Source organism: Amycolatopsis sp. NPDC051102, from assembly GCF_040682815.1.
GTDB lineage: Bacteria > Actinomycetota > Actinomycetes > Mycobacteriales > Pseudonocardiaceae > Amycolatopsis.
Genome location: NZ_JBFBBT010000001.1, coordinates 57,672 through 115,342 on the forward strand (window position 1 = coordinate 57,672; position 57,671 = coordinate 115,342).

The 57,671-nt window shown below is 70.4% G+C and carries 36 protein-coding genes and 2 pseudogenes (2 of these 38 cut by a window edge); 23 read left to right on the forward strand and 15 right to left on the reverse strand.

All coding sequences use genetic code 11. From position 1 onward, the window contains the following. The 3 genes from AB0M93_RS00195 to AB0M93_RS00205 all read left to right on the forward strand — a co-directional run. Window positions 1-4,022, forward strand: partial view of an SDR family oxidoreductase gene (locus AB0M93_RS00195; RefSeq protein WP_364266234.1) — the 3' portion only. Its footprint begins 1,942 nt before the window's first position; the window shows 4,022 of its 5,964 coding nt (coding positions 1,943-5,964); the start codon falls outside the window, past its left edge; it ends in the stop codon at window positions 4,020-4,022. Next, a complete protein-coding gene (locus AB0M93_RS00200) occupies window positions 4,004-8,440 on the forward strand; it encodes a hypothetical protein (RefSeq protein ID WP_364266237.1) in 4,437 nt (1,478 codons plus the stop codon). The genes AB0M93_RS00195 and AB0M93_RS00200 overlap by 19 nt, the downstream gene beginning before the upstream one ends. 230 nt (window positions 8,441-8,670) lie before the next feature. Beyond that, complete coding sequence (locus AB0M93_RS00205; RefSeq protein WP_364266240.1) at window positions 8,671-9,027, forward strand: LuxR C-terminal-related transcriptional regulator; 357 nt, start codon at window positions 8,671-8,673, stop codon at window positions 9,025-9,027. An 11-nt stretch (window positions 9,028-9,038) separates the two neighbouring features. On the opposite strand, the gene AB0M93_RS00210 is transcribed toward AB0M93_RS00205, so the two are convergent. Genes AB0M93_RS00210 through AB0M93_RS00220 form a run of 3 tightly spaced genes read right to left on the reverse strand, consistent with a single transcriptional unit; the run spans window position 9,039 to window position 11,206 of the window. After that, window positions 9,039-10,475 carry an AarF/ABC1/UbiB kinase family protein gene (locus AB0M93_RS00210; protein ID WP_364268885.1) on the reverse strand — a complete coding sequence of 479 codons (1,437 nt, stop codon included), beginning with the start codon at window positions 10,473-10,475 and terminating at the stop codon, window positions 9,039-9,041. 43 nt (window positions 10,476-10,518) lie between these two features. After that, window positions 10,519-10,887 (reverse strand): hypothetical protein, encoded by a 369-nt coding sequence (locus AB0M93_RS00215; protein WP_364266243.1) that lies wholly within the window; start codon window positions 10,885-10,887, stop codon window positions 10,519-10,521. A 37-nt stretch (window positions 10,888-10,924) separates the two neighbouring features. Next, window positions 10,925-11,206, reverse strand: coding sequence for a hypothetical protein (locus AB0M93_RS00220; protein WP_364266246.1), 282 nt, complete (start codon window positions 11,204-11,206; stop codon window positions 10,925-10,927). A gap of 379 nt (window positions 11,207-11,585) precedes the next feature. Here AB0M93_RS00220 and AB0M93_RS00225 point away from each other — a divergent pair, with 379 nt between their 5' ends. From AB0M93_RS00225 to AB0M93_RS00245, 5 genes are all read left to right on the forward strand, one after another. Continuing rightward, window positions 11,586-13,082: a wax ester/triacylglycerol synthase domain-containing protein gene (locus tag AB0M93_RS00225; RefSeq protein ID WP_364266249.1), complete on the forward strand. Its 1,497-nt coding sequence runs from the start codon at window positions 11,586-11,588 to the stop codon at window positions 13,080-13,082. 34 nt (window positions 13,083-13,116) lie between these two features. Further along, window positions 13,117-13,620 carry a LuxR C-terminal-related transcriptional regulator gene (locus AB0M93_RS00230; RefSeq protein ID WP_364266252.1) on the forward strand — a complete coding sequence of 168 codons (504 nt, stop codon included), beginning with the start codon at window positions 13,117-13,119 and terminating at the stop codon, window positions 13,618-13,620. 107 nt (window positions 13,621-13,727) lie between these two features. After that, window positions 13,728-15,143: an acyltransferase domain-containing protein gene (locus AB0M93_RS00235; protein WP_364266255.1), complete on the forward strand. Its 1,416-nt coding sequence runs from the start codon at window positions 13,728-13,730 to the stop codon at window positions 15,141-15,143. A 26-nt stretch (window positions 15,144-15,169) separates the two neighbouring features. Next, a complete protein-coding gene (locus AB0M93_RS00240) occupies window positions 15,170-20,965 on the forward strand; it encodes an SDR family oxidoreductase (RefSeq protein ID WP_364266258.1) in 5,796 nt (1,931 codons plus the stop codon). A gap of 29 nt (window positions 20,966-20,994) precedes the next feature. After that, window positions 20,995-21,768: an SDR family NAD(P)-dependent oxidoreductase gene (locus AB0M93_RS00245; protein WP_364266261.1), complete on the forward strand. Its 774-nt coding sequence runs from the start codon at window positions 20,995-20,997 to the stop codon at window positions 21,766-21,768. Window positions 21,769-22,808: 1,040 nt separating this feature from the next. Here AB0M93_RS00245 and AB0M93_RS00250 read toward each other — a convergent pair. Further along, entirely contained in the window at window positions 22,809-23,123 is a 315-nt protein-coding gene (locus AB0M93_RS00250) for a hypothetical protein (protein WP_364266264.1), read from the reverse strand. 735 nt (window positions 23,124-23,858) lie between these two features. On the opposite strand from AB0M93_RS00250, the gene AB0M93_RS00255 reads away from it, so the two are divergent. Then, on the forward strand, window positions 23,859-24,467 hold the full coding sequence (locus tag AB0M93_RS00255) for a DUF6230 family protein (protein WP_364266267.1): 609 nt from the start codon (window positions 23,859-23,861) through the stop codon (window positions 24,465-24,467). A gap of 24 nt (window positions 24,468-24,491) precedes the next feature. Further along, a complete protein-coding gene (locus tag AB0M93_RS00260; RefSeq protein ID WP_364266270.1) occupies window positions 24,492-25,397 on the forward strand; it encodes a DUF6114 domain-containing protein in 906 nt (301 codons plus the stop codon). 130 nt (window positions 25,398-25,527) lie between these two features. Here AB0M93_RS00260 and AB0M93_RS00265 read toward each other — a convergent pair. The 7 genes and pseudogenes from AB0M93_RS00265 to AB0M93_RS00295 all read right to left on the reverse strand — a co-directional run. Beyond that, window positions 25,528-26,338 (reverse strand): annotated as a pseudogene (locus tag AB0M93_RS00265) (IS630 family transposase); the annotation flags it as partial. A 167-nt stretch (window positions 26,339-26,505) separates the two neighbouring features. Beyond that, window positions 26,506-27,183, reverse strand: coding sequence for a hypothetical protein (locus AB0M93_RS00270; protein ID WP_364266273.1), 678 nt, complete (start codon window positions 27,181-27,183; stop codon window positions 26,506-26,508). Window positions 27,184-27,200: 17 nt separating this feature from the next. Continuing rightward, window positions 27,201-28,346: an amidohydrolase family protein gene (locus AB0M93_RS00275; RefSeq protein WP_364266276.1), complete on the reverse strand. Its 1,146-nt coding sequence runs from the start codon at window positions 28,344-28,346 to the stop codon at window positions 27,201-27,203. Between the two features lie 495 nt (window positions 28,347-28,841). After that, window positions 28,842-29,150 carry a hypothetical protein gene (locus tag AB0M93_RS00280; RefSeq protein ID WP_364266279.1) on the reverse strand — a complete coding sequence of 103 codons (309 nt, stop codon included), beginning with the start codon at window positions 29,148-29,150 and terminating at the stop codon, window positions 28,842-28,844. Between the two features lie 78 nt (window positions 29,151-29,228). Beyond that, window positions 29,229-29,594 carry an SDR family oxidoreductase gene (locus AB0M93_RS00285; protein WP_364266282.1) on the reverse strand — a complete coding sequence of 122 codons (366 nt, stop codon included), beginning with the start codon at window positions 29,592-29,594 and terminating at the stop codon, window positions 29,229-29,231. 176 nt (window positions 29,595-29,770) lie between these two features. After that, window positions 29,771-30,055, reverse strand: a complete 285-nt coding sequence (locus tag AB0M93_RS00290) for a hypothetical protein (protein WP_364266285.1) — start codon at window positions 30,053-30,055, stop codon at window positions 29,771-29,773. Window positions 30,056-30,495: 440 nt separating this feature from the next. Beyond that, entirely contained in the window at window positions 30,496-32,097 is a 1,602-nt protein-coding gene (locus tag AB0M93_RS00295; protein ID WP_364266288.1) for a GMC oxidoreductase, read from the reverse strand. A gap of 224 nt (window positions 32,098-32,321) precedes the next feature. On the opposite strand from AB0M93_RS00295, the gene AB0M93_RS00300 reads away from it, so the two are divergent. Beyond that, a complete protein-coding gene (locus AB0M93_RS00300) occupies window positions 32,322-32,648 on the forward strand; it encodes a hypothetical protein (RefSeq protein WP_364266291.1) in 327 nt (108 codons plus the stop codon). Window positions 32,649-32,709: 61 nt separating this feature from the next. Here AB0M93_RS00300 and AB0M93_RS00305 read toward each other — a convergent pair whose 3' ends face one another. Further along, entirely contained in the window at window positions 32,710-35,235 is a 2,526-nt protein-coding gene (locus AB0M93_RS00305) for a KR domain-containing protein (protein ID WP_364266294.1), read from the reverse strand. Window positions 35,236-35,273: 38 nt separating this feature from the next. Further along, the gene (locus tag AB0M93_RS00310) at window positions 35,274-37,472 is read right to left on the reverse strand and encodes a polyketide synthase (RefSeq protein WP_364266297.1); all 2,199 of its coding nucleotides are present in this window, start codon (window positions 37,470-37,472) and stop codon (window positions 35,274-35,276) included. Window positions 37,473-37,758: 286 nt separating this feature from the next. Between AB0M93_RS00310 and AB0M93_RS00315 the strand changes: the two genes are divergently transcribed. From AB0M93_RS00315 to AB0M93_RS00340, 6 genes are all read left to right on the forward strand, one after another. Beyond that, window positions 37,759-38,088 carry an acyl carrier protein gene (locus tag AB0M93_RS00315; RefSeq protein ID WP_364266300.1) on the forward strand — a complete coding sequence of 110 codons (330 nt, stop codon included), beginning with the start codon at window positions 37,759-37,761 and terminating at the stop codon, window positions 38,086-38,088. A 38-nt stretch (window positions 38,089-38,126) separates the two neighbouring features. After that, window positions 38,127-40,436 carry a beta-ketoacyl synthase N-terminal-like domain-containing protein gene (locus AB0M93_RS00320; protein ID WP_364266303.1) on the forward strand — a complete coding sequence of 770 codons (2,310 nt, stop codon included), beginning with the start codon at window positions 38,127-38,129 and terminating at the stop codon, window positions 40,434-40,436. Between the two features lie 37 nt (window positions 40,437-40,473). Next, on the forward strand, window positions 40,474-42,333 hold the full coding sequence (locus AB0M93_RS00325) for an acyl-CoA dehydrogenase (RefSeq protein ID WP_364266306.1): 1,860 nt from the start codon (window positions 40,474-40,476) through the stop codon (window positions 42,331-42,333). Between the two features lie 124 nt (window positions 42,334-42,457). Beyond that, window positions 42,458-43,684: a thioester reductase domain-containing protein gene (locus AB0M93_RS00330; RefSeq protein ID WP_364266309.1), complete on the forward strand. Its 1,227-nt coding sequence runs from the start codon at window positions 42,458-42,460 to the stop codon at window positions 43,682-43,684. An 89-nt stretch (window positions 43,685-43,773) separates the two neighbouring features. Next, window positions 43,774-44,040 (forward strand): acyl carrier protein, encoded by a 267-nt coding sequence (locus tag AB0M93_RS00335; protein ID WP_364266312.1) that lies wholly within the window; start codon window positions 43,774-43,776, stop codon window positions 44,038-44,040. A 134-nt stretch (window positions 44,041-44,174) separates the two neighbouring features. Beyond that, on the forward strand, window positions 44,175-45,506 hold the full coding sequence (locus tag AB0M93_RS00340; RefSeq protein ID WP_364266315.1) for a wax ester/triacylglycerol synthase domain-containing protein: 1,332 nt from the start codon (window positions 44,175-44,177) through the stop codon (window positions 45,504-45,506). A gap of 82 nt (window positions 45,507-45,588) precedes the next feature. Here the strand turns inward: AB0M93_RS00340 and AB0M93_RS00345 are convergent, their stop codons facing one another. Continuing rightward, window positions 45,589-46,182 carry an alpha/beta fold hydrolase gene (locus AB0M93_RS00345; RefSeq protein ID WP_364266318.1) on the reverse strand — a complete coding sequence of 198 codons (594 nt, stop codon included), beginning with the start codon at window positions 46,180-46,182 and terminating at the stop codon, window positions 45,589-45,591. Window positions 46,183-46,747: 565 nt separating this feature from the next. On the opposite strand from AB0M93_RS00345, the pseudogene AB0M93_RS00350 reads away from it, so the two are divergent. The 4 genes and pseudogenes from AB0M93_RS00350 to AB0M93_RS00365 form a co-directional block, all read left to right on the forward strand. Beyond that, window positions 46,748-47,311, forward strand: a pseudogene (locus AB0M93_RS00350) (hypothetical protein); the annotation flags it as partial. A gap of 622 nt (window positions 47,312-47,933) precedes the next feature. Continuing rightward, window positions 47,934-48,659: a GMC oxidoreductase gene (locus tag AB0M93_RS00355; RefSeq protein ID WP_364266321.1), complete on the forward strand. Its 726-nt coding sequence runs from the start codon at window positions 47,934-47,936 to the stop codon at window positions 48,657-48,659. A gap of 1,638 nt (window positions 48,660-50,297) precedes the next feature. Further along, window positions 50,298-50,582, forward strand: a complete 285-nt coding sequence (locus tag AB0M93_RS00360; RefSeq protein ID WP_364266324.1) for an isoamylase — start codon at window positions 50,298-50,300, stop codon at window positions 50,580-50,582. A 152-nt stretch (window positions 50,583-50,734) separates the two neighbouring features. Then, window positions 50,735-51,514: a transposase family protein gene (locus AB0M93_RS00365; RefSeq protein WP_364268887.1), complete on the forward strand. Its 780-nt coding sequence runs from the start codon at window positions 50,735-50,737 to the stop codon at window positions 51,512-51,514. Window positions 51,515-51,772: 258 nt separating this feature from the next. Here AB0M93_RS00365 and AB0M93_RS00370 read toward each other — a convergent pair whose 3' ends face one another. After that, window positions 51,773-53,092 (reverse strand): recombinase family protein, encoded by a 1,320-nt coding sequence (locus AB0M93_RS00370; RefSeq protein ID WP_364266327.1) that lies wholly within the window; start codon window positions 53,090-53,092, stop codon window positions 51,773-51,775. Between the two features lie 722 nt (window positions 53,093-53,814). Here AB0M93_RS00370 and AB0M93_RS00375 point away from each other — a divergent pair. Together AB0M93_RS00375 and AB0M93_RS00380 are read left to right on the forward strand one after the other, a co-directional pair. Then, window positions 53,815-54,486 (forward strand): hypothetical protein, encoded by a 672-nt coding sequence (locus tag AB0M93_RS00375; RefSeq protein ID WP_364266330.1) that lies wholly within the window; start codon window positions 53,815-53,817, stop codon window positions 54,484-54,486. Between the two features lie 357 nt (window positions 54,487-54,843). Then, on the forward strand, window positions 54,844-57,671 hold the 5' portion of the coding sequence (locus AB0M93_RS00380; protein ID WP_364266333.1) for a LamG domain-containing protein. Its footprint extends 1,318 nt past the window's final position; 2,828 of the gene's 4,146 nt are visible here — the first part of the coding sequence; its start codon is at window positions 54,844-54,846; its stop codon lies beyond the right edge, outside the window.

The following is a 57,671-nucleotide window of genomic DNA, read 5'->3' on the forward strand; positions in this document are numbered from 1 at the left end:
TCGCCGTGAACAGCCTGGCGCTGCTGGAGGTGCTGCGGTCGCTGGGCATCCGTCCGGATTTCACCGGCGGGCACAGTCTGGGCGAACTGGTCGCCCTGCACGCCGCCGACGTCATGGACGCGCCCACCCTGGTGCGCCTCGCGCGCGAGCGCGGCGAGCTGATGGCGGGGGTGAACGCCGAACCGGGGGCGATGCTCGCCGTCAGCGCCCCGCCGGCACGGGTTCGGGAACTGCTCCGGGCTCTCGGTGACGACGGGTTGTGGGTGGCGAACCACAACGGTCCGGACCAGGTGGTCGTCTCGGGCCGGGTCGGCGAGGTCGAACGCCTGAAGGGCCTCTTGGACGGCGAAGGCATCCGGTCGCGGCGCCTGGCCGTGTCACACGCCTTCCACAGCCCGCTGGTCGCCGAGGCCGGCGAGCCGCTGCTCGGCTTCCTCTCTTCCGTGCCGGTGCGCCGCCCGAGCGTGCCGGTGCTGGGCAACCGGGACGCGGCACCGTACCCGGACGACCCGGACGAGATCCGGCGCACGCTGGCCGGCCAGCTCAGCTCGCCGGTCCGGTTCGCCGAGCAGGTCGAGGCCCTGTACCGGCGCGGTGCCCGCACCTTCGTCGAGGTGGGTGCGGGTTCGGTGCTGACCGGCCTGGTGGATGCGGTGCTCGGCGACCGGCCCCACCGGGCGATCAGCACCGACTCCCGCCGCGGCCACGGTGTCGCGAGTTTGTTCGACGCGCTGGGGCGGCTGGCCGTGGCCGGTGTGCGGATGGACTTCACCGCGCTGTGGGAGTCCTACGGTCGTGGTGAGCCGGAACCGAAGCCGACGGCGGACCGGGCGACCGTGCCCATCCTGGGCGCCAACTGCGGTAAGCGCTACCCGCCGGAGGGCGGTGCCGTGGCACTCCCGCCACCGGTGCCCTCGCAGCCCGCGCCCCCGATGACCGGTGCAGTGCCCGCCGGTCCGCCCGTCCCCGCGGCACCGAGCCGGTCCGCCCCGGACCCGGCCTGGCTCGCCGCGGTGACGGACACACAGCGGGAGACGGCCGCGGCGCACGCCGCGTACCAGAAGGCCATGGGGGACAGCCACACCGCGTTCCTGAAGCTGGCCGAGGTGTCGCTCGCCGGCATGGCGGCAGTGGTCAACGGCGACGGCACCTCCCCGGCAGCGGACATCCCCCGCGCCCCCGAGGCTCCGCCGGCACCCGCGCCCCTGCCGGAGGCGGTTCTTCCCGCCGCACCAGTGCTGCTGCCCGAGGCGCCGGCGCACCTGCCGCCCCCGCTCGGGACCCCACCGGGCACCGTCCCCGCGCCGGCCCCCACGCCGGCTCCGCTCGCCGAGCCGGAACGGGAACCGGCGCCCGCCGATCTGGAGTCGGTGCTGCTGGCCGTCGTGGCGGACAAGACGGGTTATCCGGTCGAGATGCTCAACGGGGAAATGGACCTGGAAGCCGACCTCGGCATCGACTCCATCAAGCGGGTGGAGGTGCTTTCCGCGCTGCGGCAGCAGGTCGACGGATTGCCGGAAGTGGAGGCGGCGCGGCTGGGCACCCTGCGGTCGCTGCGCGAGATCGCCGACGTGTTCGGCGAGGTGGTGGCGGAAGGAGCAGCCGCTACGACGCCCGCCGTACCCGCACCCGCACCCGCACCGTCGGTGGCGCTCGAGCCGCCACCGGGCGAGACACCGACCGTGCCCGGCCGGGCCGCGCCCCCGCCGGGGCGACCCGACCGGCTTCCCCTCGTCCGGCTGATCAGGCGCGCGGTTCCCGCGCCGCTGCCCGGGCTGCGCGCACCCGGTCTGTCCGCGGACCCGGTCACCATCACCGCCGACGGGGGCGGTGTCGCCGAAGCTCTGGCCGCCGAACTCGTCGGACGCGGGATACCGGCGGAGGTGGTCACCGACGTCCCCGCCGGCACTCCGGCCCTCGTGCACCTCGGGGGACTGCGGCACGTGGGATCGGCGGGCGACGCGCTCGTGGTCGAGCACGAGGTGTTCCGCGACCTGCGCCGGGTGTCTCCGCGCTTCCGGCGGGAAGGTGGCCTGCTGGTCACCGTGCAGGACACCGGGGGTGACTTCGGTGCGAGCGGGCGCCAGCCGGAACGCGCGTGGCTGGGCGGTGTCGCGGCGGCCGCGCGCACCGCCGCCGCCGAGTGGCCGGACGCCGTGGTCAAGGCACTCGACTGCGAACGCGGCGACCGCGCCCCCCAGGAGATCGCCCGCGTCCTGGCGGCGGAGCTGCTGGAGGGCGGACCGGCGTCGGACATCGCGCTGCGGGCCGACGGCTCGCGCACGGCACTCGCCCTGGTCCCCGCGTCACCCGCCGAGCGCGACGACCGGATCGGTCCCGGTTCCGTCCTGGTCGTCAGCGGCGGGGCCCGCGGTATCACCGCGCAGGCCCTGTGCGGGTTGGCCGAGCAGTTCCGCCCCCGGCTCGTGCTGCTGGGGCGCACCCCGCTCGCGGACGAGCCGGTCGAGCTGCGCGACTGCCCCGACGTGCAGTCCCTCACCCGCGTGCTGGTCGAACACGAACGCGAGCGCACCGGGGAAATGCTCACCCCGGTGGAGGCGGGCACCCGGGCCCGGGACGTCTTGGCGGGCCGTGAGCTGCGGCGTGCCTTGGCCGAGCTGCGCACCGCCGGCAGCGAGGTCCGCTACCTCCAGGTCGACGTGCGCGACGCGGCGGCCGTGGCCGCCGCGCTCGCGTCCGTGCGCACCGAGTGGGGTCCAATCACCGGGATCGTCCACGCCGCCGGCGTGCTGGCCGACCAAGCACTCGAAGACAAGACCGACGAGCACTTCGACCGGGTCTTCGGCACCAAGGTCGACGGCCTGCGGTCGCTGTTGGCCGCCACCGCCACCGATCCGCTCGACCTGATCTGCGTCTTTTCGTCGGTGGCCGCCGAGTTCGGCAACGTCGGCCAGGCCGACTACGCGATGGGCAACGAGGTGCTCACCCACGTCGCGCTGGCCGAACAGGCCGGACGTCCCGGTTGCCGGGTCCGGTCGATCGCGTGGGGGCCGTGGCGGGGCGGGATGGTGACCCGGGCGCTGGCCAAGCGGTTCGACGAGCGCGGCGTGCCGCTGGTCGACCCCGGTGCGGGGTCCGCGGCCTTCGTCGCCGAGGTGACCGGTGCCCACCCGGATGTCCACGTCGTCGTCGCCGGTGAGGGCACGAGGACCCTGCACGGCGGAGAACGCCGCCTGACGGCCGAAGTGGTCGTCACCGACGCCGCTCACGGCTACCTGGCCGATCACAGCGTGGCCGGCACACCGGTGCTGCCCGTGGCCCTGGCGCTGGAGTGGTTCCGGGCGCTGGCCGCGGTGTGGCGCCCCGGGGGTCCGGTCACGGTGGGCGACGTGCGGGTACTGCGCAAAGCCGTGCTGCCCGACCTGGCCCGGGGCGGGCACCGGTTCACGGTGCGGGGCCGCGAGCGGGTGGTCGCGGAGGAGGCCGTGCTGGAGGTGGAACTGCTCGGCGAATCCGGCGCGGCGCACTACCACGCGACCGTCTCCGCGAGCGCGGGATCACAGCGGAGCTGGTCTCCGCCGTCGAGCGGCGAACCGCTCGACCCCACGCGGGTCTACGACGGCGTCGTGCTGTTCCACGGCCCGCGGTTCCAGGTCCTGGACGGTCCGCCCGTGCTCACGGCCGACGGCGCGACCGGCGTCGTGCTCGGCCTGCGGGCGGTCGGCTGGCCGGACGGCCCGTGGCACACCGACCCGGCTGCGGTGGACGGGGCGCTTCAGCTGGCGGGACTGTGGGCCGCCAGGCGGTTGGGTGGTGCGTGGCTGCCGATGTCGGTGGGGCGGTTGCTGCTCGGGCGGCATGGGCCGGTGTCTGCTCCGGTGCGGTGCGCCGTCCTCGTCGGGGACGCCGAGCGGGATGTCGTCACCTGCGACGCCAGGCTCGTGGACCAGGCGGGCGAACTGGTGGCGGAGCTGGCGGACGTGGTGTTCGTGCGCCGGCCCGACGTGCCGGTCGACGAGCCGGTGGAGGAGGGGGACGCCCGGTGGGCCCTGAACAGGTAGCGGTCGTCGCGGTGGCCGTCCGGACCCCGGACGGCCGGACGGTGGACGATCTGCGCCACTGCCTGCTCGACGGTGTTCCGTGGCAGTCCGGTCCGGGGAACGGGACCGACCTGGTGCCGGATGCCGCCCGGGAGGCCGCACGAGCCGCGGGCTTGTCCTGCTGGGCCGGGGACACCACCGAGGACCTGCACGAGGCGGTCCGGGCAGTGGCCGCACGCCGTCTCGACACCGCGGTGGTGACCTCGGGAGCAGCCGGCTGCGCGGTCGCGGTGGTGCTCAAACGGCACACCGCCGCGCGGCGGGACGGGAACCGGTCGCTGGCGCTGGTCGAGGACCTCGGTGCCGAGCCGGCCGTCGAAGTGCCGCGGCCCGACCGGTCGTGGCCGGCGGGCGGGAACCTGCTGCGCGTGGCGTGCGCCGTGCTGGCGATCGCCCACCGGGCCGCGCCCAGGCCGAACGCGCCCGCCCGGTCGCTGATCGGCACGCGGGACACCTCGGTGGCCACCGCAGCCGGGCCGGTCCGGCTGCGGCTCGCCGACGCGGTGCCCTGGGTGGTGGGGGCACCGGTGTCGTGGCACGTCTACTCCGGTGCCGACCGCGGCGAGGTGCTCGCGGCCCTGAGGGCCGGACGACCGGGGGACGACGGACCCGCGAGGCTGGTCGTGTGGTCGGCCGGTGGTGACCCGCCGGCCGGTGTCGAATCCGCCGCGGAGCGGTGGCTGCAGAGCGGCGGTCCGCAGCCGGACGGGGTGGCGTACCGGGACCGGCCGTTACCGGGGCAGGTCGCTTTCCTGTTCGGCAACGGCGCCGCCTCCTACCCCGGCATGGGCGCGCAACTGCTGCTTGCGTTCCCGGACCTCGTGGCCCGTCTCGAACGGCGCTACGGACCGCTCGGTGACCTGATCGGCGTCACCGACGGCTCCGCACTGCCCAGGGCGCTGCGGCAGATCTGGGGCTCGGGAGTCCTGGCGGGAGTGCACCACGGGGTGGTGGCGGAATTGCTCGCCCTCCGGGCGGACGCCGTGGTCGGCTACTCCTCGGGTGAGATGACCGCCCTGGTCGCCACCGGTGCGTGGCGCGACGCGGACGAGGTGGTCCGACGGGTTCGAGACTCCTGGCTCTACACCGACGGGGTGGTCGGCCGGTTCGACGTGTGGCGCCAGGCGCGCCGGGGCGCCGGGGCGGCCGGTGGCGAGTGGTCCTGCCACCTGATCGGCGCCTCGGCCGAACAGGTGAGACGGGCGATCGAGGGGGAAGCGGCCGCGTACTTGATGCTGGTCAACTCGCCGGAGTCCTGCGTGGTGGGCGGCGACCCGGCCGCGTGCGCCCGCGTGGTGCGCCGGCTCGGCGAGCCCTCGTGGGAGGTCGACTACCCGATCGTCGCGCACGTGCCGGAGCTGGCCGGGGTGTGGGATCAGCTGTGGCGGCTGTACCACCACCCCACGGTCGACGTCGGGGCCACCAGGTACTACTCGTGCGCCACCACCGGCTGGTACTCGCCGACACCGGACGCCGTGGCCGACGCGCTCGCCGCACAGCTGGTCGGGACGGCCGATTTCGCCGGAACCGTGAGGCGTGCGTGGGAAGACGGCGTGCGGGTGTTCGTGGAACTCGGCCCCAAAGGGTTGTGCGCCAACTGGGTGCGCCAGGTGCTTGGGGAACGGGAGCACCTGGCCGTGGCACTCGACGTGCCGGGGGCGGGAGGCATCCGCCAGCTGCTGCGGGCCGTGGCCGAATTGACGGCGGCGGGCGTGCGGATGGACGTGCCGGCGTTGCTGGGCCGGCTCGTGCGGGCTCCGCTCCACCCCGTACCGCCCTCGCCGCTGGTCGCCTACCACCGGCGCGTGGGCCGGCTGCACCAGGAGTTCGTCGAGCGGGAGGCGGTGGTGCACCGCAAGTTTCTCGACCTGCGCGCCGGGGTGGACGCCCTGCTGCGCGGTGCGGGCACCACCGGGGAGCCCGCTTCGCCTGCCATTGTCCCGCGTCCCGCTGTCCCGCCCGCCGCTCTGCCCGGCACCGGCCCGGCTCCGCTGTTCGGGCGTGCCGAGCTGGAGCGCCACGCCGAGGGCCGGGTCGCGGAGGTCTTCGGGCCGCGGTTCGCCGGGCCTCACGGCACCCGATGGCGAACCCGGCTGCCCAAGCCGCCGGTGCTGCTCGTGGACCGGGTCGTCGCACTGGACGCGGAGCCCGCGTCCATGACCGGCGGCGCGATCCGCACGCAGACCGATGTCCGTGAAGGCGGCTGGTACCTCGACCCCACCGGACGTGTGGCGCCCGCCTTGCTCGCGGAGTTCGGACAGGGCAACATCCTGCTGCTGAGCTGGCTCGGTGTGGACCTCCGCACCAGCGGGGAGCAGGTCTACCGGATGCTCGACTGCGAGGTCACCCACCACGGCAGCCCGCCGGGTGCCGGCGACACGGTGGACTTCGAGACCACTGTCGAGGGGGTCGCCGAACACGGCGGGGTGCTGCTGGCGTCCTTCCGCGCCGACTGCCGCGTGAACGGCGCGCCCCGGCTGACCGTGCGCCACGCCCGCGCGGGTTTCTTCGCCCGGCACGAACTCGGGGGAGGGGCCGGGATCGCGTGGCGGCCGGAGGCCGAACCCGTGCCGCAGGGACCGCTGGACCCGCCCCGGCGCAGTGCCACACGGTCGGCTTTCGGCCCGCACCAGGTGCGGGCGCTGCTCGACGGCCGGCCGGCCGACTGCTTCGGCGGCGAGTGGGGGCAAACCCGGTCCCACGTGCGCACACCCCGCATCGCGGGTGGCCGGCTGCGGGCGCTGGACGAGGTCACCGCGCTCGACTGGACCGGTGGACCGTGGGGGCGCGGCCATCTGCGTGCCGAGAGCGCCATCGTGCCCGACGAGTGGTACTTCGCAGCTCACTTCGAGGACGATCCGTGCATGCCCGGGTCCCTGATGCTCCAGGGCTGCCACCAGGCGATGGCGTTCTACCTCAGCGCCACCGGGTGCACCGTCGAGCGGGACGGGTGGCGCTTCGAGCCGGTGCCCGACCGCCCCGTCCGGCTGACCTGCCGGGCCCAGGCGACTCCCCGCAACCGGCGGATCGTCTACGAGGTATTCGTCAGGGAGCTGTCGACCGGGACCCGGCCGACGTTGGTCGCCGACGTGCTGTGCTCGGTGGACGGTGTGGGGGCACTGCACGCACGGGGGCTGGCGGTGCGCCTCGTGCCGGACTGGCCGCTGGACCAGTGGCGTTCGGGACCGGCGGTGCCGCGTGGGACCGCACCTGCGCTGCCGTCCGCCGAGCTGGGCGGGCTGGGTGGTCACCACGAACCCCGGGTGGTCGCGGAATCCGACGGATTCCGCTTCGGCTACGCCTCGCTGCTGGCGTGCGCGTGGGGCCGCCCCAGCGATGGATTCGGCCCGGCCGCCGCCTCGCTGGACGACGCGGAGCACATCGCACCGCGCTGCCCGGGGCCGCCGTACCACTTCATGAGCCGGATCGCGGAGGTGACCGGCCCGATGGGTGGCCTGCGCGCGGGCACGGCGGCCGAGGTCGAGTACGACGTTCCCGCGCTGGCGTGGTTCTTCGAGCACGACGATCGCCCGGTGATGCCGTTCGCTGTGCTGCTGGAGGCGGCCCTGCAACCCTGCGGCTGGCTCGCCGCGTACAGCCACGGGTTCGACCCGGACCGCAGGTTCCGCAACCTGGACGGCGCCGTGACGGTGCTGGCCGAGGTCGGGCCGGGCGCGGGCGTCCTGCGCACCCGCGCCGAGATGCGCGAGTCCGCCACGAGCGGCGGCACCACGATCCAGCGGTTCGCCGTCGAGTGCCGCCTCGGGGACACCCCGGTGCTGACCATGTCGACCACCTTCGGGTTCTTCCCGCCGGAGGCGTTCGCCGGACAGAGCGGCCTGCCCGCCGGCCCGGCGCACCGCGCGGCCTTGGCGGAGCCGTCGGAGTGGCACGAGCAGTTGCGCGGCGAGTGGCGCCCGGGTACCGGCCTGCCCTCCGGCGACATGCTGCGCGTGCTCGACCGGATCACCGGGTACTGGCCTGACGGGGGGCGGGCGGGACTGGGGCGGATGCGGGGGGAGAAGGAGGTCGACCCGGGCGAGTGGTTCTTCCGCGCGCACTTCTTCCAGGACCCGGTGCAGCCCGGTTCCCTCGGCTTGGAAGCGATGTGTCTGCTCGTGCGGTGGTACGCCGTCCGACGTGGGCTCGGCCGCGGAGCGGTCGGCGCGCGCTTCGAGCCGGTGGCGCTCGGGCGGCCGGTCACGTGGAAGTACCGCGGGCAGGTGCTGCCGGCGAATCGGATGGTGATCGTCACCGCGGATGTCCTCGAGGTGGTCGAGGAGCAGCACGGGCACCTGGTCGTCGCCCGGGCGGAACTGTGGGTCGACGGGAAGTGGATCTACCAGGCGGATTTCGGTGTCCGCATTGTGGTGGATTGAGATCGGATCGGTGGCCGGAGTGGCGACTAATGTGCCCAAAACTGGAATATTCCAAAGATGGCAGAGTGTCGAGACAGCCTCGTGTGGGCGGATGCGCCGAACGTGCCGTCTAATCTGAAATTTCCGGTAGAACAGCCTGAATGGACGCTATTGTCTCCCCTGGATGATCGCTAGTTTGTTACTGTCATGGCGCCGCAACTACTTGTGAGTGAAGTGCAGAGGAGTCGCCGGTGTGCCGAGGAACATCCGAAGCTGAGACCGGCGAAGATCTTGCACTGGACGAGTTGATCCGACTTGCGCGCAGGCACCAGGACATCGCGCACGCGTTTCTGAGCCGGGCGGAGAAGATGTGCCGTGAGGCCTCGATCGCCAACTCGGCCGAAGACGATTCCTATTCTCGGTGGAATTTCACCGGGCGTGAGGACGAAGTTGCGCAGCTGCTCGTCGAGGGACTCTCCAACCGCAGGATCGCCCGCGCGCTGGGCATCTCGGAACGCACGGTGAAGAACCACCTGCACTCCATCTTCTACAAGCTCCATGTGGGCGACCGCACCCAGGCGGTGATCAGGCTCATGCGCCGCGCCTGACCCACCGGCCGTCACCGCTTCAACCGCTGCCACAGCCAGGCGCCGGCCACCCCCGTCAGCGTGCCGTAGAACAGCTTGCTGGCCGTCAGTTCCTGGCTCCCGGTGTTCTTCGAGTCCACCGGGATCTGCAAATCACGGTTGGACAGGTCCCGCAGGATCCCGCGCGCGTGGTTGTAGCTGCCGTTCGCGGCCAGCAGCAGCTCCACGACACCGCGGGCCAGATGGCCCTCCGAGAGCGTCTCGCAGGTCATGTCGACCACGATGTCGGCCAGCTCCGCCCGCAGCACTTCGGCGGCCGACAGCTCGGGCGCCAGGCAGCGGATGGACCCCTCCATGTTGGCGAAAGACTTCCCCAGCATCGGAACCACCGGACTGATCTTGATGCCCCGCTTGGTCGAGTGGCGCAGAACCGTGGTCAGCGTCATACCGAAGTTGAGCTCCTCCAACGACGCCGTCGCCGCCTTGGGCACGAGGGCGGCGACGTCGCCGGTGAACCCGCTGATGTCCGCCCACTGCGTCGGCTTGCCCATCTCCACCCAGGCCCTCGCCGCGCCGTCCCCGTCGTTCTGCACGATGTTGATCAGCGTCAGGGCGAGCTTGAGGCTCATCGGGCGGTCCAGCCTGCCGACCATGCCCCAGTCGATCAGGAAAGCCCCCCGGCCGGGTTCGACGAAAATGTTGCCGGGGTGGGGATCGGCGTGGAACAGCCGGCCGACGAAGTAGCTGCGGTACATGAACGCCAGCAGGTCGTGGGCCACGGCCATGCGCTCGTCCTCGGGCAGCTCCTCACGGGGGACGTCGCGGATGGACCGGCCCCCAGCCAGGTCCTGCACCAAGACCCGGGGCGTCGCCACCAGGACCTCGGGCACGGTGAGGAAGTCGAACTCCGCGGCCTGCTCCCGGCCCAGCTCCATGTGCCTGGCCTCGGTGGTGAAGTCCAGTTCGTCGCCCACCGATTCGAAGATCAGGTCCAGCATGGCGTGGATGTCGACCACGGTGTCGAACTTGGGCCGGGTGGTGGACAGCAGCCGGCCGGCGTTGCGCAGCACCGCCATGTCCGTGCGCACGATCGAGCGGATACCGGGGCGCTGGACCTTCAGCGCGCCGGTCCTGCCGTCGGCCAGCCGCACCCGGTACACCTGGGCCAGTGACGCTGACCCGAGCGGGTGCTCGGTATCGATGTGGCGGAAGCAGCGCCGCCACCCGCGGCCCAGTTCCGCCTCCAGAACCGGCTCGAAGTCCGAGAACGGCGCGGCAGGCACCCGGTCGTGCAGCTTGCCGAGTTCCTCGATGGTGGCCGCGGAGACGAAGTCCGGCCGGGTGGACAGCATTTGGCCGACCTTGATGTAGAGCGGCCCCAGCCGCTCGAACGCAGCCCGGATCGCCCGTGCCCGTTCGCGACGGCGCTGCTCGGGTTCGCCCCCGCGCGAACTCGCCACCTCGCGCACGGCCAAGCGCGTGAGCGTGGCCGCGAGCAAGCGCACCCTCCCCTCAGCCACAGTCGGCCGTCCCGGTGGGCACGTCCACCGGGTGCAGTGGCACCACGGTGTCCCTGGACTGCGCGACTGGGCCGTGCCTCGTCGGTGGGCGTGGGGTCAGCAGTGCCAGCAGCCCCGAAGCGGGCAAGCCGGCGTGCTGCCCTGCCATGGCGTCGTCGAGCATCTGGACCAACACCTCCACGGTGCAGTCGGCGCCGTTGCGGCGGTAGGCGCGGAAGCGGCGACCCGCTTTGACGTCGTCGAGCAACTCGGCGACGTCGACCACCCGGTTCGCCTCGATGTCGAAGAGCGTGCCGTTCGGTTGGCGCTGCAGCGCGCGCCGCTTCCGCGTTCGGGCGCCGGCGGACCGATCCCGAGTCATGACGGCCCTGGTACGCGTGCCGCCCGGCGCCCGCTCGTCACCTGCTCTTCGCCGGCTGGTTGGGGGTGGTTTCGGCCGAGCTCAGCTTCCGCACCGTCTTGGACAGGTCTTCCAGCTGCTCACGCAGGTCCGCGAGGTCGTCGGCCGTGTCCGTCTCGCCGTCCGGACGCAGCACGCGGCGGGCGGTCCGGCGGCTGTCGTCGTCGACCTCACGGCCGCGGTCGAGCACGTCGTCCACGAAGTCCTTGGTGTCGTCGACGATGTTGCCCAGGTAGTCGAACAACCCGGTGCGCTTGCGGCTGGTCCTGCTCGTGGTCATGCTCGATCTCCTCGCGTGGTGGTGTCCGGGCAGATTCGGTGACGTCCGGTTTCTCGGCGGACTCGCCGTGCGACGTGGGACCGTCCGGGCCCTGGCGGCACGGGTCGAAAACGACTGCAAGCAGCCACGTCCAGTGTCGCGGTGATGGCAAGGGTTGGCCAATGGGCTTCTCGAACTAGTACCAATGTCGCGGGTGAACCGGTTCCCCTTCAACACGTTCAACAATGCAGGCGGGAATGGCCATTGCGCGGCCGTTTCTTCCGCGTAGCTTGAGACCTCGGAGGAGCTCGACCGGGAATGGGTGGCGGCCACGTCGAGTCGAGTCCGATGTGGCGTTTCGCCGGTGTGTCCACCCACGACACCGAAAGCGGGTACAACCATGAACTCGAGTCCGTTCCGGCACCTCTCGAACGCGGTGTCCTGGGGTGCGGTGCGGGAGATGAACCCGGTGGAGACCATGTTCTGGCGGGTCGACACCAGCGCTGGGGTCGAGGCCAATCTGGTCGGCCTCCTGCTGCTGGACCGTGCGCCCGACTGGGAGCGCCTCGTGGGCCGGCACCAGTGGGTGAGCAGGGTCGCCCCGCTGCTGCGGAAGCGGCCCGTGGAGCCGCCCCTGCGGTGGGGACGGCCTTTCTGGGGCGATGATCCGGCGTTCGATGTGACCAACCACCTGAGCCGGGTCCGGCTGCCCGCACCCGGCTCGCACAGGCAATTGCTCGACTTCGCCCAAGCGCTGAGCATGTCGCCCTTCAGCCCCGCGCGACCGCTGTGGGAAGCCGTGCTGGTCGAGGGGGTCGACGGGCACGGCGCGGCGTACCTGCTCAAGATCCACCACAGCCTCACGGACGGGACGGGCGCGTCCCAGCTGGTGTACCTGCTGGTCGATGACGAGGCCGAACCGGCCGAGGAGAAACTGCTGCCGCCGGTGGCCGCGACCCGGCGATCCGGCAACCGTCTCCTGCTCGCCGCCGGACGATTCGCGGGGATTTTCGGTCGTCTGCTGCGGGCTTCGTGGAAGGTCCGGCTCGCTGCCGCGCCCGCCGTGACCAGCGCTCAGCGCAACGGTGCCGTCCGCCGGCCGAGACGCCTGCCGCACGCGGCGGAGCTGCTCGCGATGGCGAAGTCGTTCGCCCACGCCACCGTGCTCCCGTCGGCACCGCCGGCACCACTGCTGGCGGGACGCAGCCGTTACGCCCGCTTCGACGTGCTGGACATCCCGTTCGACGCGCTGAGGGCGGCCGGCAAAGCCGCCGGCGGCACTTTCAACGACGCCTACCTCGCCGGTGTGGCAGGTGCGTTCGACCGCTACCACCAGCGCTTCGGCCTGGCACTCAAGGTGCTGCCCGCCCTGCTGCCCATCAGCGTGCGCCGGCCCGGCGCGGTCCCCGGCGGCAATCACCTGGCCAGCACCCGCCTGGTGCTCCCGGTCGGTGGCCACACGCCCGCCGAGCGGGTGCGGCTGGTCCACGACGCCGTCACCGCCGTGCGCGAGGGGCCCACGCTGCACGCGCTCAGCCTCCTCTCCCGCCCGCTCACCCCCCTGCCGCCGTCGTTGGTGGGCCGCGTCGCCAAAGAGATGTTCCGCGACAACGACCTGCTGGCCAGCAATTTCGCGGGCATTCCCCAGATGGTGCACCTGGCGGGGGCCAAGGTGGTCGCGATCCACCCGTACGCACCGCTGCTCCGCGGCGCGGTGAGCGTCGCGCTGGTCTCCTACCTGGACCGGGCGCAGATGGGCGTCAACCTGGACACCGGTGCGATCACCGAACCCGAGGCCTTCCTGCGCTGCCTGCGCGAGAGCTTCGACGAGGTCCTCGGGCTCGCCTCCGCACCGGAACCGGCGCGCGCGGAACCCATGCCACAGCGCGGTCGCTGAACACCATCCCGCCGACCATTCCGAGGAGACCTCAGTGACGACAACCGGCGCCCACGTACTCACCCTGCCGACTAGAGGCCCGGGACGAAGCCAGGACGACGACACCACCGATCTGGTCGAGCAGGCCCTCCGCTCCGTCCGGCAAGCTGTGGACTCATTGATGCTGGCCAGCCGGATGCTGTCCGAACGGGTCGGTTCCCGCACCGATGCCGACGGACCGAAGGCGCCGGCGGGGACATCCGACGGTGACGGATCCGGCGAACCCCGGCTGAGCAAGCAGGAGAAAAGGGTGCTCACGCTGGTGACGGCCGGGTTGTCCAACCGGAAGATCGCGGAGCGGCTGGACATCTCCGACAAGACCGCCAAGAACTACGTGCACACCGTTCTGCTCAAACTCGGCGCCGCCACCAGGACGGAGGCCGCGTTCACCGCCCTGTGCCAACGCCTCGTCGACCCGGAGGAATGCCATCGCGCCCGGACACTCGCCTCGGACGCGGCGACCCGGCTCCCCGCCTCCTTGACCCCACCGACGCACTGATCGGCGGAAGACGTGGACGCCACCGCGTTGGAGCAGGGCGCAATTCCCTCCCAGCGGCCCCGGCGCCCCGCGACCGGAAACCACCCCGAATCTCCCCTAGGACACCGATGACAGCACGCAATGCCTTCCTCTTCCCTGGCCAGGGCAGCTACTTGCCCGGGGTGTTTCGCGACCTGGCCGACCGCCACCCGCTGGTCGACGCGACCCTGGCCGCCGTCGACGACGTAGCCGCCGAGCTGGGGCGCGAGCCGGTCTCCCCGATGCTCATCGATGCGGGGTCGCCGACGTTGCAGGACCTGGTGGACCACGACCCGCCCGCCCTGCACCTGGCGATCTTCGCCGCCTCGGTGACCGCCTTCCGCGTGCTGGTCGAGGACTGCGGCGTGCGACCGGACATCCTGCTGGGACACAGCTTCGGCGAACTGGTGGCGCTGACCGCTGCCGGGGCCTTCTCCCTGGAGAACGGTGCCCGCCTGGTGGGCCGGCGGGACGAGGCGCTGCAACGGTCCAGCGCGCCACCCGGTGGCCTCGTGGCCGTGAACTGCGGTGCGCGCCGCGCACAGCACCTGCTGGACGCGTTGGACGAGTGGAGCCTGGCCGTCGCCGCGGACAACAGCCCCGACCAGGTCGTCGTGTCGGGACCGGACACCGACCTTCAGCGGCTGCAGGAGGTCGCCGAGGTCCTCGGCATCACCGCGACGCGCCTGCGCATCCCCTATCCCTTCCACAACCGTCTCATGGCGGACGCGGCGGAGGACTTCGGCGCACGGGTGGCCGACGTGCCCAAGCGCCCACCGCGCCTGCGCGTCTACTCGTCGCTGCTGGGCCGGTATGTCGAGGACATCGCAGACGTGGAGCGAGTGGTCAGCGGCCACCTGGTCCTGCGTGTGCGGTTCCTCGATGCGGTGCGCGCGGTCCACGCGGACGGGGCTCGGCGCTTCGTGGAGTCCGGCCCGAAGGGCGTACTGGCGGACCTGGTAGCAGCCGTCGTCCCCGGCGTGACGACCACGGCGCCGTTCCGCAAGCGCACGGACACGCGGTCGTTGCAGTCCGATGTGGAGGAACTGGCGCCGCAACGGAGCAACGGCCGATCAGCGACCCGCTCGGCGTACGCGCCCGCCACCCCGGTGCGAGCGCCGCGGCACACCGCCGCCGCGGATGACGTCACACCTACCCCGCTGCGGATCCCCGTGTTCCGCCAACGCCCGGAGCCCGAGACCCCCACCGCGGTGAACGGCCACGGGGGCGACGACCGCGACGCCGTGTTCGAGACGGTGCGGGAGCTGTACGCCGATCTGCTGGGATACCCCCCGGACGCGCTCGAACCGGACGCCGACCTGGAAGCGGACCTCGGCATCGACTCGATCAAGCAGACCGAGGCGTTCGCACGGGCTTCGGAGCGCCTCGACCTGCCCACCTCGGAGGCGAAGGTGCGCCTGACCAACTACACGACCCTGGACGCCGTCGTCGACCTTCTCCTGGACCTGCGCGAAGGACGGCGACCGGTGGAGGCGCACAGGTGAGCCGGTCACCGGGAAAGGCGGACGCGATGCCGAACGAATTCGCGGGCAAAGTGGTCCTCGTCACCGGCGGCGGCAAGGGGGTGGGCCGGGCGATCGCGCAAGAGTTCGCTTCCCTCGGCGCCCACGTCGTCGTCAACTACTTCCACTCCGTGCAGATGGCCCGGCGCACCGCGGCGGAGATCGCTGAGGCGGGCGGGTCGAGCGACCTGATCCGGGCCAGCGTCGCCAAGGCGGACGATGTCGCGGCGATGTTCGCGACCGTGCGCGAGCGCGCCGGCCGGTTGGACGTGTTGGTCAACAACGCGGCACGCGGAGTGCTGGCGTCCGCCGAATCCCTCACCGACGCGGAGTGGCTGAAGGTCTTCGACGTCAACGTGCACGGTGCGCGGCGCTGCGCGCGGGCTGCCCTGCCGCTGCTGGCCGAGACCGGTGGGTCGGTGGTCAACGTCTCGTCCATCGGGGCGGGGATGGTGATAGACAACTACGCCGTGGTCGGCGTCGGAAAGGCTGCGCTGGAGGCGCTGAGCCGCTACCTCGCCGTCGAGTTCGCGCCGCACGGCGTGCGGGTGAACGTCGCCTCGGCCGGTCTGCTCGACAATCCGACCGCCGACCTGTTCCCCGGCAGCGCCGCGCTGCGTGAGACCTGTGCCGCGAGCGCCCCCCTGGGACGGCTGGGGACGGAAGAGGAACTGGCGCGCCTGGTCACGGCACTGGCTTCCCCGCGCTTGTCCTGGGTCACCGGGCAGAGCGTGCTGGCCGACGGCGGGTTGACCCTCGGGCACGCCATGCTGCGGCCCAACACCCCGGCCGGGGCGCCATCGGAGCCCCCGGCGACCCGGCCGGTCACCTCGGTCCCCGGACCGCGACCGGCCCTGCGGGCAGACGTGCCACGAGCGCGTACCGCGGAGGGGCCCACCACCCCCGAGTCGGAGCCCGGCACGGCCGCGCACCCGCCCGTTCGGGTGACAGCACGCGCCGACACGCCGCGCACACGGCACACGCCCCGTCCGGTGTCGAGTGCTGCGGACCCGGATGACGGCTCGGACGTGGTGGCGGTGGTCGGCATGGGCTTGGTCCTGCCCGACGCGAACGGCCCGGAGGAGTTCTGGGAGCTGCTGCGTGGCGGTGAGCCGGTGTTCGACGAGCCGGGGGAGCGCTTCCGCCAGGATGCCTTCCTGGCGCACGAGCCGGGCGCGGAGGACCGCGCGTACACCTTACGTGGCGGCTACGTGCGCCGGCCGCGCCTCCACAAGGAGGCGAAAGCGCGGTCCTGCGCCCAGGACATCTCGGCGCAGTGGCTGCGGCACAGCCTCGCCCAGGCCTACGAGAACGTCACCCGGCGAGCCGGGGACCGCGTGGAGTGCTTCGTCGGCACCACCGTGGAGGGCAACCAGCACACGGAGGAGTCGCTGCTGGTGGAGCTCACCGCGCAGCGCCTGCTCCGCCACTGGCCAGACCCGGAGGCCGACCGTGACGCGGTGTCCGAACGTCTGCGCGCGTTGCTGCGCCGGCACTACCCGTTCGCCACCGGCAATGGGCACGACCACCTGCCTGACCGCGTCGTCGACGCCGCGATCACCGAGCTGCTCCCGCCTGGGTCGCCCTACACCACGGTGGACACCGCCTGTTCGTCGAGCCTCTACGCCGTGGACCTCGGCACGAAGGTGCTGATGTCCGGCGACTGCGAGATCGCCGTGTGCGCGGGTGTGTTCACCAACACCCCCCGCTTCTCGATCATGTTCAGCGCCCTGCGTGGGTTGAGCCCCAGCGGTGGCGTGCACGCGTTCGACCGGGCTGCCGACGGCACCTTGTTTTCCGACGGTGCAGGCGCGGTCGTGCTCAAGACTCTGCGCCGGGCGCGGGAGGACGGCGACGAAGTGCTGGCCCTGCTCGGCGGGCTCGGCACGGCGTCGGACGGCCGGGGAAAGGCCGTCTACGCCCCCAACCCGAGCGGGCAGGAACGGGCGGTCCGACGGGCCAGGCAGGTCAACGACGTGGCCGCCGAGGACGTCGACTGGGTCGTCGCGCACGGCACCGGCACGTCGGTGGGGGATCGGGTGGAGCTGGGCTCCTTGGACGCCCTCGCGCCACCGGCCGGTTACCCGTGCACGTCGAACAAGTCCCTCGTCGGGCACACGGGGTGGCCCGCCGGCGTGGTGTCGCTGATCCATGCCGTCCTCGGGCTGCGCCACGGGCTGATCCCGGCGCAGCGACCGTTGACCGACCTGTCGGAGGACCTGCGGGGCAAGCGGGTGCGCGTCCCCGTCGCGGATGTGCCGCTGCCCCGGCGGGACGACCGGAGCAGGACTGTGGGCGTGTCCGCGTTCGGGTTCGGCGGCACCGACGCCCACCTGCTCGTGCAGGACGTGCCGCCGGCCGGTCACCGGCTGCCGCGCTCGGCTCCGCGCCCGGCCCTCGACGATGTGGTACTGGTCGCGTGGAGCGCCCACCTGCCCGGCGACCCCTCGGCGGAACAGGTGCGCGCGAGGCTGGCCGCCGGAGAGCCACCGGCGCCGCTCGCCGCGTTCCCGACGCCGTACCCCGCGCCGCTGGCGCGTGAGCTGCGCATGGCCCCGCGTACGGTACGGACGGTCGACCACACGCAGCTCATGGCCCTCGCCGTGGCCATGCGGTTCGCCGAGGAGCACGGGGCGCTCTGGGAAGGTGTGGAGGAGCGCACCGGGGTGCTGGCCGCCCATACCGGTCCGGTCGGTGCGGCGGGACCCACCGCGTTGCGCTGTTACGCCGACGATCTGCGGGATCTACGTGCACTTCGCGAGGACGAGGTGTCGGCCGCAGCCTTCGCGGAGGCGCTGCGCCGCTGCCTGGACGAGGCTCGCCGGGAACGCGTGGCCACCAACGAGGACACCCTCCCCGGGATCGGGCCCAACATCATCCCGGCGCGGTTGGCCAACCGCCTGGACCTGCACGGCCCCGCTCTCACGCTTGACACGGGGGCTTCGTCGGCCCTCACCGCCGTGCGGACCGCCTCCCAGTACCTGGCCGCCGGCGAGATCGACCTGGCGCTGGTGGTGGCGGTGAACGGCAACAGCACCCCGGAGCTGGCGGCGCTGCTGGGTGAGCGGCCGGACCGCTTGGCTGAGGGCGCCTTCCTGCTGGCGCTGGCCAGGAGGCGCGACGCCGAGGCGAAGGGCTGGCCGGTGCTGTGCGCGCTGACCACCGATCCCCGGCCCGACCGGCGCCCCGTCGGCGGCACGCCCCGCGCCCGCACCTACCTCGCCGCGGACGGAGCCGTCGACTTGCTCGCCGCGCTGGCGGGCCGGCCGGAGCGGCCGGTGACGGTCACCGGTGCCTTCCCCGGCCCCGCGGTCGCCCTCCACCCGGCCACCGCGTCCGGTGACGCGTCGCCACGCGCGAGCCGGGTCGTGCCCGAACCGCCGCGCGATGCCGTCACCACGCGGTACGTCCCCCGGCTGGAACCGCTGCCGCCACTACCGGATGCCGGCAGCCCCATTCCGGCGAACTGCCTGGTCCTGACCGACGAGGCCAGTGCTCAGGCCGTCCGGGCCCCGGCCGGCGCGGCGTCCGCGACCGTCGTCGTGGTGCGCCCCGGTGACGACCCCGAGGCACTGTTGGCGCCGGTGCTCGGATCCTCCGGCCGGCAATATCGGCACCTGCGTGTCTACGCGTCCTGGCCGGTCGAGTCCGGTACCGCGGCCCTTCCTCTCTCCCTGCACGAAGCGCTGTTCCTCGCGGCGCAGCGCTGCGCCGGCGGCCTGGAACGGGGGTCGCTTGGCGTGCTCCTGGCCGAACCGATGCCACAGGGGGTGCCCGGAGCGGCCACCGGGTTGTTCACCGGCTTCGTCAAGAGCCTGAGCTGGGAGCTACCGGAGTGCGCGTGCCGCGTGCTGATCGGTGACGAGCCGGTCGCGGTGGCCTGGCGTGCGCTGGAAGCGGAGCTGGGCCACGGCGGTGGCCTGCCGCTGACCATCCGGCGGTCGGGTACCCGCTACCGGCAGCGACTGCGGCCGGCGCCGCCGAGGACCGGGCCGCTGCCGCTGCGGCCCGGTGATGTCGTGGTGGCCACCGGAGGCGCCCGCGGCATCACCGCCGCCGCGGTGGAGGGCCTGCTCGACCACCTGCCGCTGAAAGTGTGGCTGCTCGGGTCGTCGTCTGTGAAGAACGTCCCGGCGGACTTGCTGGCCGCCGCGGAGGAGGAGCTACCGCGCCTCCGTGCCCGGTTCATCGCCGAGGGCAGGAAGTCGGGGGAGGGCGCCTCGGTCGCCGAGCTCAACCGCCGGTTCCAGCGGCTGCTGCGCGCCCGGGAGAGCCTGCTGACGCTGGAACGCCTGCGGCGGCGTGGTGGACAGGACTCGGTGCACTACCTGACCTGCGACGTGACCGATCCCGCCGCGGTACGTGCGGCCGTCGACACGGTGCTGGCGCAGGACGGCGGGGTCGACCTGCTGGTCAACGGCGCCGGCATCCACCACCCCGGCGACCTGGCCCGCAAGATCCTGCCGGAGTTCCGCCGCGTCAGGGACGTCAAGCTCGACGGGTACCGGAACCTCAAGGACGCGTTCGCTGCCTCGCCACCTCGGCTGTGGTGCAACTTCGGCTCGGTCACCGGGCTGGTGGGCCTGCCCGGCGAGGTCGAGTACTCCTCGGCCAACGACTTCCTCACCGCCGCCGCACGCCACGAGCGGGTGGTGGGGGGACGCGACGAATACACCATCGCCTGGACGGTGTGGGACGAGGTCGGCCTCGGTGGCAACGCGGTCACCCAGTCCCTGTTGACGCGCGTCCAGCGGCTCAGCTCGATGAGCAAGGCCGAGGGCGTCGCGCACTTCGTCGCCGAGCTGGCCCAACCCGGTCCGCGCGAGTCCGTGGTTTCGTTCATCGGGGCCAGCGAGCGCGAATCGTTCGAACGACAGTTCCCCGGCTACTTCGCCACACCGCCGGGCGCCGCGCCGACGGGCGGGTTCCTCGGCGTGGCGGACAGCCACGACGAGCGGTCGGCCACCTGGCGGCTGGTGCTCGACGAGCGCCGGCTCGACTACCTCCGCGGGCACCTCGTCGACGGCAAACCGACCTTGCCCGGCACGATGCTGATGGGCATCGCGGTCGAGGCGGCCCAAGGCCTGCTGCCCGGCGAGCCGGTCCACGCCCTGCGGGACCTGTCCTTCTCCCAGTGGGTCCGGGCTACGGCCCGGCCGGCGGAGTACCGGGTCACCGCGGTGGTCAACCGCGGCCGGTCGGGGGTGCGACCCTCGGTGCTGGTGCGCATCACCTCCGACGTGACCGCGCCCAGCGGGCGGGTGCTCCGGCGGGACCGCGAGCATTTCCGTGCGACGGTGCTGACCGGTCCGCCGAGGCGGGTGGCGATCCCGGTACCGGGGGAGGATCTCGACCAGCCGGTCGGTTCGCCCTATTACCACCCGGAGTCCCCGGTCCTGCTGTCCGGTGGCTTCCGCACCACCAGCGAGTGGCGAGCCGGGCGCTCGGGGGCATCGGCGCTGTGGCGGCCGGACCCCGACTCGCTGCCCGACGTGTGCGCGGTGCTGACCCTGCCGACCTTGCTGCTGGACGGCCTGGCCCGCACCCATGCGCTGCGCCCGGTGGCCGAGGGCGTGCAGGAGCTGGAGGTGCCCCGCTATGTCCGCCGCGTCGAGTGGTTCACCACCGGCACCGACGTCGCCTTGGCCGGGCGCTACCCGGCGGGCGTCCGCCTGCACTGGGACGCCGCGACCGGCGTGTTCTCCGCCGTCGCCCCGGACGGGAACCCGCTCGCCGTGATCGAGGCAGTCCAGAGCGCCTTCAAAGGGCGGGTCGGAATCACCGGTGCCGCGGCCGCGACCTGAAAACGCATCAGCCGAGCGAGGAGACAAAAGTGGAACTGGACGGCAAGGTCGCCGTGGTCACCGGTGGCACGCGGGGGATCGGCAGGCGGATCGTGGAACGGTACCTCGACGAGGGCGCGTCAGTGGTGTGCGGCGGGCGCGACCGGGCCAGGGGTGAGCAAGCGCTCAAAGAGCTCGACGCGGGCGACCGCGCGTCGTTCGTCCAAGGCGACGTCACCCGCAGGCAGGATGCCGAGCGCATGGTCGACGCCGCGGTCGAGCGTTACGGCCGGCTGGACGTGCTGGTCAACAACGCGGGTGGGATGCCGGGATTCGCGATGGTCGGTGAGACCGACGACGCCCTTTGGCACGACACCCTCGCGGTCAACCTGCACGCCGTCTTCTACGCCACCCGCCGCGCGCTGGCCCACCTGGTGCCGCAGGGGTCCGGGCGGATCATCACCCTGTCCTCCATCGAAGGCAAGCAGGCCGATCCGGGGCTGGGCGCCTACGCCACGGCCAAGCACGCGGTGATCGGGCTGATGCAGGCCGTGGCTCGTGAGGTCGGCCCGCGGGGTGTCACGGCCAACTGCATCTGCCCGGGCATCGTGATGACCGACATGATCCGCGACCAGGGCCCCCTTGCCGCCCAGACCCTGGGCGTGACGTACGACCAGCTCGTCGGCGTGTTCACCGGCAAGGCGGCGACCGGTCGCGCGACGACCGTCGACGAGGTCGCCGCCGTCGCCGTCCTGCTCGCGGCCGAGGCGGGCGCCGGGATCACCGGCGCCGCCCTGCCCGTCGACGGCGGAGCGACCTCCTGAGCGCGCGGCGCCGTGCCCGGGGAGCATTCGAATTCCCCAGGCACGGCGCCTCGCGGACGATCAGCGGATCACGGTCGCCGGGAGAGCCTCGACCAGGTCCAAGCCGTAGTCGCCGCCCGGACGGCCGGGGTCCTCGAGCACCCGTCGGCGGACCCGGTGTCCCGGTTGACACGCCCGCGCAGCCGAACTCGGCCGGCGTCCGCGCCCAGCCGGCGCACACTCCGCGGACGGCCGTCTCCCCGGACGATCACCTCAGCGGGCGAGGAGTCATAGAACGGCGGACCCCGGTAGCCAGGTGGCCGTGTCCACCCGCACGGCCCGGTAGGACCAGGCCGCTGACCGAGTCCGCTGCGGTGACGCGCAGCATCCACTCGACCAGACGACGCCGTGACCGCGTCACCCGCGGAACGCCCCGGCAAGGTCGGCCCGCGCGCGGCGCGTGCGACCTTGTCGCCCACGCGCGCCGGGTGTTCGGCGGGCGGGTCGTCGATGAACACCGAACCGGCCTCCGCGCACGCGCGTGCCGACGCCGGTCCTCGGGCCGAAGCCGGGGCACCGCGTCAACGCCGGTCCTGGCGCAGGCTTGCCTCGGCGGAAGTGTCGGACGGCCGACTGGTTTATCCGGCATCCTTCGCCGGTGCCTTACCGATACGGCCGCTGTTGCTGCTGGCCGCTACCGGCACGCCAGTGCGTTCCGCTCTGCTCGGCCGAATCTCTCTCACGTGCTTTGTTCTGGCTCGGAGCGATTGTTCAGGGGCTATCGGGAAATTGTGGATCAGGTATCTCGACCGCCGGTGCGCGAACAAAGCACGCGAATCCCCTGATATTGCCTCGCTCTGGCTGGTGGCCCATCCGCCGGAAGTTTCGCCCCGCGTCCGCGGCGGCTTCCGGCCGCCAGCCCCGGCCGGAAGCCTCGCGGTTCCGACCGGGACCGCCGCCGACCGGCCCGTTCTCTGTCCTTCGGTGTCGGAAGGACGGAGAACGGGGTGACACCGAGGTCCGCGGGTTTCCGGGCCTGCTTCAGGCTGACCCCTGAGAGGTCATCCGAACCGCATCGACAAGAAGACGGCCGAGCCTTCCTGCCCGGGCGAGTAAGGGCCTTGTGCGCCTAAGGCGCAGGCGTTGCTGAGCAGGTACAGGGTCACCGGGGCGTTCGTGCGGTTGGCGTAACTCTCAGCGGGGCCGACGGGTACGGCGGGAACGGGGTAGCAGACGCCGATGATCGGGTTGTCGATGTGCTGCGATCCTCCCAGCGTGGTGAAGTAGTAGAAGGTTCCGCTTGCCTGGTAGCTTTCCGCGTGGGCGGGCGTGGTCGCAATACCGCCGCCGACGAGCGCGGTGGCGAAAAGCGTCAAAGCCAGACGATGAAAGGTTCTCAAGTCAATCCTTTCCGAAGATGACCCTCGCCGATGAAATCACGTCGGATGTCACCAGGTCGTGGGTGTGGGGTAAAAATGCGACAGATGTGCGAAAATTCACTGTACTGCCGAGTGTGCCGGCGAATCAATTGTCGCGGCACTTTCTTCTGTCTGCAATAGGCTGATCTGATGAACATTTGACGAGCGGCAAAGGATCAAATGTGGCCGTACCCGCGTTCGAGCATGGCGCGGATTTTCTGACATGGCGGTGTTCGATCATCGTTCTCCAGTACCGAAAGACAAGTTCGAACCACCGGCGCTCGTCGACGGGACCGCGCCCGCGCTGCCGAAGGGTGGCCAGTCGAGGCGGCAGGCGTTGATGGCGGGAGGTCGCGCACAGCTTCAGCGGGGCGAACGCCCGGCGCCGCCCTCGTCCGAGCACTGGCGCCCGGTCCACCTGCCAGGCGGACCCGCGCTGCGGTCGTGACCCGCAGTCTGGTCCCGCACGCGCGGCGCCGGCCATGGGTCGCTCGCACCGGGGATTCGGATTCCGGCCATTCGGTACGCCCAACGCCGGGGTCGGATGATGATGCGCCGGTGGAGCGGGAATCCTGCGCCGCCGGCGGTGGTCCGGGCCGGACCGGTCGAAATGTGAACATCGGGCAAGCCCCTTGTCCACACATCGGCTGTGGGCGAACCTCATGGTCGGATCCATCGAAGGGAGAGGACGACATGCCGCAATCGCGGGTACGTGGGAGAACTCGCCGGGCGTTGTTCGCCGGTGTGTTAGTCGGGGGGTTGGCGGGCGCGGCAATGCTGTTGGTCGGTCTGTCGCAGGGAGCGCTGGCGGCATCCTTCGCCGTTTCAGGAACAAGCTTCAAGGTCTCGGCGGACCGGTTGGCGGGAACGGGATTCGTCCAGTTCGGCAGTGTGGACAGCGGGGCCGGCGCGGCTCACCCGGTGGCTACCAGCGCTTTCCGCACGGCTGCGATGGACAACTTCTGCCAGTCGGTTTCCCTGCGCTCGCTCCCGGTGGTGGGGGATGTGACCCTGCGGATCGCTTCCGTCGGCGAGGAGGGCATGTCCGCGACGAATATCGTCCTCGGCGTGACGGAGCTCAGCGGCGACCTCACTCTGGTGAACCCGCAGATCGGCGTGGACGCCGGGCAGGTCTCGAAGGGGCCGGCCGGTGTCGTCGGCCAGCCGGGTGGATTCGCACAGCAGGCCGACCGTGCCGCCATCGCCATGCCGCGGTTGGCGGCGTGGAGTGCCACGGCCTACACCCTGCGTTTGAAGAATTCCAAGCTGACCCTCCACACCGATTCCGGCGAGTGCTACTGACACCGGCGACGTGCGGAGGACTTGATGAGCGGGGCACATGAGCGGGCACGTCGGGCCTTGCGTGACTTCGGGCACTGGCGTCGTAGCAGGCCGTTCTCCGCGGGTGCGTTCCTGTTGCTGTCCGGCGTCGTGATCATGCTTCCGCCGTACGCCACGTTCCGCTGGGGGGATGTGCTGATCTCGATCACGACAATCGGTGGCGTGTCGGCACTGCTGATCGGCGTGCTGCTCGTGATCTGCGGTCTCTCGCTGTGGCTGCGACCGCAGTTCCGGTTCGCCGCCGCCGTGACTGCGATGCTCTTGTCCCTCGTGGCCATGGCCGTGACCAACCTAGGTGGATTCCTGGTTGGCACCTTGGCGGGGGTGATCGGCGCGGCGCTGGCCCTGGCCTGGACCGACCAGCCGCGAGCACCTCGCGGCAGGCGCCGATCGATGCTCCGCGGTCTGGTGGTGCTCGGCCTCATCGCGGTCGCCGTCGACGTGATGCCCGTGGCGGCGCGGGACGACCGCACGCCCGCGCGGAGCTGGACGCTCTCGGCGAGCACCCTCCGCCTCGACGGTGTCGTCTACCACGGCATCGACCGGATCACGGTCGACGGCCGGCTGACCAGGACGATGAGGTTCACCGTGGAGCGGATCGAAGCAACCGATCCGGTGCAGGTTGGTGAGCTGGGCAACGGCCACGAGCTGGTCACGGCCGCGCGGCGCGGCGGTGTCGCCACGGCATCCGGTCGGATCGAGCTGTTCGCCATGAGGGTGACCGGGGTCGTGACCCTGCTGGGCCTCGTGGGCATTCCGGTCGACTTCACTCCCGACCATCCACCGCCTCTGGTGCCGCCGTCCGTAGTGCTGACCGATGCGACCACGGTCAACGCCCAGGCGCGTGGCGGAGCGATCGTAATACCGAACGCACGACTGACGATCCGATGAAGAAGGTGCGGACAGGGCCGCCGGGCCAAGTCCAAAATTTGCCGCACCGTGCTCGCCGATCGATCAGGCGAAGTCTCCCACGACGAGTCGATCGGCAGGCTGGGCTCATCGAGGAGCCGTCTCGCGCCTGGTGTCGTGCGTCTGAGGTTCGTTTACGGATGGCGTGAGGCAGGATCTCGTCGGCGGTCTTGGTCCAGGTGAACGGGTGGCAGCGGTTGTTCCAGCCGGCGATGAAGCCGCGGATCGCGGCGACGAGTTCTTTGACGTGGTCGAAGGATCCGCGGCGGATCGCCTGGCGCCAATGCCGCGAACAAGGTCGTGGTCCCGTCGCGTTTGTAGTCGTGGGTGGCCTTCTTCGGCAGCCCAGGGCGCAGCGGCAGCATCCGCGCGGTGCGGTTGAGTGCCTGGAACTGGGACTTCTCGTCCACGCACAGCACCAGCGCTTTCTCGGGCGGGTTCAGGTAAAGCCCGACCACGTCCCGGACCTTGCTTGGCTTCCAGTTCCGGGTCGGTGGAGAACTTGAACGTGTCCTGCCGCCACGGCTGCACGTGATAATTGCGCCAAGCCCTGGCCACGGTGGCGTCCCCCGATGCCGAGATGGCGGCCCAGCGGCCGGCTCGACCAGTGTGTCACCGCCAGCGCGTCCGGCGGCGGCTCCAGCGTCGCCGCGATGATGGAGGCGTCGTCAATGGTCTTCGGCCGCCCGGGGCGAGGCTCGTCGTCCAATCCCGCCAGACCGTGCTCGGCGAGGTCGCCACTTGATCACCGTCGGACAGGAAACTCCGACCAGCTGGGCAGTGCCCGCGGTCCCGTTCCCAGCGGCGACCGCCAGCACGATCCTGGCCCGCTCGACATGACTGGCCCGGAACCCCCGCGACCGTGCCCACGACTCCGAGACTACTCGGTCCTCGTCACTGACCACCAAACCCGACGAAGCCATGAACCATCATCGCAAACCAGAGCTGTGAACCGACTAACGACGCGCGATACTAGCACTCCGAAGGGATGATCGCGCGGTCGTTGCTCAGGTAGAGGTGTACCCGCTCAAGGCTGGAGAACACGTGTATGGGTACGCCTTCTCCGGCAGGTACGGGCGAGTCCGGGGAGTCAGGTGCCGAGGGCCACGCCAGACCAGAACGCGTCGAAAAGCGTGTGCGCTCGCTTCCGGAGGGCGGATTCCTGTCGCGCGGCCTCTTTCAGGAGGTTGCCGGTGTCGATGTGGTGCTCCCGCAGCCATTCGCCACCTAGATCGACCCAGTCGGCGAGTTCGCCGGGAGTGAGTTCGGGGTGGAATTGCACCGCCAGAACCCGACCGATGGTGTACGCCTGGGGGGCGATGGGGGTACGGGCTACGACGGTGGCGCCGCACGGCACGGTCAACAGGTCGCTGTGCCAGGTCAGCCACGGCCCCGGCGGGATCAGCGCCGGGTCCGCGGTGTCGGCGACCACGAATCCGGCCTCAGGCCGCGGGGCGGTCCGGGCCGGGGCTCTCAACGCGGCTCCCAGTGCGTGCGCGCCGTAGCAGATGGCCAGTACGGGGACGGCACCCGAAATGGCACGCTGGTACATCTCGCACTCGTGGTGCAGGCTGGCCGCGCGTTCGTCCTCCAGCACCGACCACAGTGAGCCGGTGCTGACGAGCAGGTCGAAGTCGGTGGGCTCGGGCCAGTGGTGGGGGTCCTCGCGGAAGACGGTGGTGACCGGGCCCAGTCCGTGGTGCTCGAACCGCTCAGCCAGGAACCCGAGGTTGCTGGTGGTGTGGTTGCAAAGAGCCAGTACGCCCATCCCTGTTGACCTCCTGCCTAGTACGCGAGACGGGAATAGAGACGCCGGGCGTTGCCGCCGGCGACCATCCGAGCGACGCGTTCGGCGTCGCCGGTACTCCAATCGCCCGCTCGGACGGCTTCCTCACACAGTCCGGTCATGGCCCGGCGGAAGAGCACCGCTCCCAGGTGATAGAGCTCCGGCAAGCCGTAGGCATCGGTGGAGAAGAGCACTTTGCCGAACGGGGCGAGCTCCAGTACCTCCGACAGAACCTGCTGCGCCGACGCGCCGACGTAGTTCAACGAAAGACCGACGTCCACCCACGCGTGCGGGAAGACGTGGGCGAGATAAGCCGCGTGCCGGTGGTAAGGATAGCCGTGCAGCAGCACGACCTGGGTGCCCTGGCGCTGGACCTGGCGGAGGAAGTCGGTCAGGTGTAGTGGATCCACCCGGCGCAGGTGCAGGGAGGTGTCGCCCAGCCCGGTGTGGAATTGCAACGGCAGTGCATTTTCCGCACCGTGCCGAGCGCCGGTGTAGAGCACGTGCCGTAACAACACCTCGGAACGCAACGACCCCGCCCCGGGTTGTCCCGCACTGTCCCGCAACCATTCGCCCGCGGCCGTCACCACCGCGGACGGCTCGGGCGGGCAGGCCTCGAAGTCCAGGCCCAGCCGGTAGCCGATCACCGACTTCAGTCCCACGACCTTGGAGCTCGAGCACTCGTGCGCGAGGCGGGCGGCGAAGGCGTCGGCGAACTCGGCCGCCGACACCGCGGAAGCGGCGACGGCCTCGGCCACCGCTTCCAATCGCACCACCCGCCGGGCGGGCCGGCCCGAAAGCTCCGCCATCTCGGCGACCGTGAGCAGCTCCTCGACGGGAAAGCCGTCGTCCACGCACAGGATCGCCAAGCCCGAAGCCGTCAGCAGCGCCCGGCCGGCTTCCGCACTCCCCAGTTCCAGCCGCCGCTGGAGATATTCCGCCTCCCCTGCTCGCGCGGGCAGCCCCAGCACCGGTGCGCACCAGCGGCGTACGGCGAAGCCCAGTTGGGAATCAAAGAACGACGTCCCCCGCGGTGGTGGAGAATCGGACTCGGTGAGCAACGAGCCGATCGAGTGACCATCGATCTCGCCGCGCCGAACGCCGTGGCAATGGTGATCCAGCAGTTCCACATCGTCGATCTGCATTTGTCCCCTCACCGCGCGCCGACGTTCGCTGCGGAACGACGTTAGGTCGCTGCGGTAAGCGGTGCAACGGCGAACACCCATTCGGAGCAGACGGCTTTGCGACAATCGCGAGCTGTCAGGTGAAGTGCGGCTCTGCGGCCGCAGACCCACCGGCGAGGACGGTCATCGATCAGCCGGCTGGTCAGCTGGCGGGGTGGCGAGGGTTTGCAGATGTCGGGATGGCCTGGCGCTTTTGTCAATTCACTTTCGATGGTGTCTTTCAGTCGCCTGCTACCCATGGAGACATCGGGCGCGCTGCTCGGCGTCTCCTCCGTTCCTGCGCCCGGCACCACAGGCCGCAGACTCGCTATCGCGTCGAGGGGGCAGCCGGGCGACGTTGCCACCGGTCGTCGAGCCGGGATGACCCCTACTGCCGAAGGAGCCCGAGAAAAGCGTGCAGTATGGGAAGTGCCGAGCGCTGGCGGTGCCCCTCCTGCAAGGCCTTCAGCGCGGCGGTCATCCTCTGAGATCAATCGCTGTAGCCTCGATGCGCCGGATCGGAAGTCCAGCCGAGATCATCCAGTCGACGAAGGTATCGAGTGAGACGCCGTCGTCGTGCGGGTTGACCATGTTGTGGGCCAGGCGGGAAGTGGTGTTCCGCGAGCCCAGTGCGCCAATCGCCTCGGCCGCGAAGCCGACGGACAGGCCGTCGGCGTGGGGCCGTGTGCCGCGACCGGATGCGTCGGGCGAGTAGAACGAGGCCGGAGCGATGCGTGCGATCGCAATACTGCTCAACAGACGGATGAATACGTCGGTGGTATTCACCTGCCCGTGTAGCGGGTGTAGGCCAGAAGCATGGTGGACCGAACGACGGTCGCCGGTAGGCCGCACGCCTCATGCGCTTCACGGAACAGCACCTCGCCAGCCGAAGGCAATGGCGGCCGTCGAAAGGTACGTCAGGGGCTTGATCACGCCGGTGACGGCGAGCCTGATCACCTCGGCCGTTCCCCGGACGTTCGACCCGAACAACTGCTCGTAGGGAGGACGTGATTGACGTGAGCACCGATGTGGACGATGGCTTCGAGGTTCCGGGCAAGTCCCGGTCCAGGTCGGCGCGTCCTGGCCCAATTGCTCTTTGCCGATGTCGCCGGCCGGCACGGTGAGCCGGCTCTCGATCGCCCTGCGGTAGCGCTGCCCCAGTTCTTCGTCACCGCTCTCGAACGCCGCGTCGAGACGCCTGCGTGCCTGGGCCTCGCCGCGGCCCTGCACGAGGCAGACCCGTTGCCCCCTTTACCGACAGGTGCTCGAGCTGGTCCAGGCATAGAATTGGCGGGGTAACCGTTGGCTCCGGTGAGCAGGACGACCCGGGGGGCGGACATGGCGGGATGGGGAAGGTCATTCGCGGCGACGACCAACTAGGCTCGATGAACTTCTCGAGCGTCAGTTCACTGGCTCGCGCCTCGGTGCTCGGTGCACCGTCGGGAAGGTCCGGTCGTCTTTCCCAGGGCGCGCAGTTCTCTCAGATGTTCGTTCCGGTCGTAATCGCGCTTGTCGTAGAGGCGCTCCAGGCGGTCGACATAGCGTTCTTGAAGTCGCGAACGAAGAATTTTTCGAGTGTCTGACAGGAGTCCGTTCTCCACGGTGAACGGCTCAGTCTCGATCAGGACATCTCGGGGCGTCTCGTAGGATTCGAGTGGTGCGGCACGAGCGACGGTCCGCAACTCCTGCATGATCGAGTGCTTCAGGGTGTGCTCCGGCAGTGTGACACGGCTAACCCTGCTGTGGCATAGCGCTGTGTTGCTGTGCCGTGAAAAGCGGGGTTCGCGAACACGTTTCGCCGACTGAAGTGTCCGACTCGACCAGTGTTACATCGTGCGACGGAAGGGATAGTTTCAGTCGGGTAGCCGGCAGTTCCACGACGACGCTGACGTCTCGACCTTCGTTTCTGCTTTCGGTAACTACTTCCATTATGCGGCCACGATATGTTGATCCATTTCGATTGAATTCGACCATTTTGCCCAGATGGCGAAGTAGCTCATGCTTCTTCATTTACCTGTGCCCTCTTCCGTTTGGTTCCACTGACGCTGGCTTGCGGGCCGCAAGCACGGACCTTGAAACATCCCACCTGGCTAGGAGAGCGCGGTCGGCTGCATACGGCGTCGGTGTGATGTCAGATGAGCGTGCCGACATCCTGCGCTGCGATACGGTCGAGACAGCGTTCGGCCAATGCGGTGATCGTCCAGGAGGGATTGCAGCACGCGGTGGAGCCCGGAATCAAGGCGCCGTCGGTGACGTAAAGCCCGGGGTTGTCGTGCACGCGACCGAACGGGTCGCACACCGGGCCGATCACCGCGCCGCCGAGGGGATGAGCGGTGATGGGATCCGCCAGCTGAGTAGGTACGAACACCCCACCGCTGGTCGAGGCCATCCGGGTGACGGCGGCGTCGATCGCCACCTCGGGATCCACGTCCGAACTGGGCGGCCACACCAGTTGTGCGGAATCGGTGAGCGGGTTGTAGTCGAATGCGCCGTGCCCGTTTGGGATGGCCATCGCCCCGATGTACATCGAGAAGGTCTCGACGTCGAACGGCGCGGGGGCGTGGAATAGCGTTGCCGGCCCCGTGGGCGCATCCCAGTCGAGCAAAGCGGTGCTGCCCGGGCCGCCCTGGTGGGGCAGGGTCGGTTCGGGCAGCTCGTTCCGCAGGAGGAGCCGGTCGCCGTTGGTGCCCCAGTAGCGGCCGACATCGGGTGGCAGGTTCGGCAGCGCACCGCGTCCCTTGGCGCGTACCAGCAGCTTGGAGGTGTTGGCGGACCCCGCGTTCAGCAGGACTGTGTCGCTGTGGACGACCACGTTTTCCTGCGTGGTGCCGTCGGTGTCGATGCGCTTGCAGCGCAGCACGTACCGGGTGGAGGTCCCGGTGCTGATCTCTTCGACCACGTGCAGTGGCGCGATGGTAACCAGGCCAGTGGCCAGAGCGGCGGCCAGATAGGTCTTGTCCACTGAGTGGCGGGCACCGTTGTTGAGCCCGTAGAAGCACTCGCCATATGCCGTCCAGGGCGGTAGGTCGCCGCGTAGCTCCGCGCGCACGACGTCCCAGTCCATCGGTTGGAGCACGCGCATCGGGGTGCCGCCGGTCAATGCGGCGTCGGCGAGGAACCTTCGGGAGGCGGTGTAGCGGGGGTGGTTGAAGATGTCGTCGGGTATGGGCGACAGGCGGAGCATCGACGCCGCCCGCGGGTAGTGGACGGCGGTCATCTCCCCGTAGTCCACGCTGGAGGGCATTACCCTGGTGAAGAGTTCGGCAGAGGGCTGCAACGAGATGCCCTCGTAGTGCAGTGAGCCCCCGCCGACCCCGGCTCCGCACAGCACGCTGATCCCGACTCCGCGCACGCGCTCGACCAAGCCGGTGTAGGGCTTGAACACCGCGGGCGGGGACGATGGCATCACCGGCGTCGGTTCCAGCCAGCTCACTCGTCGATCGGGATGGAAGAACTGCGGGAACGTGTTGTCGTCGAGTTGGCTGTTCCACCAGCGACCCCGCTCCAACACGAGAGTGCGGACCCCGGCTTGGGCCAGCCGCAGTGCTGCGACGCCGCCGCCGAACCCGCTGCCTACCACGACAGCCCGGTACCGCTCGTCTCGCGTCGGCACGGACGTGGAGCGATTGGCGGAGGGCGAAGCGCCGGCGGGTCCACCTAAGCCGATCGCCGCTGCGGTGGCGCCTACGCCGGCTAGGAAGCCGCGTCGGGACAAGCGCTGCGCTGTGCTCATCTCGAGTCCTTTCGTCGAGCGACAACACTTCTGACGATCTGTGTTGTCGGCGCAGCCGGCAATGGTGCGCATGGCCCCTGTCGAACGTCTCGAACCACGCGGCCTGAGGTTGTCCCCTTGAACCGGACACCCTGATCCCCGACAGTGGTCCGGGGAAGGATGTCCCGTGTCAGGCAAGTCGAAGTACCCCGAGCAGTTCCGCGGGGACGCCGTCGAGCCGGACCTTGCCCAACTGGGTCCGCACCGCTGAGCAGTTCCGGACCGGCCCCGTCGACACGACGGCCGCCGTGGACCAGGAGGAGTTGCGGGCGCTGCGCAAGCGGGTGGCCGAACTGGAACTGGAGAAGGACATCCTCCGCAAGACAGCGGCCTATTTTGCTATCGTCAAGGTCTCACCGGCGTGGCATGAAATCCGGTCTTCGGTCTTCGGGGACAACCTGGTCACCACGGCGGATCTGCCGGCCAACGCTACGAGGCCGCCTTCGACGCCACCAGCCAGTAGTCCCGCCACCTCCGACGGCACGATCGTCCTGGGCACGGGCGACATCTGACCAAGCCTGCGCGGGCACCGCGGAGCCGGGGCCGGGCGGCACCCGCGAAATGCGCGGCGAGTCACGTCTCCGAGACCCATGCCAGGCCGCCCAGACGGGGGTTCTCCACCTTCACCAGCGCTTCGGCGCCCGGTCCGACCGCGAGGCACATCGCAGCGGCTCCATTCGAGGCATTGACGCGGTACAGCGTTATCCCTGCGCCGAACCGCCGCTCGATCCCGACGTCGTTCAACCCGGTGTGCAGGATGACCCGCGAATAGCCCAACGGGACGCCCAAGCCCAGTGAGCGCGGGCGTCCGGGGTCTTGGAGCACCACGCGGGTCAGGGCGTCGATCAGCAGGCTCGGGACCGTGTATCCGGCGAAAGCCGTTTGCACGACACGGTCTTCGGCGGCGCTCGAACCGGTGCCGTTGACGAGGTTCAGCCGGAGAGTGGCGGCACTGCCCCAAGGCAGCAGGCGCAGATCGCTTGTGCTGACATAGGCCCCGTCGAGCTTCACGTACGGATCGGCGCGGTAGTACGGATCGGGTACGAGGCGTGCGCCGTCGAGGAACGGCAGGGGGTATTCGTGCCGGGTCTGTCCGGGCGGTGTGCCGGAGGTGGTCAGCAGCACGTCTGCCTCGGCGTGCAGTCGCAGGTCGTCGGAATGGGCGCGGCGTGAGCGGATCGACGCGGTGACTCGCGTGGTGCCGTCGTGGAACGCGTCCAGTTCTGCCCCGATTTCGCATTCCGGTGCCGGACGTCCTGGATGGCACCGCAGGAACGAGTGGTAGCGCACGTTTTCGAACGCGGCCACCCTGCTGCCGGGCACGAGCGCGAGTGCCGCCTCGGCCATCATCTCCAGTTCCTGTGCCCCGGCCATCGTCGGGACGCGGCCCACCCGGTGGCCGGCCAGGTAGGCGTCGCGCCCGTCGGGTTCCAGGCGCACGGACCAGACGGCTGAGCGTTCGTGCGGCTCGCGTGGACCGTCCTCGTGGCCGTCGAGGTGGAAACGCGCGCCGGGGGCGGTGGGCGTCCGGTCCGGTCCTTCGGTGATGAGCCCGGGTGTCACCCGGTCGTAGGTGGCTCGCTCGGCGGGGCCGATCAGCGCGACCAGGGCACGCTCGGGCCCCGGGCTGCCGAGTTCGGCGAGGAGGTGCTCCACCCCCTCGGAGTCGCTGATGCCGGTCAGCCAGCCGCTGCGCCGCATGTGGTCTCCCGCGAGGGGACGGTTGCCGAAACCGGACTCCTTCCACCAGGTCCAGGCGATGGTGAGCTCCCGGTTCGGTGACTGGGCGCTCCGGTGGCGGGCCGCAGCCGCGAGGTAGTCGTTCGCGGACGCGTAGTCGACGTCGCCGGGCAGTCCCAGGCTGCCGACCACGGAACCGAAGTTGCACCAGGTGCGCACCCGGTCCCCGAACGCCGCGCGCAAGTTCTGCCGCCCCCGCACCTTGACGTCGCGAACGAGCCGGAAGTCGGACTGCGCCTTGCGTTCCAGGGAACGCGGCCGGCTGACGACGGCGGCGAACAGGAGCAGGTCCACCGTGGCGTGCTCGGCGAGGACGGCTTCCGCGGCTTTGTGCACCTGCACGGCGTCCTTCGCGTCACAGACCAGATAACGGCATTTGCCCGGCCCGGTGAGCCGGGAGAGCTCGGCCAGGAAGCGCTTCGCCTCACGTGCCTGTACAAGGGCCTCGAACCGCTTGCCGAGCTCGGCAGGCGAGGCGTGGGGGTCCTCCCGCCGGAACCTGCGCAGGAACTCGGGCCGCTGGGCGGCGAAGTGCTCGTCGTCGCCCGCGAATACCTCTGCGGGCACTGCTTCCAGGTCGGTGGAGCCCATGATGAAGAACGTCGCGCCGGTGGTGCGGGCCAGTTCGCGCACGATCTGCGTGGTCAGCCCGCGCGAACCGCCGACGGCGACCACGACGCTGTTCTCGTCGAGACCGGGAGGGCGTCCGGTGGGCTCGGCGGGGGAGAACCGCTCCTCGCTGCGCCGGTCCCCGCGGTACAGCGCATGGGGGAACCGCCGCCCGCACCGGTATTCGACGGCCAGCTGGTCCAACGCGGTGGTCAGGTCCGTGGTGTCGGTGAGCACGCCGAAGACCTGCGCCCGGTCCGTCTCCCAGGCCGTGCACTTCAGCAGCCCGGTGAACAGCCCCGTGACGGGACGGGGTGGACTTCCCTCGCCTGGGCCGAAGGCGTCGAGCAACACCACACCGAGCGTGCCTTCCTCGCGCAGCGCGCCGATCATCCGCTGTGCCGCGAGGAAAGCAGCTTCGTGCAGTGCCACCAGGGCGTCCGGCAGGTCGTTCGCCCACACGTCACCGGCGAAGGCGACTACGCGGATGTGCCGCAGGCCGGGAGGGAGCAGCGCCGCGAACGCCTCGCGGTCCCACACGAGGTCCGGCTCGGGGAGGGAGAGCACGAAGCAGTGCTCCTCGGTGAGATGGGTGCGGAGCTCGTCGGCCAGGTCCCGGGTCGTGGTGAGGACGAGGGTGCGGGGTGGCACCGGGGGCAGCGCCGCCCGCACGGGTGCGGGCGGGACGGTGGTCTCGCGGATGACGTGCCGGCGCGTGACCGGCCGGTGGGTGGGGGAAGTGTTGTTCACCTGGGAACCTCTCTGCGCGCGGTGGGAGCTCGATGTCTTCAGGCGTGCGCCAGATTTCGCAGGAGTGCGATGGCGTCGTCGGCCGCGAGGTAGGACGGTTGATCCCGGGGCGGCCCGGCGACCGGGCGGAGCCGGTCCGGCAAGGCGGCCAGCGTGGTGAGACCGCGCGTGTCCGCGATGTGCTGCGTGGTCAGGACCAGGAGGAAGGCCGCTTCGCCGAGCTGCCGCCCGGCCAGGTCCTGGGCCCAGGCCGAGGCGTTCGCGTTCACAGCGAGGACGAGGGCGAAGTCGAGGACCCCCGACGTCAGGTAGGTCGTCGCGAGGGACAGCGCCCGGGGGAGCGCCCCGTGCGCCAGGTCGACGGTGAGGCCGAGGCCGCCGAGGCCGAACAGCGAGGTGAGGCGTGCGGCGATGACATTGGTCAGGTATCCCGGCAGGGTGCCCGCCGCGACCGGCGCGGTGCTGCCTCTCGCCTGGGCCAGCACGCGGTCGAGCAAGTCGGCGTCCGCGCGCTGCCCCCGGGACCGCAGTTCAGCCGCCAGACGGACGAGACGCGCGTGGTGGACGCGTTGAGCGCAATCGGCCATCGCCCGTGGCAGCCCGGTGTGCGCCACAATGGCGCCGGTGCGGGATTCGGAACCCCGCCACGGGGTTCCGTGGTCCTCCCGCAGCCGCAGTCCGCAGTCGAGGGCGAGCAGGTGGGCCCGGTCCAGCGTGCGCAGCGTGTGCGGTGGGATGGTGACGGCGTGGGTGCTCGGCATCAGGTCGTCGTGGTCGAAGGTGCGTGCGGGCGCGGGGGCGCCGGACCGCAGCCAGTCGCCCACCTGGCGCCGGCCGGACAGGCCGGGCAGCCGGGCGGTCCAGTCGAGGAGCACCGTGCGGGGAGTGGGAGCCGGTGCGACGCCTTCCCCGCCGGTTGCGGACCGGAGCGGCTTGTCGCTCACGAGCAGGTGCGCGTTGACGCCGCCGAACCCCGAGGCGGCGATGCTCACGTTGCGGGCCCGGTCCTTGCGTCGGGGCAGCGGGATCGGCACGGTGCTGACGTACAGGCGCTGCTCGACCGCGCCGGCCAGCTTGGCCGGCAACCGGGCGAACCGGCGTTGTGCGGGAACCATCCCGTGCCGCAGCGCGAGCAGGGCGTGGATGACCGAGACGGCCCCGGACGCCCAGCCCGTGTGCCCGATGAGCGACTTGTTGGAGGACAGCGGTATCGGCTCGGAGCCGGCCGTCTCCGCCACGGCCTGCAGCTCGGCGGCGTCCCCGGCTCGCGTGCCGGTGCCGTGCCCGAGGAACCAATCGATCGCGTCGGTGTCCATGCCCGCCGTCTCCCGCGCCTGCCGGATCGCCCGCACCTGGCTGCTGGCATCGGCCGCGGCGACCGTGACGTGCCGGACCGTGGAGGCGGCGCCGAATCCGGTGACCACGCCCCAGACGGGATCGCCGCAGCGTTCGGCGTCTGCCAGGCGCTTCAGCGTGAGGACAGCGGCTCCGTCCGACAGCAGCGCGCCGTCGGCGCCCTGGTCGAACGCGCGCACGTCGTCCGTCCTACTCAGCCCCCCGAGTCGGCCGAAGGCGACTTGGAGGAGCGGGCCGACGCTGAGGAGCCCTCCGCACACGGCCAGGTCGCGAGCTCCTGCACACAGCATGCGGACGCCGATGTCGACGCTGAACAGCGACGAGGCGCAGGCGGCGTCGATGGCGGTGACCGAGCCGTCGACGAGGCCGGTCATGGCCTCCCGGCACACGCCGTCGGGGCCTTGGCGGGCGACGGCGCGACGGCCCCCAGGCAGCGCGGTCGCGAGCAGTTCGCGCACCCGGGCCGCGTCGGGACCCGCCCGCCGGGCGAGCGCGGCCGTGACGGCGCTCTCCTCCAGGCCGCGGGAACCGCACACCGAGGCGCCCAGGCACAACTCCACCCGGTTCGCCGCCGGCAGGCGCACGCCGTCGAGCGCCTGCCGAAGAGCCGAACGCAACAGCAGCGCACCTTTGTCCGTCCCTTCCGGCAGGCCTCGGCCGGTTGACGCACGGGCGCAGCCGAAGGTGGTCGTGTACATCCGGTCGTCGTGCCCCAGGTTCCGCACGTTCGCGTCCGACCCGAAGTCCGTGACGTCGAACCGTGCACCGGGCGCGCCGAACACGGGCTGAGCACCGAGCAGCAGCCGCCAGAACTCGTCGATGCCGTCGGCTCCGGGGACGACGACCCCCATGCCGGTCACCGCCACCGGAATACTTGGCATTCCCTGTCCTTCCGCCACAACTGCTTCCGGTGCGCCGGCACCCCGGTGCGGCTGCCAGTTCGTTTTCGCCGGGCCGCCTCCAGTGTGAGCAGGTGGACAGCAAAGGGAAATACGTCTTATGGGCAGGGCAGTTGGATCGGGTTCCAGCGCTCTAATACCTGCGTTCCATTGCCGGCGGGGTGCACGCGCACGGACAGTGACTCGTGCACCGGACTGCCCGTGCCCCACCCGACGACGGCCGGGACCAACTGATCGACGGCCGGGACCAACTGATCGGAGTTCCCGCATGAGTGAGGAAAATGGCATCCCGGACGAATTGGCGCCGGAGCCCGCGGTGCCCGACCTTTCGGCGGGTATTCCGACGACCGATCAGGTGGTCGCGGATCTGCGCGAATTCTACGCCGCCGTGCTGGAATACCCCCGGGAAATGGTCAACCCCGACACCAACATCGAGTTCGACCTGGGCGTGGACTCCATGCAGCAGACCGAACTTCTCGTCCGCGTCGTGGCGCGTTACGGCTTGGAGCCGGAGGAGGTCAACGCGAGCGTCTACCTGACGCTCACCGACGTCGCCGACTACGTGGTCGACCGGCTCAAGAGCACCAGCCGTACGTGAATCGCACGCGATCCGTTCCGCAGAGAGGGGCCGCAGCAGTGGCACTCGACGATGTCGCCGTCGTGGGCATGGGGGTCGTCGCACCTGGGGTGGATGGCCCCCGTGATCTCTGGGAGCTCCTGCTCGGCGGCGCCCCGGTCTTCCGCCAGGACGAGAATCGGTGCCCGGCCGCGTCCTTCGGCGCCGAACACCTCGGTTCGTCCACTGAGGACACGTCGTGCCACCTCGTCGCGGGATGGATCGGGGACAGTCCCGAGGTCGCGGCCACCGGCCCCGCGCACGTCGAGGAATGGCTGCGACGGGCGGCACGGCAGGCGCTGCGGGGAACCGCCCTCCCCGAGGGCGGGCGCTTCCTGACCGTCACGGGCTTCATCTGCGAGGGGGACCAGCGCCTCGACGAGGCCCTCGTGCTCGAACAAGCCCGGGACCGGCTGGCGGTGGCCGGCCTGCCGAATGGTTCCCTGCCCTCCCGGTACCCGTACGCCGGGCCGGTCGACGAACGCCTCGCACACCGGTGTGCGAGGCGGGCCTTGGCCGGACTGTGGCCCGGCGCCGTCACTCATCTGAGCGTCGACACGGCGTGTTCGTCGGCGCTCTACGCGATCGAGCTGGGGGCGCGGTCCGTGCGGTCGGGATCCTGCGACGTGGCGTTGTGCGGCGGGGTTTACGCGATCACCCCGCGCTATCAGGTGCTCTTCTCCGCGATGCGGGGACTGAGCCCCACCGCTCGGCTCCAAGCACTGGGACCCGGGGCTGATGGCACGTTGTTCAGCGACGCCGCGTCGGTGGTGGCGCTCAAACGTCACGACCGCGCGCTGGCCGACGGGGATCACGTGTTCGGTGCGCTCCGGGGGTTCGGGCTCTCGTCCAACGGCAGGGGGAAGGCAATCAACGCGTCCGATCCCCGCTGGCAGCGAGCCGCACTCGAACGGGCGCTGCGCGCGTCCGGGTGCGCCATCTCCGACGTGGATTGGGTGGTCGCGCACGCCACCGGGACGGCGGCGGGTGACAAAGCCGAACTTGACGCGCTGGAGCGGTGCGTGGCGGGGTCGGCCCACCTGGCGGCCCCGGGGCTGCGGGTGACCGCGAACAAGCACCTGGTCGGCCACACCGGTCCGGCAGCCGGCGCGATCTCGGTGCAGCACGCCCTGCTCGGGTTGGAGCACGACCTGATCCCCGGATTGCGCGGTGACTCACCGCACCCGGAACCGCCGGGTGGGGCCGGCGGACCGCTCTCGCGCAAGGGGCTCGTGATCCCCGCCGATCACCTCGCGTGGCCCGCCGAGCGCGGCCGCAGCCGGACCGCGGCGGTACTGGCCTTCGGGTTCGGCGGCACCAACGCCTGCCTGCTGGTGTCCGACCCCCCTCCGGCGCCGAGCACCGGCCGGACCACCCGCGCCGTCTCCCGCACCACACCGTCGACCCGAGCCCCGGTCGCCGTCACCCGGTGGACCGCCGTGTTGCCCGGCCGACCGGATGCCGCGGCGGTCGACGCCTGGCTGGCCGGCGTCGGTCACCAACCGCCACCCGCCCGCTTCGGCGCGGACCACCGCCCGCCGATCACCCTCGCCCTGCCCGGACCCGCCCGGCGCTCAGCCGATCTGAGCCAGTTGCTGGCCGCAGCGTGCGCCGAGACGCTCGCGGCGGGCATGCCGCGTGACGTGCTCGACGACACGGCCGTAGTGCTGGCGATGCCCGGTCCGACGCGGGCGTCGATCGAGCACGCCCTGCGTTGCTACCTGCGCGACCTCGCCGCGGACGGCGACCGGCGGCCGTCGATGCCGGCCGGCGTGCTGGGCGCACTCGTGGCCGACGTGCGGGAGCGGACGGCGCCCACCTCCGCGTTCTCCGTCACCGGGATGATGGCGAACGTCAGCGCCGGACGGGCCTCGAGCCGCATCGACTCGCACGGTCCGAACGTCCGGACGGAATGCGGTCTGGACTCCGCCTTGGCCGCGCTGCACATCGCCCACGGCTACCTGGCTGACGAAGTGGCTCGGGCGGCCCTCGTCATCGCCGTCCCGGCCGCCGCGGGATCGCCGGTGGCGCGGGCGCTGGGAGCGCCGGCCGACAGTGCGGACGGCGCCTTCGGCGTCGCTCTGATGCGCTCCGACGTCGCCGGGGCAGAGGAGCCCGAGGTGCTCGCCCTCCTCGGGGCACCGGAGGAACTGGGGCCCGCCTCGCCCGGCCCGGGCGCCGCCCCGTACGTGATGGCGGAGGAGCGCTATCCGGGATGCGCGGCGATCCTCGCCTTGCTGCAGAGCCTCGTGCTGGGGACGAACCGCTCCCTGGTGCGGGTGGCGGACGACGCGCTGCCCGCCCTGCACATCCGCGTCCCCGGCCACTGAGCAGCAGGCCGGTCCACTGCCTGGAAGGCGCCGCACCATGACCCAGGAGACCACCGCACCCGCCGCCGCTCCCATGACCGGCTCCGAGCCCGGGGCGACCGGCCTGCGCAGCGCCCTCGGCACGCTGTTCACCGGGGGTGACCTGGCCGAGCTGCACGACCGCATGCGCGCGGCGTGCGAACACCCCGTGTTCCACTGGCATCCCGGGCTCACCGCCGCCCAGCGCGGGGAACTCGCGTACCACCGCCTGCGGCACCTCGATGCAGCCGGGCCCGGCGCCGGCAGCCTGCTGGCCCAACCGTTGCAGCTCTTCGCCGTCCAGGAGTGGGCCGCGCTCACAGACGGGGCGGTGCTGTCGCTCGCCGCGATCCACTACAACCTGTGCCTGGGCACGATCCTCGACCACGGCGGCCTTGACCGCGAGGACCTGCGGCCCGTCGTGGACGAGCTCGCCGCCATGCGGACGTTCGGCGTCTTCCTCGCCACCGAACTGGGTTACGGCAACAACGTCGTCGCCCTGGAGACGGAGGCCGCGTACGACCCCGGCACCGGCACCTTCGACCTGCACACCCCGTCACCCCGCGCGGTCAAGTACATGCCCAACACGGCCCTGCCGCTGCCGAAGACCGGAGTCGTGCTGGCCCGGCTCCGCTGCGGAGGACGCAGCCACGGCGTCTTCCCGTTCCTCGTGCCGATCCGCGACGCAGCCGGCCGGCTGCTGCCGGGCATCCGGGTCTGGCCCCTCCCGGAGAAACCGGGAGTCGACCTCGACAACGCCATCACCCGGTTCGACCACGTGCGGCTGCCCTTCGAAGCCCTGCTCGCGGGACCCCGCTCCGTCCTCGAACGCGATGGCACCTTCCGCTCGAGCACCAGTTCGCACGGCCGTTTCGCGGACGCCATCCACCGCGTGCTGCCCGGGAAGCTGGGCCTGGCCGGGGGGCACCTGGCTGCGGCCAGGGCAGCACTCACCCTCGCCTTCCACTACAGCCGCCGGCGCCGGACTTCCGGACGCGCCGGAGGTGTGCCGATCTACGCCTACCGCAGCCACCGATCCGCCTTGCTCACCGAACTCGTCCGCACGTACGCCGCTTCCCTCCTCCTCGACGAGGTGCGCCGCGAGTTCGCCTCGTCGCTGAAAGAGGGCGATCCCGCCCTGGAACAGCGCGTCGCGCTGACCAAGGCGATGGCGACCTGGTCCGCAGCGGGTACCGTCGACGTCTGCCGTGAACGGTGCGGCGCTCAGGGGCTGTTCGCGGTGAACCGGATAGCGGAGTACCTCGGGACCGGCATGGTGACCATCACCTCCGAGGGCGACAACACGGTCATCGTGAGCAAAGCAGCACAACACCTGGTCATGGGCATCGGCCGGCACGCGCCCGGGGAGAACCCCGGTGCCGACGGCAGCCGGGATCGGTACGGAAGCCTGCTGCGCGCCCGGGAGCAGCGCCTCATCCTGGCCTGCCGCGCCGACCGGGCCGCCCACCCGGGCCGCTCGCCGTTCGAGGCGTGGAACGCGGTCGGTGACGCGTTGATCGCCATCGCGGACGCCCATTCGGTCCGCTGCGCGCACGAGGCCGTGCGGCGGGCCGCCCGCCGCGTCGGGCAGCGCGAAGCGGCGGAAGCACTGGAGCGGATCGCCGACTCGTACGCGCTGCTGGCCATCCACGAGCACTGCGGCTTCCACCTGACCGAGGGCCTCATTTCCCTTCAGGAGGCCCGCGCGCTGCCCGGTCTCCTGGCCGAGGCGCACGACGGGCTCGCGCCGATCGCCGGGGAACTGGTGGCAGCCTTCGGCATCCCGCAATCCGTGCTGAACGCCCCGATCGGTGCGCCGGACTACGTGGCGGCCTACGACCCCGTCTCCGGCATCTCGGGGATCGAGGCGTCCACATGACCACCGCACCCGGGGCGCACCCTTGATCGCGCGAATGCTGTCGAAGCGGTCGTCGACGACTCTGCTCGCCAGCGTTCAGAAACCTGGTCTGAGGCTTTCACCCACAGGAAGGTTGGGACGCCGCATGTCGATCGAACGGCACAGCACCGACGACCACGCGCAGGAGGACGTCGAGTCGACGATCTCGCGGGACGCGACACTGGCCGCGGACGTCGATGCCCAGGGGTTGGACGACGTCCCGGGCCGACCGCGGTCGGCCCTGCTGACCGGCGCGACCGGTTACCTGGGCGGTTTTCTCCTGGCCGATCTGCTCAGCGGCACGGACACAGTGGTCCACTGCCTGGTCAGGGGTGACTCCCCGGACGAGGCCGGCGCCCGGCTCAGGGGCGCGCTGGCCCGGCACGGTGTCGACGAGGGGGAGGCGGAACGCGTCCGGGTGGTCCACGGCAGCCTTACGAAGCGACGCCTGGGGTTGACCGACGACGCCTACCTGGAACTGGCCCGCGGCATCGAAGCGATCTACCACTGCGGTGCTTGGGTGAACCTGATCGCCGGCTACCCGGCCCTCAGGGGAAGCAACGTGGGCGGCACCGTGGAGGTGCTGCGCCTCGCGACCCGGGTGCGCAGGACACCGGTCCACCACGTCTCGACGATCGGTGTGCTGATGACGGCGTACGAGGCCGGAGCCGGCCCCCTCTCGGAGGACCATCCGCTGCCGCCGCCGGGTGGCGTCGGCTACTTCAAGAGCAAGTGGGTCGCCGAGCGCCTCGTGCGCCAAGCCGCCGAACGCGGTGTGCCGGTGACCGTCCACCGCCCGGGCGTGGTCCTGGCCGACAGCTCGACGGGTCTGGGCAGCGCGTCGGACTGGTTCATGCGCCTCACCGCCGTCAGCGTGCGCGCGGGTTGCTCTCCTTCGTACGACTTCCTGCTGTCCCTCGCCCCCGCCGACTTCACCAGCCGGAGCATCGTCGAACTGTCCCGGAGGCCACAAGCGGCCGGGCGGATCTTCCACAATTTCCTCCCGGAGCCGATGACGCTCGCCGACTACTTCTCGTTCGTGGAGTCCTGTGGTTACCACGTGCCGGCCGTCCCCTATCCGCAGTGGCTCGCCACGGTCAAGGGCCTGGACGGTGTTGATCGAGCGACGGTGCGGATCGCCGAGTCGTTGCCCCGCATCCTGTTGCGCCCGCGCAACGGCGTCCCCACCTACGGGACCTCCGGCGCGACCGCGGCCGCCATCGGGTCGAACGTCACACCACCTCCGCTCGACCGGGCCTACTTCGCCCGCATGTTCGCCGAGCTCGTCCGGCAGGGGGAACTGCCCCCGCGCAAGCGGACCGCTGTCCGGTGATGCCGCCGGCCACACTCAACAGGATGGCCGTCCGGAACCGACCCGGAACCGAGAAGACAACCGAACTCCAGCGCAAGGGACACGGCCTCGTGAAGTTCACCCTGGATGATCTCAACCGGCTCATCGACGGGCACATCGACATCGACGCCCGGATCACCGAGAGCACCCTCGACAAGCCGTACGCAGAACTGGGCATGGACTCCCTCGGTCTCGTCGACCTGGCCGAGCGCATCAACATCAGTTACCGCGTGCCCGTGCCGCTCGACATCATCGAGGAAATGCGCACCCCGCGCCGGACGGTCGACTACGTCAACGAGCACCTCGACGGGGATGCCCGGACGAGCAGTGATCACTGAAGCGGACAACGGCCGAGTGCCACGACACGAACGCGGCGGTCGCCGCCGAACACGTCACGACGTCCTCGACCCGGATGGCCGCGCCGCGGGCATCCGGGCACCGGCTCAACACGATTTCGAATTCAGGGGTGAGCATGGAGAACGCGGACAACGCCACTCGTACGCCTGTGGACCAGCGGAACGACCGGATCCCTGCCGGGTTCTTCGACCGGTTCCTCATGGAGGTCGGCGCGCTGGGACCGCGCGAATCCGACCTGTACATCGGCGGGGTCCTGCTGGTGGGTGGGCCGGCGCCGTCGTTCGAAGCGCTGCGCGACCGCCTTGCCGGCCAGGCTCGCCACATCCCGGCGCTCGGCTACCGGCTGGTGGGGGACGGACGGGAGGGGTGGGAGAAGGCTCCCGGCTTCGACCCGCGCGACCACATCGACGCGGTGTCCCTGCCGCCGGGGACGGACGTGCTCACCGCGAGCCTCGACGTGGCCGCCCGGCCACTCTCGCCCGGCCGTCCGCTGTGGGGGCTGACCATGGTGCACGGCTACTCCGGCGACGAGTACGCGTTGTGCTACCGCGCCCACCACTCCTTCCAGGACGGGCTGGCGATCGTCCAAGTCGTCTCGGCTCTCCTGTCCACGTCGGCTCCACCGAGGCCGGCACCTGAAAGGCCGACGGCACGGCGCCGATCGGCGAACCGGTCCTGGCGGGCGTTGACGGATTTCGGCATTCCCCTCAAACGCACGGCCGACGACTGGCCGCCCTTCACCCCTCCGCTCACCGGACGCCGGGTGCTGGTGACCGCCTCCCTCAGCGCCGCCGCGGTGCGCGACGTCACCGCGGCGACCGGCGCCTCCACGCACCAGGTGTGCCTGACCGCCATCGCGGGTGCCATGCGGGAGTGGACGCCGGACCGGTGGACCGGGAAGGGAGGTCGCAACAAGGTCCGGAACCCGCACGTGCTGATTCCCCTCGACCTGAAGCGTTCCCGCAACGTCGCGGAACCGGGCAACTACCTGTGCCTGATGCGAGTCGAGCTGCCGTGCGGCGAGCCCGCGGCACTGGCCCGCCTCCGGGCGATCACGACCCAGACCGCTCCGGATCGCCTGCTCCGCCACCGGAACAGGTATCGGACGCTCCTGAAGGTCTTGCCTTACCGCGTCACGGGCACGATCATCCGGCGGCTCACGGACCGCCGTTACGTGTGCATGGTCGTTTCCACGCTCCGCGCGTCGGTCGACGTCTCCGCGGAGGACGGGACGGCGCGCGGGCTGTACGCACTGCCGCCCCTGTATCCGGGACACCACGGGATGGTTGTGATCCTCCAGCAACCGGACGTCCTCACGGTGTCCGTGCTGCTGGACGAGTGCGTGCCGGACGCCGGCCGGTTCCCCGAGCTGGTGGTGGCAGCCGTGGATCGCTTGCGTACCGAGGTGGCGAGTGCTTCCGGGGGAGGTAGCGCGGGATCGCGGTGACCGGCGCTGCCACGTGCCCGCCGCGCCATCTTCCGCAAAAGATCAGGGGCGCGGCGGCCCCTCGAACCGCAGGGTGGCCTCCTCACCGGGCGGCCGTCGGTGTGGCTCTGGAGTACCCAGCACCGCGTCGAGCACCAGGTCGGCCACGGCCTGGGGCCGCTCCCGCACCATCAGGTGCCTGCAACCGCTGAGCACGGTCGTCGGTCGCGGCCCCGGCGGGGACGCGGTCGATGTCGTACACGAGCCACCACATCAGGGCGCGCCGGACGGCGTAGGGGCGCAGGAGGGAGTGGCCACACGGGGCGAGCACCAGGGCCATCGCCATCACCAGCGCCAACCCCGTGATCAAGCGCAGCCGCTCGCAGACCGTTGACGGCCAGACCGCGCTCGGGCACAGCGCGACCGTGGACAGCGCCCGGCCGCGGCGGATCAGTTCGAGCGCCACCCAGGCGCCGATGGAGTGCCCCACCAAGTGGGCTTTGTCCAGGCGCTCGCGGTCCATCCACCGCTCGATCTCGTCGGCCATCGTTTCCGGGGCCGGTCGCCCGCCTCCGGCCGGCTCGGTGCCCCAGTGCCCGGCAAGGGTGGGGGCGAGGACCTCGCACTGGGCCTCGAGCGCGGGGAGTATCGGGGTCCAGGCGCGCCAGGTCTGGCCGAAGCCGTGCAACAGCACCACCGGCGGCCCGCTGCCCGCGTGGGTGGTACGGAGGTGGGGCGCTGCACGCCGGTGCACGGGCGGCCTCACCGGGTTGCCGGCGGCCGGAGCGGCAGCCGCGCGGTCGTGAAGGAGCGATCGGCTCGGTCGCGTTCAGCCGCCGGGTTCCCTCGTATGCCGGGCGCATCCTGTGCGGGCGAGGGCGGGTGGCGGCGGTGGAACACGCACCGCCGCCACTCGCCCTCGGGCCGGTTGCCGAGCAGGGCACGCGCCACGCCCGTGTTCCGCTGCGTCGTGCCGTCGTCGCCGGGCAGGTCGTGCGGGTCCCATTCGTCGCTCCCGGTCGTCGCTGGTCTCCACTGAGCAGTGTGTTCCGGTGGGGTCCTCGCGGGGACATGGTCCGCCGGTCCGGGGAATTCCGGCCCCGGCCGATCGGCCGGGGCACGGCGGACGCGCTGCTCCGCCCGCGGCACCGCGGCCGGAGTCGCATACCGCGCCTGGGTAGGAAGGGAAGCGGCGTTGCGGGATGTCGTGCGCGCGGTTCACCATCGGAACGTCGTACGCGGTTGGAGCGGGGAGAACGACCATGACGGGACCCGCGGTGTACTCGCCCCCGGTTGCCGGCCCGAGGTCTTACCGGGCGCGGCCCGTCCGCCGTGGCGGATCTCCGGGCGGCTTCGCCCGGCAGGACGACACCCCGCGCCGGCGGCGGCGAGTGCTCCTGATCCGGAGGAGGCGCTCCGATGTGGCCGGTGGCGTGACGGCGGTTCACCCCGCCGGCGAACGGGGCAAGCCGTTCGCCGGCCGCGGGCCGGTTCACCCTCGGCGGCCGGCGTGGGAATCACCCTCCCGCCCTGCGCCACGGTCCGTCCGGGCGGCCTCGGTGCGGCCGCGGGCAGCGCCCACGCGACCGGGGAGTTGTCACCCTCGCCGACACGTGCTCGGCGCATTCACCCGGAGGAGGACGCGTGGTGGAACCCGACGTGGACCTGACGCGGAGCGGGCACCGCTCGGGACGTTCCCGCTGACCGGCCGCGAGCGCGTAGACCGCGAGGAACGGCACGGCGTGGTCATCATCGGCTCGGGCGTGGGCGGCAGCGTCACCGCGTTCCGCCTCGCGCAGGCCGGCGTGGACAACCTGGTGCTGGAGCGGGGTCGCCGGTGGCCGATCACCCCGGCAGCGGACACCTTCCCCCGGTGGCCGTTGCCGGACCCGCGCCTGCTCTGGCTGGGCCGCCCGTCGTCGGTGCCGCTGCTCTCCCGCCTGCCCTGGATCGCGCCCACCGCGGAGGCCGTCGCGGCCAGGGTGCTCCCGCGCTCCACCGGCTTGCTGGACGTCCTGCTGCACCAGCACCTGACCGTGGTGTGCGGGGCCGGGGTCGGCGGTGGCACGTTGGTCTTCGCCGGGCTGCTGCCGCAACCGCGAGCCGACGACTTCCACCGCATCTTCCCGCCGGACCTCGACTACGAGGAGCTCGACCGCGTCCACTACCCCCGCGCCCGTCGCCGCCTGGGCGCTGCTGAGTTCCCCGACGACCTGCTCACCCACGCCCGCTACCGCTCCGCCGCGATCTGGCGCACCGCCCTGGCCGAAGCCGGCCTGCCCCTGGAGAGAGCCGTCAGCACCTTCGACTTAGACGTCGTGCGCGCCGAGCTCGGCGGCCACGATCGGGCAGTACCTGTTCACCGGATGCAACAGCGGGGCGAAGCTCAGCGTGGACCGCACCTACCTTGCCCGTGCCGAGACCACCGGCAGGACGGAGGTACGGCCGTTGCACGAGGTCACCGGGATCGGTCAGCGCCGCAACGGCCGGTACCACGTCGCCGTCGAGCGCCTCGACGTCCGCGGCGCGGTGCTGGAGCACATCCGGATCACCTGCGACCGGCTGATCCTGGCGGCCGGCGGCGTCCACACACCCCGGCTCCTGCTCGCCGCCAAGGCGAGCGGCGCCCTGCCCCACCTCAACGAGTTCGTCGGGTCCCAGTGGGGCACCAACACCGATCAGATACAGCTGCTGAGGGTCGGGTCGATGCCCGGCGAAGGCGCGCACGGCGGACCACCCGCGTTCCTCACCCGGTCGCGCGACGGGCTCGTCACGCTGACCCACACCGGCGTCGGGGGACTCGGGAAATCCTGGATGCTCTGCCTGGGCATGGGCATCCCGGACCGGTTCGGACGCTGGACCTGGTCGGCAGCCGCCGATGCGCCCCGCCTGGAGTGGACTCCCCGCAGCGATGCCGGCACCCGGCGGGCCACGACCGAGCACCTGCGCCGGGTGGCGGGGCATGTGCCCTCCGGCGCCACCGTGCACGACCCGTTCGGTGCCCACCCCCTTGTCGTGCACCCGCTGGGGGGCGCGGTCCTCGGCAAGGCGACGGACGGCCAGGGCCGCCTGCACGGATATGACGGCCTGTACTGCCTCGACGCGGCTCTGATGCCGGGCAGCACCGCTGCCGTCAACCCGGCCATCACCATCGCGGCCGTCGTGGAGCGCTGACTCGACCACGTCATCGATGACTTCACCTGACGTGGTGCGGCGTGCCGCCCGCAGACGTGCGGTCACCCGGTTCGGTGTTGATCGTCTCGTGATCGAAGCCCGTTCACCCGCCCCTCGACCTTGTGTGCGGGGGCGCCGGCGTGGTTTCCCACACGCCGCGCAGGTACTGCCGAACAGGGATGAATCGTCGTCCGCAAATCCGATTCCGGTCGGCGGTGTTTGCCGGAGAACAACTCCAGCCCCGGCTCCTCGGCTCGAACGCGTGGGTGAGATCAACTGTTCAGCGGGTCCTCGGCTCCAACTGAGCGCATTGCGAAATCGCCACGGTGGCGCGACTCGGCGCCGACTCCGGTGCTCCCTCCCGACGCCGCGAAGTGCTCAGAAGATAGCGCGTCGCGTTGTCCTTCTTCAGCTGCGCCGGACCGCACGTGAAGGTACTGGGGGCAAGCACCACTCCGCCACATCGAAGAGCACTCGTGCCGGAGCTGTCGTGTAGACGTTGGCGACACGTATGTCGAAGCCGTACTCGCCGCGCGTCCGGGTCCGCGCACGGCCGATGCGCTGAGCAGCTGCCACGCACCTTGTAGTGGCTCCGGAGGTCGGGGCCGTCGAACATCCAGGCGGCCAGCCTGGCATCCGGCAGTTGAAATTCCTCGTCCCACGTGGGGAGGTCCGCGAGCTCGTCGGCCAGCCGGCGTGCGCGGTCTCCCAGGAGATCGCCGAGCCCGACACTGACCCCGGCGACCTCGCGCAAGGGATAGCCGAACAAGGCATAGCCGAACAAGGCATAGACACCTCGTGGGGTCAGCTCGATGAGAATGCCCTTCTCTGCACCGGTTTGCTCGTCGACCAGTGGTCGATCATGAGCCCGTTGACCGGTGATACCGCTGCGGGCGTGGGTTCCCCGGCGAGCGCGGGTCTGACCGGACTCACGAGATCGATTCCCACGATGACGAGCCGAGTGCCGGGATCCGGCGCAGGATCGGCCCGGAAGGGTTGCGGTCATGCCCGAGGTAGGCGCGGACATGACCGGCCAGCCAAGACGCCGGCATGCGGAGGGCGAAAGGTGCGGTTCTACCGTAAACGATGTCGGCGCTCGCTCGTGTCCCACCAGTTTCAGCTCCCCAGGGTGGCGTCTGCGGCACGTCCCTCTACAGGGTAGCCGTTTAGCTCTCCTGGCGCTGTGGTTCTCCTGTGCCAGTCGAACAGTCATGGTGCGTTTCTGCACTGCTTCGCGGCCTCTGTCGAATCGTGACGACGTATAACGCTGTGCGAGCGATCTGTACGGTTGAGCACCTGAGCCCTGGGTTGGGAACAGGTGGTGGCCAGGCGAGTGAAATCCAGCAGGCAAGGGAAATGATGCTGCACACGGACTTTGGCGCCGCGCTGCGTTCCTCAACGTAGGTCCTCGCGACGTCGTCACGGCGCTGATCGACAGCCCGGGTGCGCAATGCGGCGAACCAGCTCGGCAGTCAGCTTGCTGCAATGTCACTGAACTGATGGGCTTTACTTCAGCGGATTATCGATCGGGTGATCGCCGCGTCGACGAGTATGCGATTCGTGGTGCCTTGATGCATCATGGATGCGCTCAGCGTCGAGTACCGGTCTCCCATAGTTGCCACGAGAGGCTTCCGCCGAGTGATCAAGATCTGCCAGGGCCGTGACGGAAACGGCGCGAAACGCATCGTTTTCAGCTTGCCCGCCGATGAGCCTCCCGGTCGCGTCAGCGTGGTCGGATCGTTCAACGGCTGGACTCCCGGCAAGCATGACCTCCAGCCACGCACCACCGGACGCCGGTCCGCCACCGTAGAGGTCGCGGCCGGCATCGCCGTCCAGTTCCGGTATCTCGGAGAGAACGGTTACTGGTTCGACGACCCCGACGATCCCGACGTGCTCGCCCGGGTCAACGACACGCCAGCGTAGTTTCCGGCGCTGTGCTCGGCGCAGAGGCGATCGGAGACGAGAGCGGCAGACCTGCTCTCCGTGGGGCAGGAATCGTCTGTGGGTGCCGGCTAAGGGATGTCTCGTAACCCGGTGCCGGGCCGGCGGGGCCGGTAGTCGATCATGTTGGTGTGGTGCAGGTGATCACAGCGTCGCGGCCGGAGTGGATTGCCCCGTTCGCCGGGCTGGAGCCGGGCCAGTTCCGCAAGCTGGTGCGGCTGGTCGCGAAGCGGGGCGGGGACGAGATCGCGGACGGCCGCCCGGGCCGGCAGTGGGCGTTGCCGCTGGCCGATCGCGTGTTGCTGGTGGCGACCTATTGGCGGACGAATCTGAAGATGCGCCAGATCGGGCCGTTGTTCGGGGTGTCGCATTCGGCGGCGCATCGGGTGATCGACTCGATCGGTCCGCTGCTGGCGCTGGCGCCGGTCCGCAAACGCCGGGTGGATGCCGTCGCGATCGTGGACGGCACGCTGGTGCCCACCCGGGATCACCGGCTGGGGACACCGTCGGAGAACTATCGGTACTCGACCAACGTGCAGGTCGCGATCGACGCCGAGACCCGGCTGGACATCGCGACTGGTGACCCACAGCCGGGCAGCCGCAACGACTGCACCGTCTATCGCGACTCGGGCATCGCCGGGCAACTCGCCGATCGGCCGGTGATGGCTGATGGCGGCTATCAAGGCAATCCCGGGGTTGTCATGCCTTACCGCAAACCTCGCGACGGCAGCGAACTCCCGGACTGGAAAGAGGATCTTAACGCCACCCACCGCAAGGTCCGCGCTCGCGTCGAGCACGTCCTGGCTCGGATGAAGAACTTCAAGATCCTCCGCGACTACCGCCGCGCCGCCAGCACGCTCGCCGACACGGTGTCCGGAATCGCGTACCTCCACAACGTCCTCCTCGAAGCCTGATGCAACACCAGCCCCACCAACCACGCCCTCAGTTACGAGACATCTCTTAGGCGAGGCCGGCAGAATACGTCGACGACGCCTTTGATCCGCTCGCGGGTGAATGAGGACAAGTCGAGCAGGAGGAGTGCCTCTGAGCTAGTATGAGTACATGATCTCCCCAGACACGGGAGATATCCCATGTGTAAGTGTTCAAGTCCTCGGACACAGTATTACCCCACGGATCGCGAAACGTGATCTTGAAGCACGGTCGATCGTAGGTTAGCTTGAGTCGATTTCCTGCAGTCGCCATCCGGCGTGGTCATAGACGATGATCTTTCTTGAGTCGCGCAGCGCCGCTGCCACGCGTCTGTGTCGTGGTGGATCAAGCTCCGGTGTGGTGTGGCAGTCGTTGCCTTCATCTCCGAGTCGGATGCTGATCTCGTCGACGAGATGGTCTTCGCGGATGTAGAGCGTTTTTGGTCGGGGCTGGCCGGCGCGTTGGGTGCTGGTGTGGCCGTGGCGGCAGCGGTAGGTCGGACGTCCGTGGTTCCAGTGCGAGTCCAGCCGCCGGTCGCAGACGCCGCAGTGGATCAATCCGGCCAAGGCGAACCGGCGAGTCCGGCCGTCAGTGGCTGGTCGCGTCGCGCGTATCTGCTGCGCGGCGACGAAGTCCTGCTCCGTGACAAGAGCCGGGTGTGCAACCTTCGCCGACAGTGCCGGCGTTGAGGCTGGGCCGCTGTTGTCGGTGGCGCGGCGGTTCCAGGTCTGGCGGCCGGTGTAGCGCGGGTTCGCCGGGATCACGGCGACCGTACGCAGGGTCCAGGTCCTGCGGGTCCGGTGGCGGTTGCGGTCGGGGTCGGCGCTGGACGGGCAGGGGACACGGCGCTCGTTGAGGTGTCGCGCGATGCTCGCGACGCTGTGTCCGGCCAGGCGTTGCCGGAACATCCAGGCGACGTGTGGTGCGGTTCGAGGGTCGGGTGCGAGTCGCTGGAGGCGTCGGCCCCAGCGGGCGTCGACGGGATTGGGGTGCGGGCCGGCGTCGACGAGACGGTAGCCATACGGTGGCCGGCCGCCGAGGTACCGGCCCTGCTGGATGGTTTGGTTGCGCATCGTCGCCAGCACCCGGTGGCGGGCGCGGAGCACTTCGCGCTGCGACTGGGTCGCGAGAAGCGACAACAGCGCTCGGTGATCGCGGTTAGCGAGATCGACTGGACCTCCTGTCTCGGGCAGCCACAGCTGGAGGCCGTGCCGGGTGCACCAGGTGTAGAGGGTGGCGAACTGGGTGCCGGTGAAGGCGCGTTCGTACTCGCCGATCACGATCGCGTCGATCACGGATTCTGGGCTCGAGGCCGTGGTCATGAGCTGGGCAGCTTGGGGTCGTTGCCGCCATGGGATGCGACGTGAGGTGCCGGCGTCGAAGTAGGCGGTGGCGACCTGGCCGTGGCCCGCGACCAGCTCATCGGCCATGTCGCGTTGCCAGCCTTGTGACGACACGCGGTCTTGATGACGGGTGGTCGACGTGCGGCCGTAGAAGGCGAATCGCAGGCCGTTCACATGGACATTTGTGGATGCCGGGCCAGTCTGGTTCTTGCTGTTCATCCACTGCGCGAGTAGGTCCGTAGCGTCGTTCGCAGGAGGGGACTGGGGCGGGTGTGGTCGATGCGGATGCACGTTGGACCGATGGTGAGGCTGACGCCTTATGACGGCGTAGTCGAGTTCGTTCGCCCGTTCGGCGCAACCGACCGGTCCGCCCATGCCATATAACGACATATAAGACGAGGGTTGACGCGATTAGTACTTGAATGCCGCGGCTTGCTCATCTGTCATGGGCGCGTCGACCGACCCGGCACGAGCGCCTGCTGGCCAAAGTCGGCGCTTGCCTCGATCTTGGCCACTACCTCGAGGCAATGCTCCGCAAGCGCGGCGCTCTGCCCGGCGCGACTGCGCTGGGGGCAGGCCCACTGGGCGGCAAGTTCACCCCGGTTTGCGACGTTGTAGTAATCCAGCTGCGGGCGGACGTGGGCGCCTACAGCAGGCGGTCCGGAGCAGTGACTTCTGGCTGCTCGGTGTGTTGGGCAGGTGGGTGCGGGAGGGTGGTTGTCCCTCTATCCGCTGCACGCCAGCTACCCGACGACGACAGTCACTGAACCGTGAGTGGTACAGGGCCGTCGGATAGGCACGAGATTCGTCTTGATTGTCACTTGCAGTGCAGGTCGGATCCTATCGGCTTGACCAACATGTAGACGTGGTCGGTGGTCGGGAAGGTGGCACGTAACACCGGCACGGGGGTAGGCGATCAAGCTGCGGACTAGGGGGGGAACATGTTCAAGGTTGTCGTGCTCGTCGGTCTGGCTGTGCTTCTTGCCGGTTGCTCCGGCCCGGAGGTCGCCACCACGCCGTCTTCGTCCGCGTCGCCAGTGCCGGCATCGACGACGAAGACGTCGGCGACGCCGGTTGCGAAGGATGTCACGGTCTACCTGCCGACCTACGACGAGGTGAAGGGCGCAGGGTTGGCCGTTCAAACGCAGCCGGTCGTGTACACCATCGGTCCGCACACACCGTTTCACCTCGTCAACGCGTGCGGTGGTCTGCCCTCGGACCCCTTGGCGCAATGGGCGGCTCAGGGCATCAGCTACATACCCGGGGGCGGGAAGGGCAACGTCCACCAGCTGGTGGGCGAGTATGCAGGACTGACCGGCGCCGACGTGGTCGCCAGCGTCAAACAGGCGATCAGCTGCCGGACGGTGACCATCCAGGATGAGCAGTACTCGATCGTCGGTGACTTCTCGGTGCCCGGACTGGCCGACCCGCAGGCGGGGTTCTGTGCGAGCCTCCGCACCCACAGCCTGGTGCACTGCGTCCTGGTGCTGGGCCACGCGAACCGGGCCACGTCGATCACCTTCGCGGGAGCCTGGAACGACAACCTGAAAGCGGTGAAGGCTTTTGCAACCAGGACTGCGCCGCTGTACGTGCCAGCTTTCGAGCGTGACTGATCCGCCCGGCCTGTCCTTGCGTCAACGACTCAATTGTCCGATTTGCCGTAATCGCGAGCATTCGTAGGACGGTTTCGCCGGATTTATACGCCTGATGGTCTATTCCGGATCGTCGGCCGGTTTGACAGGGTGATCATGGGTCGTCGGGGGCCCGGCTGTGTGCTGGTTGCTCTGGGCGAGGGGGATCTCGTGCGTTCTGTCGGTGCGCCTTGGCGCGCTCTTTTTCTCTGCGCGGCTATGGCTGTGGGGACTGTGGTGACCGTCGCGCCGGCTCAGGCAGCGACGTCGGTCCCCGATTCGGCTCCTGACCAAGTCACGGCGGCTGCCTATGCCCGGGAGGGTGGTAAGCCGGTCGAGGTGAGCTCGGAAACCACCGAGACGTCGCAGACCATGGCCAATCCGGACGGTTCGTGGACGATGACGCAGTACGTTCACCCGGTTCGGGTGAAACAGGCCGCCGGCTGGACGCCGGTCGACACCACGCTGGTGCATCGAGCGGATGGCTCGATCGGGCCGAAGGCGGTCACCGTCGATGTCAAGCTCAACTCCGGCGGCGCCGGTTCGGCTGCCGCACCGATCGTCCAAGAGGGGCACGACGGCAAGGAGGTCGGGCTGAAATGGGGCAGTGACCTCCCGACGCCCACGTTGGACGGCGACACGGCCGTGTACGCCGAAGTGCTGCCGGGCGTCGACCTCACCGTGAAGGCAGCGCCTCAGGGGTACACGGAGAACCTGGTCATCAAGACGCCGGTGGCGGCGAAGGACTCGCGGCTGCGGGAGATTTCGTTCGGGTTGCACACCCGGAACACCACCGTTTCGGTCGCCGAGGGGGAAGGCCGCGGTACTCCGGCGCAGAGTGCCCCGGCGGACGGGCTCGAGGTCAAGGACGCAGCCGGGCAGGTGGTCTTCGCCGGGGACGCGTCCCGGATGTGGGACTCGACCGGTGCCGGTTCGCCCGCGGAACAGCAGCTGGGTGAAGGCGGCGGCCGCCGCGAGGCGGTGATGGATGTCGCTCTCGCGCAGGACAAGGTGACCATCAGCCCGGACCAGGCGTTCCTGACCGATCCGGCAACTCGGTATCCGGTGTCCTTGGACCCGGACAACTGGTGTACGTCGTGCGGGATCCAGTCGCATGTGGTGGTGCAGTCCGGCTATCCAGAGGCGAGGAACTGGAACGCGTCGACGGGGGACCTGTCGAATCTCAAGGCGGGCTACGAGAACTACGACACTGCCGGTACGTCGCGGTCATACATCCAAATGGATTCGTCGCGGCTCGCCGGCACGGTCGTGCACAGCGCCACGGTGAACACCACGATCCAGCACAGCTACAGCTGTTCTCCGGCGCCGACCGGGTTGTGGCTGGCGAATGCCGCGAGCCCGGATACCCGGTGGGCGGCTCAGCCTGGCTGGGGCTACCAGCTGTCGACCATGAACGTCGCGAACTGCAACGACGCCGGGGGCGTCGTCGGCCAGTTCGACGCCACCCGCGCCGCGAAGGACGCGGCCGCGAACCGGTGGGCGAGTACGTGGTTCATGCTGGGGGCGGCCAACGAGGGCGACGGGATGGCTGCGTGGCGGCGGTTCGACCTCAACCCTTCCTTCCAGGTGAATTACGACTCCTACCCGAACCCGCCGGCGAGCCTGTCGATGCAGAACGGTCTCCTGCCGTGCACCTCCGGTGCGAACCGGCCTTGGGTGTACACGAAGACGCCGCAGATCGCGGGCCGCGTGTCCGATCCGGATGGTGGCACCGTCTACGCGAAGTTCGCCCTCGCCTACGGGGCGCTGGGTCACAACGTCTACGTGCACGAGAACGCCGCCAATCTCGTGTCAGTAGGCACGGCGGGGCCGAATCAGGGGGCGACTGCGCAGCTCGCCGCGGTGCCGGCGGGGTGGATCAACGAGGACGGTATCTACAACTGGTCGATGCAGGCCTACGACGGTGAACTGTGGTCGAACTGGGTCGGCAACTGCGAGTTCACCGTGGACACCCAGGTACCCAAGGCACCCGTGGTGGCGATGGCGTCGTCGACCGATCCCAAGGTCCAGGGCGATGCGGTGGAGTTCAGCGTCTGGACCGGCATGGCCACCGAGAACTTCTACGACATCGACCACTTCATTTACACCACCGACGGTTCCGAGCCGCAGACTCAGGGGTCGCCCACCGCACCAGCGGTTCAGGGAACCGACGCCAACGGCAAGATGGTCGCCACGACGGCGATCAAGGCGGTGGCGGCCAACGGCAACCAGAATCTGATCAAGGTCAAGTCCGTCAACAAGGCCGGGACACCCAGCCCCAACGCCACGTGTGTGGTGCTGCCGAACTCCAACCCGGCACTGGATGGACCCTCGTGCTCGTACCACGTCCAGCCGCTGATCCCCAGCAAGAACCTGGTGGCGGCCTGGGGCGCCGACGAACCGTCCCGCTCGACGCTGACCGACACCGCGTCGTCCACTCCCGGCAACGCGGGACTGCCGGCGCACCCGGCAACGATCTCCGGCGGTGTCACCCCCGGGCCGGGCTACGACCACGGCAACAGCTGGACCCACCCCGACACGAACGGCTACAGCGACGGCGGCAAGGGCAGTCTCACGTTCGACGGAACCACCGGCTACGCCCAAACCGGTGACCGCGTGCTCGACCCGGCGAAGTCCTTCGCGGTGGCAGCCTGGGCGAAGCTCAGTGACATGACCCATTCGCAGACCGTCATCGCCCAGGACGGCACCCAGTCGATGGCGTTCGCGCTGCAGTACAACAAGGATCGGAACGCCTGGGCGTTGCGCGTCACGGCCGGGGATTCGGCGACGCCGACGGCTGTCTGGGCCTTTTCGAGCGGGCCGCCTCAAGCCGGGGTGTGGACCCATGTGGCGGGGACGTATGACGCGTCGACCCAGGTCGCCACGCTCTACGTCGACGGCGCGAAGCAGAGCACCGTGATGGCCCAGCCGTGGGCCGCGACCGGACCGGCGGTGCTGGGCGCAACGAAGTGGGCCGGCGCTCGCGCCGACTTCTTCCACGGGGCGCTCGACGACGTCCAGGTGTGGCAGCGGCCCCTGTCGGGGCAGGACGTGCACGACCTGGCCAACACCGTGGTTCCGCTGGCGAACTACGGCCTCGCCGAAGGATGCGGACCAGAGCTGATCTCCACGACATCGCGGATCCCGTCACTGCAGACGAACTGGAC

Excerpts from the sequence above, each read along its gene's own strand:
- AB0M93_RS00215 (WP_364266243.1), bottom strand. The coding sequence starts at position 10,887 with ATGACTCGGGATCGGTCCGCCGGCGCCCGAACGCGGAAGCGGCGCGCG.
- AB0M93_RS00220 (WP_364266246.1), bottom strand. The coding sequence starts at position 11,206 with ATGACCACGAGCAGGACCAGCCGCAAGCGCACCGGGTTGTTCGACTAC.
- AB0M93_RS00225 (WP_364266249.1), top strand. The coding sequence starts at position 11,586 with ATGAACTCGAGTCCGTTCCGGCACCTCTCGAACGCGGTGTCCTGGGGT.
- AB0M93_RS00235 (WP_364266255.1), top strand. The coding sequence starts at position 13,728 with ATGACAGCACGCAATGCCTTCCTCTTCCCTGGCCAGGGCAGCTACTTG.
- AB0M93_RS00240 (WP_364266258.1), top strand. The coding sequence starts at position 15,170 with ATGCCGAACGAATTCGCGGGCAAAGTGGTCCTCGTCACCGGCGGCGGC.
- AB0M93_RS00255 (WP_364266267.1), top strand. The coding sequence starts at position 23,859 with ATGCCGCAATCGCGGGTACGTGGGAGAACTCGCCGGGCGTTGTTCGCC.
- AB0M93_RS00260 (WP_364266270.1), top strand. The coding sequence starts at position 24,492 with ATGAGCGGGGCACATGAGCGGGCACGTCGGGCCTTGCGTGACTTCGGG.
- AB0M93_RS00270 (WP_364266273.1), bottom strand. The coding sequence starts at position 27,183 with ATGGGCGTACTGGCTCTTTGCAACCACACCACCAGCAACCTCGGGTTC.
- AB0M93_RS00275 (WP_364266276.1), bottom strand. The coding sequence starts at position 28,346 with ATGCAGATCGACGATGTGGAACTGCTGGATCACCATTGCCACGGCGTT.
- AB0M93_RS00290 (WP_364266285.1), bottom strand. The coding sequence starts at position 30,055 with ATGCAGGAGTTGCGGACCGTCGCTCGTGCCGCACCACTCGAATCCTAC.
- AB0M93_RS00295 (WP_364266288.1), bottom strand. The coding sequence starts at position 32,097 with ATGAGCACAGCGCAGCGCTTGTCCCGACGCGGCTTCCTAGCCGGCGTA.
- AB0M93_RS00310 (WP_364266297.1), bottom strand. The coding sequence starts at position 37,472 with ATGCCAAGTATTCCGGTGGCGGTGACCGGCATGGGGGTCGTCGTCCCC.
- AB0M93_RS00315 (WP_364266300.1), top strand. The coding sequence starts at position 37,759 with ATGAGTGAGGAAAATGGCATCCCGGACGAATTGGCGCCGGAGCCCGCG.
- AB0M93_RS00325 (WP_364266306.1), top strand. The coding sequence starts at position 40,474 with ATGACCCAGGAGACCACCGCACCCGCCGCCGCTCCCATGACCGGCTCC.
- AB0M93_RS00330 (WP_364266309.1), top strand. The coding sequence starts at position 42,458 with ATGTCGATCGAACGGCACAGCACCGACGACCACGCGCAGGAGGACGTC.
- AB0M93_RS00340 (WP_364266315.1), top strand. The coding sequence starts at position 44,175 with ATGGAGAACGCGGACAACGCCACTCGTACGCCTGTGGACCAGCGGAAC.
- AB0M93_RS00370 (WP_364266327.1), bottom strand. The coding sequence starts at position 53,092 with ATGAACAGCAAGAACCAGACTGGCCCGGCATCCACAAATGTCCATGTG.
- AB0M93_RS00375 (WP_364266330.1), top strand. The coding sequence starts at position 53,815 with ATGTTCAAGGTTGTCGTGCTCGTCGGTCTGGCTGTGCTTCTTGCCGGT.